Source organism: Stenotrophomonas maltophilia group sp. Smal17 (assembly GCF_030237045.1).
Lineage (GTDB): Bacteria > Pseudomonadota > Gammaproteobacteria > Xanthomonadales > Xanthomonadaceae > Stenotrophomonas > Stenotrophomonas forensis.
In genome coordinates this window covers 1088-50537 of sequence record NZ_JASJSU010000013.1, presented here as the reverse complement: position 1 = coordinate 50537, position 49450 = coordinate 1088, and the positions used below count along the sequence as shown (strand labels likewise).

Annotated in this window: 49 protein-coding genes; 22 read left to right on the top strand and 27 right to left on the bottom strand. The window is 66.6% G+C overall.

Annotation, left to right across the window (positions count from 1 at the left end; genetic code table 11):
* Nucleotides 1-97: 97 nt before the first annotated feature.
* The gene (locus tag QRO93_RS05995) at nucleotides 98-1285 is read left to right on the top strand and encodes a pyridoxal phosphate-dependent aminotransferase (protein WP_180879370.1); all 1188 of its coding nucleotides are present in this window, start codon (nucleotides 98-100) and stop codon (nucleotides 1283-1285) included.
* A gap of 87 nt (nucleotides 1286-1372) precedes the next feature.
* On the opposite strand, the gene QRO93_RS05990 is transcribed toward QRO93_RS05995, so the two are convergent.
* On the bottom strand, nucleotides 1373-3469 hold the full coding sequence (locus QRO93_RS05990) for a prolyl oligopeptidase family protein (protein WP_006471109.1): 2097 nt from the start codon (nucleotides 3467-3469) through the stop codon (nucleotides 1373-1375).
* Between the two features lie 69 nt (nucleotides 3470-3538).
* On the bottom strand, nucleotides 3539-3865 hold the full coding sequence (locus QRO93_RS05985) for a hypothetical protein (RefSeq protein WP_053450844.1): 327 nt from the start codon (nucleotides 3863-3865) through the stop codon (nucleotides 3539-3541).
* Nucleotides 3866-3992: 127 nt separating this feature from the next.
* Between QRO93_RS05985 and QRO93_RS05980 the strand changes: the two genes are divergently transcribed.
* A complete protein-coding gene (locus QRO93_RS05980; RefSeq protein ID WP_180879368.1) occupies nucleotides 3993-4589 on the top strand; it encodes a lipocalin family protein in 597 nt (198 codons plus the stop codon).
* Between the two features lie 39 nt (nucleotides 4590-4628).
* On the opposite strand, the gene QRO93_RS05975 is transcribed toward QRO93_RS05980, so the two are convergent.
* The 5 genes from QRO93_RS05975 to QRO93_RS05955 form a co-directional block, all read right to left on the bottom strand.
* Nucleotides 4629-4928, bottom strand: coding sequence for a HigA family addiction module antitoxin (locus tag QRO93_RS05975; RefSeq protein ID WP_006471116.1), 300 nt, complete (start codon nucleotides 4926-4928; stop codon nucleotides 4629-4631).
* 10 nt (nucleotides 4929-4938) lie between these two features.
* On the bottom strand, nucleotides 4939-5217 hold the full coding sequence (locus tag QRO93_RS05970) for a type II toxin-antitoxin system RelE/ParE family toxin (protein WP_180879366.1): 279 nt from the start codon (nucleotides 5215-5217) through the stop codon (nucleotides 4939-4941).
* 199 nt (nucleotides 5218-5416) lie between these two features.
* Complete coding sequence (locus QRO93_RS05965; RefSeq protein WP_008264736.1) at nucleotides 5417-6106, bottom strand: methionine ABC transporter permease; 690 nt, start codon at nucleotides 6104-6106, stop codon at nucleotides 5417-5419.
* Nucleotides 6103-7110, bottom strand: a complete 1008-nt coding sequence (locus QRO93_RS05960) for a methionine ABC transporter ATP-binding protein (RefSeq protein WP_006471119.1) — start codon at nucleotides 7108-7110, stop codon at nucleotides 6103-6105. The genes QRO93_RS05965 and QRO93_RS05960 overlap by 4 nt, the downstream gene beginning before the upstream one ends.
* 147 nt (nucleotides 7111-7257) lie before the next feature.
* Entirely contained in the window at nucleotides 7258-8154 is an 897-nt protein-coding gene (locus QRO93_RS05955) for a DMT family transporter (RefSeq protein ID WP_133935611.1), read from the bottom strand.
* A 180-nt stretch (nucleotides 8155-8334) separates the two neighbouring features.
* On the opposite strand from QRO93_RS05955, the gene QRO93_RS05950 reads away from it, so the two are divergent.
* The 3 genes from QRO93_RS05950 to QRO93_RS05940 all read left to right on the top strand — a co-directional run bounded on the left by QRO93_RS05950 (nucleotide 8335) and on the right by QRO93_RS05940 (nucleotide 10285).
* Nucleotides 8335-8817, top strand: coding sequence for a YajQ family cyclic di-GMP-binding protein (locus QRO93_RS05950; RefSeq protein WP_164241413.1), 483 nt, complete (start codon nucleotides 8335-8337; stop codon nucleotides 8815-8817).
* 101 nt (nucleotides 8818-8918) lie between these two features.
* A complete protein-coding gene (locus tag QRO93_RS05945; RefSeq protein WP_164086601.1) occupies nucleotides 8919-9485 on the top strand; it encodes a DUF1415 domain-containing protein in 567 nt (188 codons plus the stop codon).
* The gene (locus QRO93_RS05940; protein ID WP_180879364.1) at nucleotides 9482-10285 is read left to right on the top strand and encodes an SDR family oxidoreductase; all 804 of its coding nucleotides are present in this window, start codon (nucleotides 9482-9484) and stop codon (nucleotides 10283-10285) included. The genes QRO93_RS05945 and QRO93_RS05940 overlap by 4 nt, the downstream gene beginning before the upstream one ends.
* Nucleotides 10286-10368: 83 nt before the next feature.
* Here the strand turns inward: QRO93_RS05940 and QRO93_RS05935 are convergent, their stop codons facing one another.
* A complete protein-coding gene (locus tag QRO93_RS05935; RefSeq protein WP_180879362.1) occupies nucleotides 10369-12399 on the bottom strand; it encodes a M3 family metallopeptidase in 2031 nt (676 codons plus the stop codon).
* 170 nt (nucleotides 12400-12569) lie between these two features.
* Between QRO93_RS05935 and QRO93_RS05930 the strand changes: the two genes are divergently transcribed.
* On the top strand, nucleotides 12570-12974 hold the full coding sequence (locus tag QRO93_RS05930; RefSeq protein ID WP_006471153.1) for a hypothetical protein: 405 nt from the start codon (nucleotides 12570-12572) through the stop codon (nucleotides 12972-12974).
* Nucleotides 12975-13043: 69 nt separating this feature from the next.
* Here the strand turns inward: QRO93_RS05930 and QRO93_RS05925 are convergent, their stop codons facing one another.
* Nucleotides 13044-14156 (bottom strand): PLP-dependent cysteine synthase family protein, encoded by a 1113-nt coding sequence (locus QRO93_RS05925; protein ID WP_285304000.1) that lies wholly within the window; start codon nucleotides 14154-14156, stop codon nucleotides 13044-13046.
* Nucleotides 14157-14282: 126 nt separating this feature from the next.
* On the opposite strand from QRO93_RS05925, the gene gloA reads away from it, so the two are divergent.
* On the top strand, nucleotides 14283-14798 hold the full coding sequence (gloA, locus tag QRO93_RS05920; protein WP_164086598.1) for a lactoylglutathione lyase: 516 nt from the start codon (nucleotides 14283-14285) through the stop codon (nucleotides 14796-14798).
* A 91-nt stretch (nucleotides 14799-14889) separates the two neighbouring features.
* Nucleotides 14890-15318 (top strand): VOC family protein, encoded by a 429-nt coding sequence (locus QRO93_RS05915; RefSeq protein ID WP_180879360.1) that lies wholly within the window; start codon nucleotides 14890-14892, stop codon nucleotides 15316-15318.
* Between the two features lie 67 nt (nucleotides 15319-15385).
* Here QRO93_RS05915 and QRO93_RS05910 read toward each other — a convergent pair whose 3' ends face one another.
* Complete coding sequence (locus QRO93_RS05910; protein WP_053450852.1) at nucleotides 15386-15817, bottom strand: CBS domain-containing protein; 432 nt, start codon at nucleotides 15815-15817, stop codon at nucleotides 15386-15388.
* A gap of 447 nt (nucleotides 15818-16264) precedes the next feature.
* The gene (gene glmS, locus QRO93_RS05905) at nucleotides 16265-18103 is read right to left on the bottom strand and encodes a glutamine--fructose-6-phosphate transaminase (isomerizing) (protein ID WP_053450853.1); all 1839 of its coding nucleotides are present in this window, start codon (nucleotides 18101-18103) and stop codon (nucleotides 16265-16267) included.
* Between the two features lie 203 nt (nucleotides 18104-18306).
* Here glmS and QRO93_RS05900 point away from each other — a divergent pair, with 203 nt between their 5' ends.
* From QRO93_RS05900 to QRO93_RS05870, 7 genes are all read left to right on the top strand, one after another.
* Nucleotides 18307-19584, top strand: a complete 1278-nt coding sequence (locus tag QRO93_RS05900) for an efflux RND transporter periplasmic adaptor subunit (RefSeq protein ID WP_180879358.1) — start codon at nucleotides 18307-18309, stop codon at nucleotides 19582-19584.
* A gap of 35 nt (nucleotides 19585-19619) precedes the next feature.
* On the top strand, nucleotides 19620-20345 hold the full coding sequence (locus QRO93_RS05895; protein WP_049429240.1) for an ABC transporter ATP-binding protein: 726 nt from the start codon (nucleotides 19620-19622) through the stop codon (nucleotides 20343-20345).
* A 10-nt stretch (nucleotides 20346-20355) separates the two neighbouring features.
* Nucleotides 20356-21654: an ABC transporter permease gene (locus QRO93_RS05890; RefSeq protein ID WP_180879356.1), complete on the top strand. Its 1299-nt coding sequence runs from the start codon at nucleotides 20356-20358 to the stop codon at nucleotides 21652-21654.
* Nucleotides 21655-21674: 20 nt separating this feature from the next.
* The gene (locus QRO93_RS05885) at nucleotides 21675-22892 is read left to right on the top strand and encodes an ABC transporter permease (protein WP_053450856.1); all 1218 of its coding nucleotides are present in this window, start codon (nucleotides 21675-21677) and stop codon (nucleotides 22890-22892) included.
* Nucleotide 22893: 1 nt separating this feature from the next.
* Complete coding sequence (locus QRO93_RS05880) at nucleotides 22894-23274, top strand: PDZ domain-containing protein (RefSeq protein ID WP_053509689.1); 381 nt, start codon at nucleotides 22894-22896, stop codon at nucleotides 23272-23274.
* A gap of 121 nt (nucleotides 23275-23395) precedes the next feature.
* Nucleotides 23396-24742, top strand: coding sequence for a sigma-54 dependent transcriptional regulator (locus QRO93_RS05875; RefSeq protein WP_180879354.1), 1347 nt, complete (start codon nucleotides 23396-23398; stop codon nucleotides 24740-24742).
* Nucleotides 24739-26091, top strand: a complete 1353-nt coding sequence (locus QRO93_RS05870; RefSeq protein ID WP_053450858.1) for a PAS domain-containing sensor histidine kinase — start codon at nucleotides 24739-24741, stop codon at nucleotides 26089-26091. Before QRO93_RS05875 ends, QRO93_RS05870 begins: the two co-directional genes overlap by 4 nt.
* Nucleotides 26092-26147: 56 nt before the next feature.
* Here QRO93_RS05870 and QRO93_RS05865 read toward each other — a convergent pair whose 3' ends face one another.
* Nucleotides 26148-26681 carry a GNAT family N-acetyltransferase gene (locus tag QRO93_RS05865; protein ID WP_180879352.1) on the bottom strand — a complete coding sequence of 178 codons (534 nt, stop codon included), beginning with the start codon at nucleotides 26679-26681 and terminating at the stop codon, nucleotides 26148-26150.
* The gene (gene glmU / locus QRO93_RS05860; protein WP_180879350.1) at nucleotides 26650-28017 is read right to left on the bottom strand and encodes a bifunctional UDP-N-acetylglucosamine diphosphorylase/glucosamine-1-phosphate N-acetyltransferase GlmU; all 1368 of its coding nucleotides are present in this window, start codon (nucleotides 28015-28017) and stop codon (nucleotides 26650-26652) included. The genes QRO93_RS05865 and glmU overlap by 32 nt, the downstream gene beginning before the upstream one ends.
* 83 nt (nucleotides 28018-28100) lie before the next feature.
* Here glmU and QRO93_RS05855 point away from each other — a divergent pair, with 83 nt between their 5' ends.
* Nucleotides 28101-28487 carry a GtrA family protein gene (locus tag QRO93_RS05855; protein WP_053450861.1) on the top strand — a complete coding sequence of 129 codons (387 nt, stop codon included), beginning with the start codon at nucleotides 28101-28103 and terminating at the stop codon, nucleotides 28485-28487.
* Nucleotides 28488-28663: 176 nt separating this feature from the next.
* Here QRO93_RS05855 and QRO93_RS05850 read toward each other — a convergent pair whose 3' ends face one another.
* From QRO93_RS05850 to QRO93_RS05810, 9 genes are all read right to left on the bottom strand, one after another.
* The gene (locus tag QRO93_RS05850; protein WP_006471332.1) at nucleotides 28664-29086 is read right to left on the bottom strand and encodes a F0F1 ATP synthase subunit epsilon; all 423 of its coding nucleotides are present in this window, start codon (nucleotides 29084-29086) and stop codon (nucleotides 28664-28666) included.
* Between the two features lie 113 nt (nucleotides 29087-29199).
* A complete protein-coding gene (atpD, locus tag QRO93_RS05845; protein ID WP_006471333.1) occupies nucleotides 29200-30606 on the bottom strand; it encodes a F0F1 ATP synthase subunit beta in 1407 nt (468 codons plus the stop codon).
* A 37-nt stretch (nucleotides 30607-30643) separates the two neighbouring features.
* On the bottom strand, nucleotides 30644-31507 hold the full coding sequence (gene atpG / locus QRO93_RS05840) for a F0F1 ATP synthase subunit gamma (protein ID WP_006471334.1): 864 nt from the start codon (nucleotides 31505-31507) through the stop codon (nucleotides 30644-30646).
* A 97-nt stretch (nucleotides 31508-31604) separates the two neighbouring features.
* Complete coding sequence (gene atpA, locus QRO93_RS05835; RefSeq protein WP_008266965.1) at nucleotides 31605-33152, bottom strand: F0F1 ATP synthase subunit alpha; 1548 nt, start codon at nucleotides 33150-33152, stop codon at nucleotides 31605-31607.
* A 44-nt stretch (nucleotides 33153-33196) separates the two neighbouring features.
* Nucleotides 33197-33724 (bottom strand): F0F1 ATP synthase subunit delta, encoded by a 528-nt coding sequence (locus QRO93_RS05830; protein WP_006471336.1) that lies wholly within the window; start codon nucleotides 33722-33724, stop codon nucleotides 33197-33199.
* Between the two features lie 2 nt (nucleotides 33725-33726).
* Nucleotides 33727-34197, bottom strand: a complete 471-nt coding sequence (locus tag QRO93_RS05825; RefSeq protein ID WP_005419512.1) for a F0F1 ATP synthase subunit B — start codon at nucleotides 34195-34197, stop codon at nucleotides 33727-33729.
* A 106-nt stretch (nucleotides 34198-34303) separates the two neighbouring features.
* Nucleotides 34304-34609, bottom strand: coding sequence for a F0F1 ATP synthase subunit C (gene atpE, locus QRO93_RS05820; RefSeq protein ID WP_005411133.1), 306 nt, complete (start codon nucleotides 34607-34609; stop codon nucleotides 34304-34306).
* Between the two features lie 73 nt (nucleotides 34610-34682).
* On the bottom strand, nucleotides 34683-35483 hold the full coding sequence (gene atpB, locus QRO93_RS05815; RefSeq protein ID WP_049466592.1) for a F0F1 ATP synthase subunit A: 801 nt from the start codon (nucleotides 35481-35483) through the stop codon (nucleotides 34683-34685).
* Nucleotides 35484-35514: 31 nt separating this feature from the next.
* A complete protein-coding gene (locus tag QRO93_RS05810) occupies nucleotides 35515-35880 on the bottom strand; it encodes a hypothetical protein (RefSeq protein WP_006471338.1) in 366 nt (121 codons plus the stop codon).
* 460 nt (nucleotides 35881-36340) lie between these two features.
* On the opposite strand from QRO93_RS05810, the gene QRO93_RS05805 reads away from it, so the two are divergent.
* The gene (locus QRO93_RS05805) at nucleotides 36341-37159 is read left to right on the top strand and encodes a hypothetical protein (protein WP_053450863.1); all 819 of its coding nucleotides are present in this window, start codon (nucleotides 36341-36343) and stop codon (nucleotides 37157-37159) included.
* A gap of 465 nt (nucleotides 37160-37624) precedes the next feature.
* Here the strand turns inward: QRO93_RS05805 and lpdA are convergent, their stop codons facing one another.
* The 3 genes from lpdA to QRO93_RS05790 form a co-directional block, all read right to left on the bottom strand.
* Nucleotides 37625-39433: a dihydrolipoyl dehydrogenase gene (gene lpdA, locus QRO93_RS05800; RefSeq protein ID WP_164086584.1), complete on the bottom strand. Its 1809-nt coding sequence runs from the start codon at nucleotides 39431-39433 to the stop codon at nucleotides 37625-37627.
* Nucleotides 39434-39540: 107 nt separating this feature from the next.
* A complete protein-coding gene (gene aceF, locus QRO93_RS05795) occupies nucleotides 39541-41253 on the bottom strand; it encodes a dihydrolipoyllysine-residue acetyltransferase (protein ID WP_180879348.1) in 1713 nt (570 codons plus the stop codon).
* A 113-nt stretch (nucleotides 41254-41366) separates the two neighbouring features.
* Nucleotides 41367-41936, bottom strand: a complete 570-nt coding sequence (locus QRO93_RS05790; RefSeq protein ID WP_164086582.1) for a DNA-deoxyinosine glycosylase — start codon at nucleotides 41934-41936, stop codon at nucleotides 41367-41369.
* Between the two features lie 186 nt (nucleotides 41937-42122).
* On the opposite strand from QRO93_RS05790, the gene QRO93_RS05785 reads away from it, so the two are divergent.
* The 3 genes from QRO93_RS05785 (at nucleotide 42123) to glpK (ending at nucleotide 45969) form a co-directional block, all read left to right on the top strand.
* On the top strand, nucleotides 42123-42755 hold the full coding sequence (locus tag QRO93_RS05785; protein WP_053450867.1) for an OmpW family protein: 633 nt from the start codon (nucleotides 42123-42125) through the stop codon (nucleotides 42753-42755).
* Between the two features lie 153 nt (nucleotides 42756-42908).
* Nucleotides 42909-44390, top strand: coding sequence for a glycerol-3-phosphate dehydrogenase (glpD, locus tag QRO93_RS05780; protein WP_180879346.1), 1482 nt, complete (start codon nucleotides 42909-42911; stop codon nucleotides 44388-44390).
* A 79-nt stretch (nucleotides 44391-44469) separates the two neighbouring features.
* The gene (gene glpK, locus QRO93_RS05775) at nucleotides 44470-45969 is read left to right on the top strand and encodes a glycerol kinase GlpK (RefSeq protein WP_008268321.1); all 1500 of its coding nucleotides are present in this window, start codon (nucleotides 44470-44472) and stop codon (nucleotides 45967-45969) included.
* Nucleotides 45970-46026: 57 nt separating this feature from the next.
* Here the strand turns inward: glpK and QRO93_RS05770 are convergent, their stop codons facing one another.
* Nucleotides 46027-46821 carry a MetQ/NlpA family ABC transporter substrate-binding protein gene (locus QRO93_RS05770; RefSeq protein ID WP_053450869.1) on the bottom strand — a complete coding sequence of 265 codons (795 nt, stop codon included), beginning with the start codon at nucleotides 46819-46821 and terminating at the stop codon, nucleotides 46027-46029.
* Between the two features lie 26 nt (nucleotides 46822-46847).
* The gene (locus QRO93_RS05765; protein ID WP_008267051.1) at nucleotides 46848-47819 is read right to left on the bottom strand and encodes a YafY family protein; all 972 of its coding nucleotides are present in this window, start codon (nucleotides 47817-47819) and stop codon (nucleotides 46848-46850) included.
* Nucleotides 47820-47900: 81 nt separating this feature from the next.
* Between QRO93_RS05765 and QRO93_RS05760 the strand changes: the two genes are divergently transcribed.
* The gene (locus QRO93_RS05760; protein ID WP_180879344.1) at nucleotides 47901-48503 is read left to right on the top strand and encodes a hypothetical protein; all 603 of its coding nucleotides are present in this window, start codon (nucleotides 47901-47903) and stop codon (nucleotides 48501-48503) included.
* A 106-nt stretch (nucleotides 48504-48609) separates the two neighbouring features.
* The gene (locus QRO93_RS05755) at nucleotides 48610-49386 is read left to right on the top strand and encodes a YdiY family protein (protein WP_006471539.1); all 777 of its coding nucleotides are present in this window, start codon (nucleotides 48610-48612) and stop codon (nucleotides 49384-49386) included.
* The last annotated feature ends 64 nt before the right edge of the window (nucleotides 49387-49450 follow it).

Here is a 49450-nt window from a genome sequence, read left to right as displayed (position 1 = left end):
CGAGCAAGCTCGACTCTACCACTGCAGCGGACAGTTCATCCCGACGTTGCCGGCCAGCGGCCGGCATTACCCCCGGCGCGCGGCGTACCATGGGCGCATGAGTACCCTGCCCCACACGCCGGGCTACAGCCGGCGCAGCCATGAAATCGCCCCGTTCCACGTGATGTCCCTGCTGGCCCGCGCACAGGCGCTGGAGCAGGCCGGCCACGATGTGATCCATCTGGAGATCGGCGAACCGGACTTCACCACCGCCGAACCCGTGGTGCGCGCCGGCCAGGCCGCGCTGGCGGCCGGCCATACCCGCTACACCGCCGCACGCGGCCTGCCGGCCCTGCGCCAGGCCATCAGCGGCTTCTATCGCAGCCACTACGCGCTGGATATCGATCCCGAACGCATCCTGGTCACCCCGGGTGGTTCCGGTGCGCTGCTGCTGGCCAGCAGCCTGCTGGTCGATCCCGGCCGCCACTGGCTGCTGGCCGACCCGGGCTATCCCTGCAACCGCCACTTCCTGCGCCTGGTCGAAGGCGGCGCGCAGCTGGTGCCGGTCGGCCCGGATACCGCCTATCAGCTGACCCCTTCGCTGGTGGAACAGCACTGGAATGCCGACAGTGTCGGCGCGCTGGTTGCCTCACCGGCCAATCCGACCGGCACCGTGCTGTCCGCTGATGAACTGGCGGCACTGTCGCAGAGCCTGCACGCGCGCGGTGGTCACCTGGTGGTGGACGAGATCTACCACGGCCTGACCTACGGCCTGGACGCGCCCAGCGTGCTGCAGGTGGACGACAGCGCGTTCGTGCTGAACAGCTTCTCCAAGTACTTCGGCATGACCGGTTGGCGGCTGGGCTGGCTGGTGGCGCCGCCGGCAGCGGTTCCCGATCTGGAGAAGCTCGCCCAGAACCTGTACATCAGCGCATCGAGCATTGCCCAGCATGCAGCGCTGGCCTGTTTCAGCGAAGCATCGATGGCGATCTTCGAGCAGCGCCGCGAAGCGTTCCGCCAGCGCCGTGACTTCCTGCTGCCCGCGTTGCGCGAACTGGGCTTCCGCATCGAAGTCGAGCCGCAGGGCGCGTTCTACCTGTATGCCGATGTCAGCGCGTTCACCGACGACGCGCAGGCGTTCTGTGCCCACTTCCTGGAAACCGAGCACGTGGCGTTCACCCCGGGCCTGGATTTCGGCTTCCATCGCGCCAACCAGCACGTGCGCCTGGCGTACACGCAGGAAGTGCCGCGATTGCAGGAAGCGGTGGCACGGATTGCGCGTGGGTTGAAAAGCTGGGGCGCCTGATCGCCCCGCGCAAACGGCATCCACGCATGGCGTGGATGCATGGAACCCAAGGAAAAACGCCGCCCAGGGGCGGCGTTTTTCATTTCATCACTTGCCGCCCAACCGCTCCCACAGGAAGCTGTAGGCCAGCGCCGACATATGCGCGGCCTGCGCGTTGTTGGCTGCGCCGCCGTGACCGCCTTCGATGTTCTCGTAGTAGGTCACGTCCTTGCCGGCGTCGATCATCTTCGCCGCCATCTTGCGGGCATGGCCCGGGTGCACGCGGTCATCGCGGGTGGAGGTGGTGAACAGCACCGGCGGGTAGTTCTTCTTCGCGTCGAACAGGTGGTACGGCGAGAAGGTCTTGATGAACTCCCAGTCGCTGGTGTCCGGGTTGCCGTACTCGGCCATCCACGAAGCACCGGCCAGCAGGTGGCTGTAGCGCTTCATGTCCAGCAGCGGCACCTGCACCACCACCGCACCGAACAGTTCCGGGTACTGGGTCAGCATGTTGCCGGTCAGCAGGCCGCCGTTGCTGCCACCCTGCACGCCCAGGTGCCTGGCGGTGGTGATCTTGCGCTTGACCAGGTCACGCGCCACCGCGGCCATGTCTTCATAGGCCTTGTGGCGGTTCTGCTTCAGCGCCGCCTGGTGCCAGCGCGGGCCGTACTCGCCACCGCCGCGGATGTTGGCGACCACGTACACGCCGCCCTTCTCCAGCCAGGCGCGCCCCATGCCACCGGAATAGCTCGGGGTCAGCGAGATCTCGAAGCCACCGTAGCCGTACAGCAGGGTCGGATTGGAGCCGTCAAGCTTCATCGCCTTGTCGTGCACCACGAAGTACGGCACGCGGGTGCCGTCCTTGCTGGTGGCGAAGTGCTGCTCGATCACCTTGCCCTTGGCATCGAAGAAGGCCGGCATGGTCTTCAGCGTTTCCGGCGGCTGGCCGATCTCGGCCAGGGCCAGCGTGGTCGGGGTCAGGTAGTCGGTGGCGGTCAGCCACACCGCGTCACTGTCGTTGCTGTCCACGGCGGACACACCCAGCGTGCCGAAGGCCGGCGCACCGACGAAGCGGCTGGTCTGCCAGCCATCGGCGCCCGGAGTCAGCACCGACAGGCGGTTCTTGACGTCGTCCAGCACGTTCAGCACCAGGTGGCTCTTGGTCCAGGTGGCACTGGCCAGCGAGGTGGTCGCGGTCGGGGTGAACAGCACCTCGAAGTCACGCTTTCCGGCCAGGAAGTCGTCCAGCCGGGTCGCCAGCAGCGAACCGGACGCATAGGTCTTGCCACCCACGGTCCACGGATCGCGCAGCTCCAGGGTCAGCCACTGCTTGTGCAGGCCCTTCTCGGCCGAGTTCGGCGCGTCGATCTTGGTCAGCGTGCCGTCGTCGCCACGCAGGTAGATCTCGTTGTTGTAGAACGCCAGCGTGCGGCTGACCAGGTTGCGCTCGAAACCGGGGGTGTCATCGTGCATCGCCGCGATGTACATGTCTTCCGGCTTGCCTTCGTACACCACGCTGGCCGAGGCCATCGGCGTGCCGCGCTTCCACAGCTTGGCCACGCGCGGATAGCCGGACGTGGTCATGGTGCCGGCACCGAAGTCGGTGTAGACGAACACGGTGTCGCGGTCGATCCAGTTCAGGCCACCCTTCGACTCCGGACGGAAGAAGCCGTCCTTGATCCAGGCCTTGTTGGCCAGGTCGAACTCGCGGGTGACGTCGGCATCGGCGCCGCCGCGCGACAGCGCGATCAGGCAGCGGCTGTAGTCCGGGCGCAGGCAGTCGGCGCCGTGCCAGACCCAGTTCTCGCCCTCGGCCTTGTTCAGCGCGTCCAGGTCGAGCACGGTCTCCCACTGCGGCGAGGCCTTGCGGTACTCGGCCAGCGTGGTGCGCCGCCACAGGCCGCGCTCGTGCTGCTGGTCCTTCCAGAAGTTGTAGTAGTAGTCGCCGATCTTCTGCACGCCGGGGATCTTGGCATCGGAGTCGAGCACCTCGCGGATGCTGGTCTCCATCTGCTTGAAGGCCGGGGTCTGCGCCAGGCGCGCCTCGGACTTGGCGTTCTGTTCCTTGACCCAGGACAGCGGCTTGTCGCCGGTGACGTCCTCCAGCCAGGCGTAGCGATCGGTGTCTTCAGCGGCCACGGCGGTCCCCACCGAGGCAGCGGTCATCATGCCGGCCAGCAGGCAGGCGGAAGCGAGTCGTGACATTGCAGCTCCAGGCAGTCATAAGCCGTGGAACGCTAGCATGGATTGTCGCGGTCGCCCCCGTGTCGAAGGTCAGGCCGTGGCCGCCGGGCGGCGTCGACCGCGCGCAGCCGAAGCCGGACGGCGCCGCGCCTGTCCACCGGTACGACGTGCCAGCCGCAGCCATGACAGGCGCGGCAGCGGGAAACGCAGCAGTGCCCACCACGCCACCAGCGGCATGCCGACCAGCCACATCGGCAGCCAGCCCAGCCATGCGCTGCTGCCGCGCGCGGCCGGCCAGACCAGCACCAGCGCCACGCCGGCCAGCGCCACCTGCTGCACGCCGCGCAGCAAGCGTGGATCGGCGCGCTCGAAGATGACGCGTTCAGTTGCAGGGCGACGGACGGTACGTACGTTCATGGGGCTTCTCCGGTGGACAATGCAACACAGCGTGGGCAAGGGCCTTCTCACGGACTGCGACACCATTGACGGATCGCGTGCACACAGTCGACCATGCGCGTGCAAGCCCACTGGAGCCCGCTCCCGCATGACTTCGATCCGCCCGTTCTGCGCCGTGCTGCTGGCCCTGTCGCTGGCGGGCCCCGCCGTGGCCGCCAGTGAGCCGCCATCGTCCCGCGCCACCGACGCGGCCGCTCTGGACGCACCGATCGACCTGAAGCGCTTCATGGGGACCTGGTACGTGATCGGCCGCGTGCCGAACTTCATCGAACGCGGGCATGTCGCCAGCGTCAACGAATACGAGCTTCGCGACACGCACAAGGTCGGCATCACCTACCGCTACCGCGACGGCTTCGGTGAACCGGTGCAGGAGGTACGCGCACGCGCCAGTGTCGATCCGGACAGCGGCAACCACGGCTGGCGTACCTGGTTCTACCGTGTCGTGCCGACCCATTCGCGCGTGCTGGAAGTGGCCCCGGACTATTCCTGGGCGCTGATCGGTTACCCGGGCCGCGAGATGGCCTGGATCTTCGCGCGCAAGCCGGACATGGACAAGGCCCTGTACAAGGAGCTGGCCGAGCGCCTGCGCGACGAGTACGGCGTGAATACCGACAAGCTCAAGCGCGTGCCGCAGCATCCCGACCAGGTCGGCAAGCTGGGCTACGAAGTACCGAACGCGCGCTGATCGGATCGTGGCTGCGGAGCCGGGTCCGTGCGACCGGCTTCACGCCGCGCGTGGCTGCACCCGGCGTTCGATTTCGCTGCGTGTTGGCAAGGTCTTCAGATCGTAGGCCGCCTGCATCGCGAGCCAGGACGCGGCATCCCCACCGAAATGCCGCGCCAGCCGCGCCGCTGTATCCGCCGAAATGCTGCGTTGGCCGTGCACGATGGCGTGCAGTCGCGTTGCGGGCACATCCAAGGCCTTCGCCAGCGCATTCACGCTCAGCGCCAGGGGCAGCAGGAACTCTTCGCGCAGGATCTCGCCAGGATGGATGGCGCGCATGCCGTTGTGGGGACGCTTCATGGCGGGCACCTCAGTGATAGTCAACAATTTCCACGGCGTCGGCGCCGCTGTCGGTCCAGGTAAAGCAGAGCCGCCACTGATCGTTGATACGAAGGCTGTATTGCCCTCTCCGATCGCCTGACAGCGCCTCCAGGCGGTTCCCGGGCGGGCTGCGAAGGAAGGCCAACGTCTGTGCCGAATCGAGCAGTTGCAATTTGCGTTCTGCCACGCGCCGGATTGGACGCCAGGCACGGGGGCAGGTTCCTTCAAACAGGGCGCGGGTCTGCTTGCAGTGGAATGAACGGATCATTCCGTTCAACGTATTACGTTGAACGGAACATACCAAGGAAGGCGCTGTGCTGCCAGTCCCAGTCTGGCGATATCGATTCCTGATGGGCGTGGCGGCTTCCAGAGTCCCGCGCTATGACAAGCCCAATATCGACGTTCTGCAGGTTGCCGGCCAGCGGCCGGCACTACCCGGACGATGCCGGGCGTCGCCCGGCACCCCGTTACTTGCGGCTGTAATGCGCGACCAGGCGGTCGCCGAGCATCTGCAGCAGCTGCACCAGCACCAGCAGCAGGACCACGGTGACCAGGGCCACGTCGGTGTGCGACCGCTGGTAGCCGTCGCGGAAGGCCAGGTCGCCCAGGCCACCGGAACCGATCGCACCGCCCATGGCGGTGAAGCCGATCAGGGCCACTGTGGTGACCGTGGCACCGGCGATCAGGCCGGGACGCGCTTCCGGCAGCAGCACGCGGGTGACCAGCTGCCAGGTGGTGGCGCCCATCGCCTGGGTCGCTTCGATCACACCGCGGTCAACCTCGCGCAGCGCGGTCTCGACCAGGCGCGCATAGAACGGCGCAGCACCAATGACCAGCGGCACGATCGCGCCGCGCACGCCCAGCGAGGTGCCCATCAGGAACAGGGTGACCGGGATCAGCACGATCATCAGGATGATGAAAGGCACCGAGCGCAGCAGGTTCACCACCAGCGCCAGCACGCCATAGGCCAGCGGCCGGCGCTTCATCTGCGGGGCGCCGAACAGGTACAGCAGCACGCCCAGCGGCAGGCCGATGGCCAGGGTCAGCGGCAGCGAACCGAGCAACATCAGCAGGGTGTCGACGGTGGCCTGGCCGATATCGGCCCACTTGCCCGCATCCAGGTGGCGGAAGAAGCCGCCGGCAGTGGCGATGATCATCGACGCAGTTCCTCAACGTGCACGCCGGCAGCCACGAACGCGGCCTGCGCGGCGGACTGGTCACCGCCCACCAGGGCGACCACCAGCTGGCCATACGGGGTGTCCTTGATCCGGTCGATGCGGCCGGACAGGATGTTGTAATCGACGCCGGTCTCGCGCGCGACGCTGCCCAGCAAGGGCTCGTAGGTGTCGCCGCCGAGGAAGGTCAAGCGCACGATGCGGCCACCGACGGCGTCGAAATCACGGTGCAACGCGCCTTCGTCGACATGCTCCGATTCACTGACGAATCGGCGCGTGGTCGGGTGCTGCGGGTGCAGGAACACCCGGGTGACCGGTCCGGTCTCGACCATCTGCCCGGCATCGAGCACGGCAACGCGATCGCAGACGCGACGGATCACGTCCATCTCGTGGGTGATCAGCACGATGGTCAGGCCCAGCTCGCGGTTGATCTTCGACAGCAGCGACAGCACCGAGGCGGTGGTCTGCGGATCGAGCGCGCTGGTGGCTTCGTCGCACAGCAGGATCTGCGGGCGCGTGGCCAGCGCGCGGGCAATGCCGACGCGCTGCTTCTGGCCACCGGACAGCTGCGCCGGGTACTTCTGCGCATGTGCCTCCAGGCCCACGGTCTGCAACAGCTCGGCCACGCGCGCGTCGATCTCGGCCTTCGGCGTGCCGGCCAGTTCCAGCGGGAAGGCGACATTGCCGGCCACCGTGCGCGACGACAGCAGGTTGAAGTGCTGGAAGATCATGCCGATGCGCCGGCGCAGCGCGCGCAGGCCATCGGCGTCCAGTGCGGTGACATCCTCGCCACCGATCAGCAAACGGCCGCCACTGGGTTCTTCCAGGCGGTTGATCATGCGGATCAGGGTCGACTTGCCCGCGCCGGAATGGCCGATGATGCCGAAGACCTCACCGGCCTCGATGGTCAGGTCCAGCGGTTGCAGCGCGCTGACTTCGCGGCCGGCAACGGCATAGGATTTGTGCAGGCGCTGGAACTCGATCACGGGCGTGGCTCACCGGCTGGGTGACGGAAGGGGGCGTGCAGCCTACCAGCGCCGGCGCTCACGCGCCCGCGCCATAAGCCGGAATGTTATTCCTTTTGGTTCTAAGCCGCCCAGCCCGGTCGTGCCGCCCGCTGGCCGGCAACCGCCTTACGGGTGGTCCAGCGGCTTTGGCGGCTCCTGCCGGTTCACCCGCTCACGGTGCAGCAGGTACAGGCCGGAAGCGACAATAATCGCCGCGCCCACCCAGGTGTAGCCGTCCGGCAGCTGGCCCCAGAAGGCCAGATCCCAGCCGATCACCCAGACCAGGCCGCTGTACTCCAGCGGCGCGATCATCGAGGCTTCGCCCAGCTGGAAGGCCTTGGTCAGGGCGATCTGGCCCAACGCCCCGGCCAGGCCCATGCCGGCGATCAGCGGCGCGTGCGCCACCTGCAGCGGCACCCAGCCGGGAAGGGCCAGCAAGCCGGCGCCGACGGCCATGATCACCAGGAACCAGACCACCATCGACTGCGAGGTGTCGGTGCGGGTCAGCAGGCTGACCGTGATCGCGGCCACGGCGTAGGCGGTGGCCGCGGCCAGTACCATCAGCCCCGGCACCGAGATGAAGCCGTCCACGCCCGGCCGCAGCACCACCAGCACACCGACCAGGCCGATGCCGATGGCCACCCAGCGTCGCGGCCCGACCCGCTCACCGAGCAGCGGCACCGACAGTGCCGCGATCAACAGCGGGGCGACAAAATAGATGGTGTAGGCGGTGGACAGTGGCAGGTCGCGCAGGGCGAACACGAAGCAGCCGATCATCGCCATGCCCAGTGCGCCACGCAGCAGGTGCAGGCCCCAGCGTCGCGGTACCAGCGATCGCGGGCCGGCGCTGACCAGGACCCAGACCAGCACGAATGGCAATGAGGCCGCGCCGCGCAGGAAGGTCACTTCCAGGGTCGGATAGCTGGCCGACAGCTGCTTCATGCCAGCGTCCATCAGCGAGAAACAGGCGACTGCCGCGACCATCCAGGCCACCGCGCGCGAGGGGGAGCGTTGCACGTTCATGGCCCATTATCGCCGACCGCGCCGGATTGTAGAGTCGAGCTTGCTCGACTGGCGCCGTTCTGTAGAGTCGAGCCATGCTCGACTGATCTTCACAAAACAGTCGAGCAAGCTCGACTCTACAAAAAGCTGGCAGGTCGGCACGATAGAATGGCCCTCACTGAATCCTGCGGAGCCGCGCCCATGCCTTCCTTCGACGTCGTGTCCGAAGTCGACACCCACGAACTGACCAACGCCATCGACCAGGCCAACCGTGAGCTGGCCACCCGCTTCGACTTCAAGGGCGTGGAGGCGAAATTCGAACGCGATGGCGATGTCATCAACCAGACCGCGCCGACCGAGTTCCAGCTCAAGCAGATGAACGACATCCTGCGCGCCCGCCTGGCCGCGCGCGGCATCGACGTACTCAGCCTGGAGTTCGGCGACATCGAGACCAACCTGGCCCAGGCCCGACAGAAGATCACCGTCAAGCAGGGCATCGAGCAGAAGATCGCCAAGAAGATCGCCGCTGCACTGAAGGACGCCAAGCTGAAGGTGGAAAGCCAGATCAACGGCGACAAGCTGCGCGTGCAGGGCAAGAAGCGCGACGACCTGCAGGACGCCATTGCCGTGCTCAAGGCCGGCAAGTTCGAGCTGCCGCTGCAGTTCAACAACTTCCGCGACTGAGGCCTGCGCCGGGCGTGACCCGGCGCTGCCACCGGCAGGTACGACGGCGCGTTGCCGGCGACGCGCCTACAATGGCCGCCCCGCCAGCCGACGTGCCCGCCATGACCGATTCCCACCTGCCCACCGATGATCCGATCGCCGCCACCCGCCTGTGGCTGGAGCGCATCGTGATCGGCCTGAACCTGTGTCCGTTCGCCAAGGCGGTGTACGTGAAGGACCAGGTCCGCATCGTGCTGAGCGATGCGACCACGCCCGAGGCGCTGGTCGAACAACTGGCCGAAGAGCTGGTGCTGCTGCGCGATACCCCGGCCGAGCAGATCGACACCACGCTGATCGTGCATCCCCAGGTGCTGACCGATTTCCTCGACTACAACGACTTCCTCGACAACGCCGACGCCGCGATCGAGGCGCTGGACCTGCAGGGCATCCTGCAGGTGGCCAGCTTCCACCCGGACTATCAGTTCGACGGCGTGGCCGCGGACGACGCCAGCAACTACACCAACCGGGCGCCCTTCCCCACCCTGCACCTGCTGCGCGAAGACAGCGTGGCGCGCGCGGTGGATGTCTATCCGGACCCCGACGTGATCGTCGAGCGCAACATCCAGACCCTGGACCGCATCGGCGTGGACGGCTGGCATCGCCGCCTGCGCGGCGAAGACCTGTCATGAGCACGGTGCCACCGATCGCGGCGTGGCCGGTGGCGCCGCTGCAGGGCAAGGTGGTGCTGGTCACCGGCGGCGCAAACGGCATCGGCCGTGGCATCGCCCAGGCCGTGCTCGGCGCCGGCGGACGCGTGCTGATCGGCGATCTGGACGTGGAAGCGGGCCAAGCCTGCCTGGACGAATGGCAGCGGGGTGACGATGCCGCGTTCCAGCGCCTGGACATCGCCGACGAAGCCAGCGTGCGCGACTTCGTCGCGGTGGCCCTGCAGCGGTTCGGCCGTATCGACGGACTGGTCAACAACGCCGGCATCGCCGGCCCGCATGGCACATTGCTGCAGGACATGGCGTGGGAGGAATGGCAGCGCCGCCTGTCGTCACTACACGGTGCCTTCCTGTGCAGCAAGCACGCGCTGCCGGCACTCTCGGCCCGCACTGAGGGCGCGATCATCAACATCGCCTCCACCCGCGCCTGGCAGTCCGAAGCGCACAGCGAGGCCTATGCGGCGGCCAAGGGCGGGCTGGTCGCCTTCACCCACGCGTTGGCGATCAGCAGCGGCCCGGCGGTGCGGGTCAACAGCATCAGCCCCGGCTGGATCGGCACCACGGCCTGGCAGGCGCCCTCGCGGCGCCACCAGCCCGACTACTCGGCCACCGATCACGCCCAGCACCCGGTCGGCCGTGTTGGCCGCCCCGAGGACATCGGCGCGCTGGCGGTGTACCTGCTGTCGTCGCTGTCCGGCTTCACCACCGGCCAGGACTTCATCGTCGACGGCGGCATGAGCCGGAAGATGATCTACGCCGAATAGAGCACCGCTCTTCGGTGGGTGCGGACCTTGGTCCGCACTATTGCCAGAAGGTGCCAACCAAGGTTGGCACCCACCACAACGGTTTACGCCATGCCCGAATGGCGCAGCAGCGCGTCGATCTGCGGCGCGCGGCCACGGAAGGCCTTGAAGTTCTCCGCAGCCGGACGGCTGCCGCCGCGCGACAGGATTTCATCGCGGAAGCGCGCACCGGTTTCAGCCAGTGCCTGCGGTGCTTCCTCGAACGCGGCATAGGCATCGGCGCTGAGCACCTCGGCCCACTTGTAGCTGTAGTAGCCCGCCGCGTAGCCACCGGCGAAAATGTGGCTGAACTGGTGCGGGAAGCGGTTCCAGACCGGCGGATGGTTCACCGCCACGTCCGCGCGTACGCGGTCCAGCAGTGCCAGCACGCTGTCCTGCGCCGGTTCGAACTGGCTGTGCAGCAGCATGTCGAACAGGCCGAATTCCAGCTGGCGCACGGTGGCCATGCCGCTGTGGAAATTGCGCGCAGCCAGCATGCGCTCGTACAGCGCGCGCGGCAGCGGTTCGCCGCTATCGACGTGCGCGGTCATGCCCTGCAGGTGGTCCCATTCCCAGCAGAAGTTCTCCATGAACTGGCTCGGCAGTTCCACCGCATCCCACTCCACGCCATTGATGCCGGCCACGCCCAGTTCACCGATGCGGGTCAACAGCTGGTGCAGGCCATGACCCATTTCATGGAACAGCGTGGTCACTTCGTTGTGGCTGAAGGTGGCCGGCTTGCCATTGGCACCGCGACCAAAGTTGCACACCAGATGGACCAGCGGCGTCTGCACGCTGCCGTCGGCAAGCACGCGACGGTTGCGGCAATCATCCATCCACGCGCCACCGCGCTTGCCTTCGCGCGCATACAGGTCCAGGTAGAACTGGCCGACCAGCGCGCCCTGCGCATCGACCAGACGGAAGAAGCGCACATCCTCATGCCACACCGGCGCGCTGTCTTCCTGCACGCGCAGGCCGTACAGCTGCTCGATCACCGAGAACAGGCCGCCCAGTACCTTCGGTTCGGTGAAGTACTGCTTCACGTCCTGCTCGGAATAGCTGTAGCGCGCCTGCTTCAGGCGATCGGCAGCGAACGCCAGGTCCCAGGCCTGCAGGCTGTCGATGCCCAGCTGTTCACGCGCGAACTGCTCCAGCTCGGCGCGATCCTTGGCCGCGAACGGCTTGGCACGCGTGGCCAGGTCACGCAGGAAACCCAGCACCTCGGCCGGGTCCTGCGCCATCTTGGTCGCTACCGAATAATCGCCGTAGGAAGCGAAGCCGAGCAGCGCGGCCAGCTGCGCACGCAGGGCCAGGATGCGGTCAATGTTGCCGCTGTTGTCCAGCGCGTCGTCGCCGAATTCGGACGCACGCTGCGCACTGGCACGGTACAGGATCTCGCGCAGGTCACGGTCTTCGGCCCAGGTCTGCACCGGCAGGTAGCACGGCATCTGCAGGGTCAGCTTCCAGCCCTGCTTTCCGTCCTTTTCCGCCGCAGCGTGCGCGGCGGCCTTCACGTCCTCCGGCAGGCCGGCCAGGCGCGCTTCATCCTCGATGATCAGCGACCACGCATCGGTGGCGTCCAGCACGTTCTGCGAGAACTTCGCCGACAGTGCCGACAGTTCCTCCTTGATCTCTGCGAAGCGCTGCTGCGCCTCGGGCGCCAGCTCGGCACCACCCAGGCGGAAATCACGCAGCGTGTTGCCCAGCACCTTGCGCTGGGCCTCGTCGAAACCTGCGGCCTCCGGGCTGGCGGCCAGCGCCTGGTACTGGCGGTACAGCGCCAGGTTCTGGCCCAGCGCGCTGGCGAAGCGGGTCACCCGCGGCAGGTTGCTGTTATACGCCTCACGCAGTTCCGGGGTGTTGACCACGCCCTGCAGGTGGCCGACCAGGCCCCAGGCGCGCCACAGGCGCTCGGTGGCATCGTCCAGCGGGGCGACGAAGCTCTCCCAGCGCACCGGCTGCACCTGCTCGGCGGCGCTGACGGCCGCTTCGGCCTCGGCCAGCAGCACATCCAGCGCCGGCGCCACGTGCTCGGGGCGGATCGCCTCGAAGCGCGGCAGGCCGGAGAAATCGAGCAGGGGGTTGGCAGCAGTCACGGCAGATCTCCAGGGTACGGGCCCGGCAGGCGGGCAGCCTGGTACATATGGCGCTGGCGGGCGTGGCTGACAAGGGGGTGACGCCTGGCATTCACGTCGGCCTTACGGTCGCGGTTCGAAGCTTTGGCTGCGGGGGAGTCCGCAGCGGTACGTACCGAACGAGGCCCTACATGGAAGGTCTGGCTGCAGTTGCATCCGCCCCAGCGGCGCGGTCACTGGCGTTGTCTGCCAGCCCGGCCGAACTGACCTGGATCGCCGCGCTGTGCGATGCCGGCGACGACGCCCCGCGCCACCTGCAGCAGCTGCAGGCGGTGCTGCAGCAGGGCGGCACGTTCAATGACGCCCAGGAGTGGTACCCGTTCGAGGTGATCGAGCGCGGCGCCAGCCAGCTGCAGCTGGGCCATGAACGCGAGTTCGTGATCTGCGTGCTGCTGTGGCTGCAGGCCCTGGCCCAGGGCCGCGCCAGCACGCTGGACCCCAGCCTGCACCTGGATGATCGCGCGATGGACATCGAGGCGCTGCCCGATGCCTTGCGTGATGCGGTGCTGGATGCGTTCACCGCGGCGGGGTACTGAGTATGTAGCGTCGAGCCATGCTCGACGGCTCTTTACCGGAGTCGAGCATGGCTCGACTCTACAAGAGCGCTACAGCGCTTCCAGGCTGCTCCACGGCAGTTCAGGCAAGCCCTGCCCGGCCACCGCTGCCGCCAGCTGCGCATCGGCGCGCTCGACATCAATGCCCTGCCGCACGTACCACGCCGGGTCGTAATAGCTTTGCGCGTAACGCTCGCCGCTGTCGCACAGGATGCTGACGATGCTGCCGTGGTGACCGGCCTCGCGCATCCACTGCGCGGCCTGCAGTACGCCGATGAAGTTGGTGCCGGTGGAACCACCGACGCGGCGGCCGAGCTGGCGGCTGACATGGCGCATCGCGGCCAGGCTCAGCGCGTCGGGCACCTTCACCATCGCATCGACACTGGTCGGGATGAAGCTCGGCTCCACCCGCGGCCGGCCAATGCCTTCCACGCGCGAACCACCGCTGCAGGTCAGGCCTCGCCAGTCCGGCTCACCGGCCACGGCAGCCTTGTAGCCATCGAAGAACACCGAGACTTCCGGGTCCGCGCACAGGATGCGGGTGTCGTGCCGGCGATAGCTGACATAGCGGCCCAGCGTCGCGGCGGTACCACCGGTACCGGGGCTGCACACGATCCATTCCGGGATCGGGCTGGGTTCCTCGGCCATCTGCTTGAAGATGGATTCGGCGATGTTGTTGTTGGCACGCCAGTCGGTGGCGCGCTCGGCGTAGGTGAACTGATCCATGAAGTGGCCGCCGGTTTCGCGGGCCAGTTTTTCCGAATCGCAGTTGAGGTCGCAGGCGCGCTCGACCAGGTGGCAGCGGCCACCATGGAATTCGATCGCCGCAATCTTCTCCGGCGAGGTGGTGGCCGGGATCACCGCGATGAACGGCAGCCCGAGCAGGCGCGCGAAATAGGCTTCGGACACCGCGGTCGAGCCGCTGGAGGCCTCGATCACCGGCCGGCCCTCGCGCAGCCAGCCATTGGCCAGCGCATACAGGAACAGCGAGCGCGCCAACCGGTGCTTCAGGCTTCCGGTGGGATGGCTCGATTCATCCTTCTGGTACAGCTCGATGCCCTCGAACCCAGGCAGCGCCAGAGGAATCAGGTGGGTATCGGCGGAACGGTTGAAATCAGCTTCGATCTTGCGGATGGCAGCAGCCACCCATTCACGCTGCGACATGGCGGGCCATCGGTATCGGGACGGAACGGTGCGATCCGACCATTGTACGTCGCGGTGCGGTCAGGTGCTGCTCGCTAGAATGGGGACATCCGGCCGGCAACGGCCCTGTCTGAAGGATCTCCCCCCATGACCATTCCCGCCCTGCGCGATGTCCCCGGCGTCGCCGCCCAGGCCCCGGCCGAGACCCGCGGCTTCGTGTTCAACCACACCATGCTGCGAGTGAAGGACATCACCGCCTCGCTGGACTTCTACACCCGCGTGCTCGGTTACCAGCTGATCGACAAGCGCGACTTCCCGGAGGCCCAGTTCAGCCTGTACTTCCTGGCCTACGTGCCGGCTGGCGCCGTGGTACCGGAAGACGACGCCCAGCGCCGCCTGTGGATGGCCGGCCTGCCGGGCGTGCTGGAACTGACCCACAACCATGGCACCGAGGCCCAGGACGGCGCGGTCTACCACGATGGCAACAGCGACCCGCGCGGCTTCGGCCACATCTGCGTATCGGTGCCGGACATCGAAGCCGCCTGCCAGCGCTTCGAGGACCTCGGCGTGACCTTCCAGAAGCGCCTGACCGACGGCCGCATGAAGAACCTGGCCTTCATCAAGGACCCGGATGGCTACTGGGTCGAGATCATCGCCAACTGACCAGAAAGGGGACGGAGGGGATTAAGCCGTTTCTGGCACTATTGGCCGGAAGCGACTTAATCCCCTCCGTCCCCTTTTTTGCGAGGTTGGTATGGAAACGATGGAACTGCACCGCGGGCGACTGATCGACCATCTGCAGCTGGTGGTGCGTGACCTGGCCGCCAGCCGCCGCTTCTACCAGGCGGTGTTCGATACGATCGGCGTGCCGATCGCCGGCGAAGGCGAAGATTACTTCTGGGCCGATGAGCTGTTCATATCCAGCGCCAGCAGCAAGGCCGCCGCTGGCCAGCTGACCGGACGCCACCACCTGGCCTTCCAGGCCCGCGACAACGCCACCGTCGATGCCTTCCACAGCGCCGCGATCGCCGCTGGCGGTACCGACAATGGCGCGCCGGGCGAACGCCCCTACCATCCGGGCTACTACGGCGCCTTCGTACTCGACCCGGACGGCAACAACATCGAAGTGGTCTATCACGGTCCGGCCCGCTACAGCGCCGATTCGGTGAAGGTCACTTTCTGATTTCACCGATGCCGTGAACGAAGAAGCCGGGCAATGCCCGGCTTCCCTGCTTCCAGCGCTGCAGCCCTCAGTGGGCGGCCATGTAGATGTCCTGAAGCACGGCCTTTTCCAGCTCCAGCTCGCCCAGCAGGTTCTTCACGATGTCGCCCAGGCTGAGGATGCCGACCAGGCGGGTGCCTTCGGTGACCATCAGATGACGGCGCCGCGAGTACGTCATCAACGACATGGCCTGCTTCAGGGTCGCTTCCGGCGCAATGCCTTCCAGGCCGGTGGTCGGCACGCTGGAAATCACCCGGCGACCGGCCTGCGGGCCGTCGTCGGCCAGGGTACGCACGATGTCCTTTTCGGAAATGATGCCGACCGGGGCATCGTCCTTCATCACCACCAGCGCAGCGATCCTGTTCGCGCTCATCTTGTGGGCAGCGGCACCGATGGTGTCTTCGGCGTCAATGGTGATGACAGCTTCTTTCTTGGATTGCAGGAGTTCGCGGACGTTCATTCTTGTTTCCTGGTGCAGGTCACTGAAGTCAAAAAAGTGTGCTCTTCCGATACGCCCCCTCCCCGGGAACAGACCTTTCAGCGCACGTCTGGCGCACGTGCCTGCCCTGGGAGATGCATCGGCAGGCGACGTACTGCAACGCGAACGAGGTGGGTTCAACCGCGCAACCCATGCCTCGGTCAGATCGATTCTACGACTGCGACCATCGGTCACTACCGGCATCGATAGGACAGTTCGTCGTGGGAACCAAGCGACGATCCAGAGAATGGCACCGCGGCTGAAACCGCCGCTGAATACAGGCGGCATTGCGCACTAAAGATTGATTGCGGCCTGCCGGCGGCGGACAGAACGACCGGCGACTGTCCCACTTGATGCGGTTACCGGCGCAAACGAAAGGGGGCCACATGGGCCCCCTTCGTGTACCGCATCCAGGCCGAGCAGCCGGCGTTACTCCACCGTCACGCTCTTGGCCAGGTTGCGCGGCTTGTCCACGTCGGTGCCACGCGCCAGTGCGGTGTGGTAGGCCAGCAGCTGCACCGGAATGGTGTGCACGATCGGGCTGAGCACGCCGGCATGGCGCGGCGTGCGGATCACGTGCACGCCTTCGGACTCGTTGAAGTTGCTGTCCTGGTCGGCGAACACGAACAGTTCGCCACCACGGGCGCGCACTTCCTGCATGTTCGACTTCACCTTCTCCAGCAGGCTGTCGTTGGGGGCGATCACCACCACCGGCATGTCCTCGTCCACCAGCGCCAGCGGGCCGTGCTTCAGCTCGCCCGCCGGATAGGCTTCGGCGTGGATGTAGGAGATTTCCTTGAGCTTGAGCGAGCCTTCCAGCGCGATCGGGTAGTGCAGGCCGCGGCCCAGGAACAGCGCGCTGCTCTTGCGCGCGAAACGCTCGGCCCATGCCGCGATCTGCGGCTCCATGTTCAGTGCGTGCTGCACGCTGCCCGGCAGGAAGCGCAGCTGCTCCAGGTAGTCCGCTTCCTGCGCCGCGTCGATGCGGCCACGCAGCTTGCCCAGCACCACGGTCAGCTGGAACAGCGCGGCCAGCTGGGTGGTGAAGGCCTTGGTCGAGGCCACGCCGATCTCGGCACCGGCGCGGGTGTAGCAGACCAGCTCGCTGGCGCGCGGGATCGCACTTTCCGGCACGTTGCAGATCGACAGCGTGTGCTTGTGGCCCAGCGACTTGGCGTACTTCAGCGCTTCCATCGTATCCAGCGTTTCGCCGGACTGGGAGATGGTGACGATCAGGTGCTTCGGATTCGCATAGGCGGCGCGGTAACGGTACTCGCTGGCAATCTCCACGCTGCACGGCAGGCCGGCGATGGCTTCGATCCAGTAGCGCGCGGTCAGGCCGGCGTAATAGCTGGTACCGCAGGCGATGATCTGCACGCCTTCGATGCCCGACAGCACCGCTTCGGCGTTCTTGCCGAACAGTTCGGCCGGGAAACCACCGGCGTCGATTGCCGCCTCGATGGTGTCGCCCAGCGCACGCGGCTGCTCGTGGATTTCCTTCTGCATGAAGTGGCGGTACGGGCCCAGTTCCAGCGAGGCCAGCGACACATCGGACAGATGCACGTCGCGCTCGACCGGCTGGTCATGCTCGTCGAAGACGCGCACACCGTCGCGGCGGATCTCGGCCGTGTCGCCTTCTTCAAGGAAAATCACCTTGCGGGTGGCCGAGATCACCGCCGAGACATCGGAGGCGACGAAGTTCTCGCCCTCGCCCAGGCCGACCAGCAGCGGGCAGCCCATGCGCGCGCAGACGAAGCGCTCCGGCTCGGCACGGCTGACCACGGCCAGTGCGTAGGCACCGGTCAGCTCCTTCACCGTGTGCTGCAGCGCCAGCAGCAGGTCGTCGCCATCCTTGAGATGATGATGGATCAGGTGCGCGATGACTTCGGTGTCGGTCTGGGATTCGAAGGTGTAGCCCAGCGCGCGCAGCCTTTCGCGCTGCTCTTCGTGGTTCTCGATGATGCCGTTGTGCACCAGCGCCACGCCCTGGCTGATATGCGGGTGCGCGTTGGCTTCGGTGACACCGCCATGGGTGGCCCAACGGGTGTGGCCGATGCCCAGCACCGCATTGAAGCCTTCAGCCTCGGCCGCCGTAGCCATTTCCGACACACGACCGGTACGGCGCACGCGGCGGACCTCCGGCCGGGCGCCCTGGTCGATCACGGCGATGCCCGAGGAATCGTAGCCGCGGTATTCAAGTCGCTTCAGGCCCTCGATCAGCACCGGCACTACGTCGCGATCGGCGATCGCACCCACGATTCCACACATGTCACGCAATTCCTTGAAGACGATCGGCGCATTCTAGCCTGCGTGCCCGGGTTCCCCCTCCTGTCCGCTTAATGAAAGTGTCCGGAAAGGTGTCCGCGGACACCCGGACACCGCGACGAGTCCGCCAAACCGTTGATCTGAAACAGAATAAAGTTGGCACGCTACGTGCTTGGTATTGGCTACCACCGCAAGGCACGCATCCGATGATCCGCGACACTTCCGCCCAGGACCAGATCGTTTCCTCCGCACCGGCCAGCGCCACCCGCGCCAACTGGCACCGCTACCGTTGGCCGGCGGCGGGCGCCCTCGTGCTGCTGGCCGGCATCGGCTGGGCCGTGCACGCCTGGTCCAATGCCAGCCGTTCCTTCGACAGCAGCCGAGTGCGCATCGCCGAAGTGAAGCGGGGTGACCTGGTCCGCGACATCGCCGCCGACGGCCGGGTGATCGCCGCCAACAGCCCGATCCTGTACGCCATCTCGGCCGGTACCGTGGACCTGAAGGTGGTCGCCGGCGACGTGGTCAAGAAGGGCCAGGAACTGGCGATCATCGACAGCCCGGAACTGCGCAGCAAGCTGGCCCAGGAACAGGCCACCCTGGCCGGCCTGGAGGCCGAGGCCAGCCGCGCCGCGCTGGACGCGACCCTGGCCCGCGCCAAGTCGCGCAAGGAAACCGACCAGGCCACCATCGAACGGCAGGCCGCCGACCGCGACCTGCAGCGCTACCAGCGTGGCTACGACGGCGGCGCGGTGCCGCAGATCGACCTGGCCAAGGCCAAGGACTCGCTGAAGAAGGCCGACATCACTCTGGCCAACGCCACCACTGATGCACGCCTGCAGAGCCAGGGCGCCGACCTGGACGCACGCAACAAGCGGCTGCTGGCCGATCGCCAGAAGGCCGTGGTGGCCGAAGTCCAGCGCCAGGTCGATGCACTGACCCTGCGCGCGCCGTTCGATGGCCAGGTCGGCCAGGTGCAGGCGATCCAGTCCACCAACCTCGCCGCCAACGCGCCGGTGCTGGGCGTGGTCGACCTGTCCAAGTTCGAAGTCGAGATCAAGGTTCCGGAGAGCTTCGCCCGTGACCTGGCGATCGGCATGCCCGCACAGCTGACCGGCGGCAACGGCCAGCCGTTCCCGGGCGAGATCAGCGCGGTGTCGCCGGAGGTGGTCAACGGCGAGGTCAACGCCCGCGTGCGCTTTGCCAGCGCGCAGCCCGAGGGCCTGCGCCAGAGCCAGCGGATGTCGGTGCGCGTGCTGCTCGATACCCGCAAAAACGTGCTGAAGGTCGAGCGTGGCCCGTTCGTCGAACAGGGCAACGGCATCGCTTACGTGATGGATGGCCGCACCGCCGTGCGCCGTCCGGTGGAACTGGGCGTCAGCAGCCTGGGCGAAGTGGAAATCAAGTCGGGTGTGCAACCGGGTGACCGCATCGTGGTCTCCGGCAGCGACCTGTTCAAGGACGCCGAACGCGTCTCCGTCAACTGATATCAGAACCCTGAATCCTGGAGAGAGGACACCCCATGTACATGCTCGAAATGCGTTCGGTCGCCAAGGTCTTCCGCACCGAACAGGTGGAAACCCACGCACTGCGCTCGCTGGAACTGCAGGTCAAGGAAGGCGAGTTCGTCGCCGTCACCGGCCCGTCCGGCTCCGGCAAGACCACCTTCCTCAACATCGCCGGTCTGCTGGAAACCTTCACCAGCGGCACCTACATGCTGGACGGGCAGGACGTGAGCACTCTGGGCGACGATGCCCGCAGCCGCCTGCGCAACCAGAAGATCGGCTTCATCTTCCAGGGCTTCAACCTGATCCCCGACCTGAACCTGTTCGACAACGTTGACGTGCCGCTGCGTTACCGAAAGATGAGCGCCAACGAGCGCCGCGAACGCATCGAGAAGGCACTGACCCAGGTCGGCCTGGGCTCACGCATGAAGCACTACCCGAATGAACTGTCCGGCGGCCAGCAGCAGCGTGCGGCGATCGCACGCGCCCTGGCCGGCAGCCCGCGCCTGCTGCTGGCCGACGAACCGACCGGCAACCTGGATACGCAGATGGCACGCGGCGTGATGGAGCTGCTGGAGGAAATCAATGCCGCCGGCACCACCATCGTGATGGTCACCCACGACCCGGAACTGGCCGCGCGCGCGCAGCGCAACGTGCACATCGTCGATGGCCAGGTGACCGACCTGGTGCGTGAGCCGGTGCTGGCCACGCCCGTGCGCCACATCGTCGCCGTCAACGAGTGAGGGCCCGACCATGTTCGCCTACTACGCCCGACTGGCGGCGCGCAGCTTCCGCCGCAACAAGGTCCTGACCGCGCTGATGGTGGTTGCCATCGCACTCGGCATCGGCGCCTCGATGACCACGCTGACCGTCTTCCACGTACTGTCCGGCGACCCGATTCCCGGCAAGAGCGACCGGCTGTTCTACGTGCAGCTCGACGCCGCGACCGGCGCCTATGTCGCCGGCGAAGAGCCGGAAACCCAGTTGACCCGCTTCGACGGTGAAGCGCTGCTGCGCGAAGCCAAGGGTGAGCGGCAGGCGCTGATGAGCGGCGGCGGTGGCACCATCGAGCCGGACAACAGCACGCTCAAGCCCTTCAGCATCGACACCCGCTGGACGTCGGCCGACTTCTTCCCGATGTTCGAGGTACCCATGCAGTACGGCCGCCCCTGGACGCGCGAGGATGACAACGCCCGCGCCCGCGTGGTGGTCATCTCCAAGGCACTCAACGACAAGCTGTTCCAGGGTGCCAACAGCGTGGGACGTGACCTGCGCATGGAAGGCCAGAGCTATCGCGTGGTCGGCGTGATGAAGGATTGGAGCCCGGAGCCGCACTTCTACGATCTGACCACGGGCAGCTACGGCAAGGACGAAGATCTGCTGCTGCCGATCTCCACTTCGTTCGACCTCAAGCTCGGCAACAACGGCAACATGAACTGCTTCGGCGAGAACCCCGACGGCAACAGCTACTCGCTCAATGCACCTTGCGCCTGGCTGCAGTACTGGGTGGAGCTGGACCCGTCCAAGGCCGCCGACTACCGCCGCTACCTGGAAAACTACTCGACCCAGCAGCGCGAGGCCGGCCGCTTCAAGCACCCGCCGAACGTGCGCCTGCGCACCGTGATGGAATGGCTGGACTTCAACGGCGCGGTGCCCAGCGACGTGCGCCTGCAGCTGTGGCTGGCACTGGGCTTCCTCGGCGTCTGCCTGGTCAACACGGTGGGCCTGCTGCTGGCCAAGTTCCTGCGCCGCAGCGGTGAGATCGGCGTGCGCCGCGCCCTGGGCGCCAGCCGTGGGCAGATCTTCCTGCAGTGCCTGGTCGAAGCCGGTGCGGTCGGCGTGGTAGGCGGCGTGCTCGGCATCGGGCTCGCCCTGCTCGGCCTGTACGCGGTGCGCCAGCAACCGGTGGACTACGCGCAGCTCGCTCATCTGGACGGCAGCATGCTGCTGCTCGCACTGGGCCTGACCCTGTTCGCCAGCCTTGCCGCCGGCTTCCTGCCGGCCTGGCGCGCGATGCAGGTCACCCCGGCCATCCAGCTCAAGTCGCAGTAAGCACGAAAACGAGGACTCCCATGGACATCCGCCCCATCCTCAGCACCCTGCGCCGGCACAAGACCGCTGCCGCCCTGATCGTGCTGGAAGTCGCACTGACCTGCGCCATCGTCTGCAACGCACTGTTCCTGGTCAGCCAGCGCGTCGACAAGATCAGCATGCCCAGCGGCATCGCCGAGAACGAACTGGTGATGCTGCGTGTCAGTGGCATCGGCGAGCAGACCAATGCCATGGCGCGCACCCGCGAAGACCTGGCGGCACTGCGCGCGATTCCCGGCGTCACCAGTGCCACCATCATCAACCAGGTGCCGTTCCGCAACGGCTCGTCCAGCAGCAGCATCTCCCGCGAGGTCGACCAGGAGCGCCCGACCACGAATGCGTCGATGTACACCCTGTCCGAAGGCGGGCTGGGCACGATGGGGATCAACCTCATCGCGGGCCGCGATTTCCTTCCCGGCGAGTACATCGAGTTCAAGGAAGCCTCCAAGGGCGGTGCCAAGCAGAAGGCCGTCCCGGTGATCCTCACCCAGAGCACCGCCGCGAAGATGGAGCCCAACGGCAGCGCGCTGGGCAAGACCTACTACATGGGCAAGCAACCCTTGAACGTGGTCGGTATCGTCGACACGCTCAGCACGCCCAATGGCTGGAACGACAACTGGACCAATTCGATGCTGCTGCCGCTGCAGCGGTCCTTCGATGAAGGCGGCACGTACGTGCTGCGGACCGATCCGGCACGGCGCCAGGAAGTACTCGATGCTGCGGCCGCGGCGCTGGAACGCATCGACCCCAACCGGCTGATGCGCGACAAGCTGACCTATGAGGACCAGCGCAAGGACTTCTTCAAGAACGACCGGGCAATGGTCGGCCTGCTGATCACCGTCAGCATCTCGCTGCTGGTGGTCACCGCGCTGGGCATCATCGGCCTGGCCAGCTTCTGGGTGCAGCAGCGCAGCAAGCAGATCGGCATCCGCCGCGCGCTCGGCGCTACCCGCGGGCAGATCCTGCGCTACTTCCAGACCGAGAACTTCCTGCTGGCCACACTGGGCATCGTGCTGGGCATGCTGGCGGCCTACGCCATCAACCTCGCCCTGATGAACATGTACGAGCTGCCGCGCATGCCGCTGTATTACCTGCCACTGGGTGCGCTGCTGCTGTGGGCACTGGGCCAGATCGCGGTGTTCGGGCCGGCCCGGCGTGCCGCAGCGGTACCGCCGGCGGTTGCCACCCGGGGCGCCTGAGATGCGCGCCTGCTGGCTGCTGCTGATGCTGCTTCCATCCCTGCCGGCCCTGGCCGGCAGCAGCAGCGCGCAGACGCTGGAGTGGCGCCAGCAGGATGCACGGCTGGCGCTGCGCTCGACCGAAGGCCAGGTGCGGGTCGAAGCCGCTGCCCCCGAAGCCCGCTTCGGCGTGCGCAGCGGTGACCGCATCCTGCGCGTGGATGACACCGCCGTGCGCAGGATCGAGCATCTGACCGAAGCCCTGCGCCACTCCACCGCCCCCACCGCCTACCTGTTGCTGCGCCGCGACAGGCGCGAACTGACCGTGCCGGTGAATGCGGCTGCCTGGCGCCTGGCACTGGTTGCTCCGGTGCCGCCGCCACCGCCTCCTCCGCCGCGGTAAGCCCGGACCGCGCCTGCGGCCACGGGTTTGGCTATGCTTGATGGGTGGCGCCGGGCTCTCCCGGCGTGTGGACACGAACGGCTCCAACGGCGCCGCCCATCCCTTTCTGCAGAACCGCTTGATGCCTTCGATCCTGATCATCGACGACAACGCCAGCGTGGGTACCGCGCTGGACGTGCTGTTCTCCCTGCACGACATCGACACCCTGCAGGCACAGAGCCCGACCGAGGGCCTGGCACTGCTCGAGTCGCAGCCGGTCGACCTGGTGATCCAGGACATGAACTTCAGCGAGGACACCACGTCCGGGGAAGAAGGCGAGGCCCTGTTCGCGCAGATCCGCGAACGCCACCCTGACCTGCCGGTGATCCTGCTCACGGCCTGGACCCATCTGAGCAGCGCGGTGGACCTGGTCAAGGCCGGTGCCGCCGACTACCTGGCCAAGCCGTGGGACGACCGCAAGCTGCTGACCACGGTCAACAACCTGCTGGAGTTGTCCGAGGCGCGTCGCGAACTGGACCGGCGTCGCAGCCGTGAACTGCGCCAGCGCAACGCACTGGAAGAGAAGTACGACCTGTGCGGCGCCGTGTTCGCCGACCCGGCCAGCGAGCGTGTCATCGCCCTGGCCTGCCAGGTCGCGCGCTCGGAGCTACCGGTGCTGATCACCGGCCCCAACGGCGCAGGCAAGGAGAAGATCGCGCAGATCATCCAGGCCAATTCGCTGGTGGCCAAGGGGCCGTTCATCACGGTCAACTGCGGCGCGCTGCCGTCGGAACTGATCGAAGCGGAACTGTTCGGCGCCGAGGCCGGTGCCTACACCGGCGCCAACAAGGCACGCGAAGGAAAATTCGAAGCAGCCGACGGTGGCACCCTGTTCCTTGACGAGATCGGCAACCTGTCGCTGGGCGGGCAGATGAAGCTGCTGCGCGTGCTGGAAACCGGCCGCTTCGAGCGCCTGGGCTCCAACCGCGAGCGCCAGGTCAAGGTGCGCGTGGTCAGTGCGACCAATGCCGACCTTCCGGCCATGATCCGCGACGGCACCTTCCGCGAAGATCTCTATTACCGCCTCAACACGGTGGAACTGGTGCTGCCGCCACTGGCCGAACGCCCGGGCGACATCGTGCCCCTGGCCGAGCGCTTCCTGGCCTCCGACAAGCCACTGTCCAGTGCCGCGGCCACGGCGCTGCAGCGGCATCCGTGGCCCGGCAATGTGCGTGAACTGCGCAATGTGATCCAGCGCGCCCAGCTGCTGGCCACCGGCAGCCGCATCGAAGTGGCTGACCTCAACCTGCCGCGCACTGCGGCGGCACCGCGCCCGGCACCGGGTGCCGGCAATGATCCTGATCGCGCGCGCATCGAGGATGTGCTGGCACGCAACCATGGCGTGATCGCGCAGGCCGCGGCCGAGCTCGGGCTCAGCCGCCAGGCGCTGTACCGGCGCATGGACCGCCACGGCATTCCGCGCGAATGAAGCGGCGCTCGTTCACCTTCCGCCTGTTCCTGCGCCTGCTGCCGGTGCTGGCGCTGGCTGCCGCGTTGCCGTGGCTGCTGGCGTACTGGATGGATCACGGCTGGGTGATCACCACGGTATCGACGCTGGTCCTGCTGTCGCTGATGTGGTGGACCCTGCGCCGCGCGACCGCACCGGTGCGCTCGCTGATGCGCGCGCTCTCCGGCACCACCAGCAGCTACCGCGATGGTGAGTACAACTTCGGCGTGCACTGGCCGGGCAATGATGAGCTGGGCGACCTGGTGCAGGCGCACCGCGAGCTGGGCGATGTGCTGCGTGCGCAGCGGCAAGGGCTGGTGCAGCGCGAACTGCTGCTCGACACCATGGTGCAGAACACGCCGGTGGCAATGCTGCTGATCGCGTCCGGCGGCGATGGCATCGCCCGCGTGGTGTTCTCCAACCTGGCCGCGCGCAAGCTGCTGCACGGCGGCTGGAAGCTGGAAGGCCAGCGCCTGGAGGATGTGCTGGAGCAGGTGCCGGTGGAGCTGCGCGACGCGATCGCCCGCGGCGGCGACAGCCTGTTCGCGGTGCATGCCGAAGGCGAGGACGGCGACGAGGAAGACGAGCAGGTCTACCACCTCTCACGCCGCGCGTTCCAGCTCAACGGCCGCCCGCACGACCTGCTGCTGGTACGCCTGCTGACCGCCGAACTGCGCCGCCAGGAGGTGCAGACCTGGAAGAAGGTGATCCGGGTGATCAGCCACGAGCTCAACAATTCGCTGGCGCCGATCGCTTCGCTGGCACATTCCGGCGGCGTGCTGGTGCAGCGCGAACGCTTCGACCGGCTGCCGGAAATCTTCACCACCATCGAAGACCGTGCGCGCCACCTGGAGGGCTTCATCCGTGGCTATGCGCGCTTTGCCAAGCTGCCCCAGCCACAGCTGCAGACCGTGCACTGGGCGCCGTTCCTGTCCAGCCTGCGCCAGCAGATTCCGTTCACCATGGAGCGCGAGCCGGACGAGGCGCTGAGCAGCCGCATCGACATCGCGCAGTTCGGGCAGGCACTGTTGAACCTGCTGAAGAACGCGCACGAAGCCTGCGCGGAAGCCGATCCGCCCAACGATGACGTGCAGGTGCAGCTGACACGGCTGCCGCAATGGCTGCGCCTGGACGTGCTGGACCGCGGCAAGGGCATGAACGAGCAGGTACTGCAGAACGCGCTGATGCCGTTCTATTCGACCAAGCGCAATGGCACCGGATTGGGGCTGGCGCTGACCCGCGAGATCGTGGAGGCGCATGGCGGGCGGGTGTCGCTGCAGAATCGCGGCGATGGCGGGTTGTGCGTGTCGATCCTGCTGCCGGCGGGTTGAGTGGATCGATGGGGTGGATCCACGCCATGCGTGGATGTGCCGACCGAGGTCGGCCCCTACCAGACCCGTCGCATCGCCACCCGCAGGTGCATCGGAAACCCGAGCGCAGCCTCTTCGGCCATGACGGTGCGCAGGCCGTAGTTCCACTGCGCCTCAGGCACTACGTCGAACCCTTCGCTGGCATAGAAAGCTGCATTCCACGGCACGTCGCTCAAGGTGGTCAGCACCGCTGCAGCAAAGCCGGAGGCCCTGGCCTGCGCCAATGCATGCCGCAGCAACGCACGGCCATGGCCGCGACGCGCATGCACCGGGTCGACGTCCATCTGCAGCACATGGAATTCACCGCACAGCTCGCCCGCCAGCAGGTAACCGGCAATGCCGCCCCCGGCGGCATCCACGACCCATAGCTGACCACGCTGACGGCCATCGCGCAGTGTCGGCAGATCCAGCCCATGACCCGCGAACACGGGATAGGCCTCGTGGCCCTTCAACACCTCGCCGGCGCGCTGCTCGATGCCCGGCAGCACACCGAGTTCACCGGCGTGCGGAACGCGGGGCTCAGGACTTCTTGAGCGGGCGCTTCCAGCCATCGATGGTTTCCTGCCGTGCGCGTGCCAGGGTCAGCTTGCCATCCGGCGCGTTGCGGGTGATGACCGAACCGGCGGCGATGGTTGCGCTTTCGCCGATGGTCACCGGTGCCACCAGCGAGCTGTTGGAACCGATGAACGCGTTGTCGCCGATGGTGGTGGTCGACTTGTTCACGCCGTCGTAGTTGCAGGTGATGGTGCCGGCACCGATGTTCACCTTGCTGCCGATGACCGCGTCGCCCAGATAGGTCAAATGGTTGGCCTTGCTGCCGACGCCGAGGGTGACCTTCTTGGTTTCGACGAAGTTGCCGACGTGCACGCCATCGGCCAGCACGGTACCTGGGCGCAGGCGCGCGAACGGGCCGACCAGCGCAGCGCCCTCGGTGACCACGCCTTCCAGATCGCAGTGTGCGCGCACTTCCGTGCCCGGCCCGAGATTGACGTCCTTCAGACGGTTGAACGGGCCAACGGTGACGCCATCGCCGAGCACGATGTTGCCTTCCAGCACGACGTCGACGTCGATCAGCACATCGCTGCCGACGGTAACGGTACCGCGGATATCCAGCCGCGCCGGATCTCGCACGCGCGCCCCCTGCGCGCACAGCGCACGCACCGCGCGCCGCTGCCAGGCCCGCTCCAGCTGCGACAGCTGCCAGGGATCGTTCGCGCCTTCGGCCTCCTGCGCGTCGGCGACCAGCGCCATCTCGGCCGGCGTGTACTCGTGGGCAGCAAAGGCGAAGACATCCGTCAGGTAGTACTCACCCTGTGCATTGCTGTTGGAAAGCTGCGACAGCCAGCGGCGCAGTGCGGTCGACTCGGCCGCGATGATGCCGGTATTGATCGTGCGTACGCGCAGTTGATCGTCAGTGGCATCCTTCTGCTCGACGATCGAGCCCACCTTGCCCTCGGCATCGCGCAGCACGCGGCCGTAGCCGGTGGGGTCGTCGACCTCGGCGACCAGCACCGCCAGGCGGCCCGGCTGCGCCAGCAGGTCACGCAGGGTCTGCGCGCGGATCAGCGGCACGTCGCCGTACAGCACCAGCACCTGTGCAGCATCGGGCACCTGCGGCATTGCCTGCGCCACCGCATGGCCCGTGCCGAGCTGCTGGGCCTGCTCGGCCCACTGCAGGTCAGGCTGGCCCGCAAAGTGCTGCCGCACCGCTTCACCACCATGACCGTAGACCACGTGGATGGCGGCAGGCTGCAGCTCGCGTGCCGCGGCAATCACATGTGCCAGCATCGGCTCGCCGGCGATAGGCTGCAGCACTTTCGGCAGCACCGATTTCATGCGCTTGCCCGCGCCGGCGGCGAGGATGATGACGTGCAGGGGTTGGGTCATGGCAACGGCAATCTGTGGTTCGTTGCCGATGATTCTAGTGCGTGGGCCGCTAACATGGGGGCCTGCCCGTCCTCACGCCAACCATGAGCCTGCTCCGCCAGGGAAGCGCCTACCTCGTCATCGGCGCACTGCAGCTGCTGCTCGACTGGGCGGTGTTCGTGCTGGCCACGGCGGCGGGCGTGCCCGTGGTACCGGGCAACCTGGCCGGGCGACTGGCCGGCATGCTGCTGGGTTTCTGGTTGAACGGGCGGATCACCTTCGCCACGGCCGATGGCCAGCAACGGCTGGGCTGGCGCCGCTTCGCGCGCTTCCTGCCACTGTGGCTGCTGCTCACCACGGCCAGCACGCTGCTGGTATCTGCCGCGGATCATGCGCTGGGCCTGCAGTACGCCTGGCTGGCCAAGCCGCTGGTGGAAGGCGGGCTGGCCGCTGTCTCGTTCCTGCTGATGCGCTACGTGGTGTATCGCTGATACGAGGTGGGGATCCGGATCGGTAGAGTCGACTGTCAGTCGACTGCCTTTCGATCAGGCCGCGAAAAACCCGCGCTGCGCGCGATAGTCGAGCAACGGTCGACTCTACCCAGTGCGGTCGGCACCAACAAAAACGCCGGCACAAGGCCGGCGTTCTCGTGGGTGCAGCGTGAACCTCAGTGCTTGAGGGTCTTGCGCAGGCGCTCCAGCGCCTGCAGCTGCACCACGGCCTCGGCCAGCTTCTGCTGGGCTTCGGCAATTTCCATGGCTTCACCACGGTTGGCCAGGATGCGCTCGGCTTCTTCCTTGGCCTTGCGGACCGAGGCTTCGTCGATGTCCTGTGCGCGGATCGCGGTGTCGGCCAGCACGGTCACCACCTGCGGCTGCACTTCCAGGATGCCGCCGGAAATGGCGAAATCCAGCTGCTCGCCGTTCGGCGTGGTCACCACCACCTTGCCTGGCTTCAGGCGGGTGATCAGCGGCGCGTGCTTGGGCGCGATGCCCAGTTCGCCCAGCTCACCGGTGGCCACGACCAGGGTCGCTTCGCCACGGAAGATTTCCTGCTCGGCGCTGACGATGTCGCAACGGATCGTGCTCATGCAAATCTCTTCGCTGTTCGCGGCGGCGCAATGCCACCGTGGGAGTCCACCGGTGCGGGCGATTGCCCGGCACCGGCGTCAGGTCGGGCAGGATCGCTCCCGCCCGTCCCGGATCAGGCCTTCTCGGCCATCTTCTTGGCCTTCTCGACCGCTTCTTCGATGCCGCCGACCATGTAGAACGCCTGCTCCGGCAGGTGGTCGTACTCGCCATCGACGATGGCCTTGAAGCCACGGATGGTGTCCTTCAACGGCACGTACTTGCCCGGCGAACCGGTGAACACTTCGGCCACGTGGAACGGCTGGCTGAAGAAGCGCTCGATCTTGCGGGCGCGCGACACGGCCTGCTTGTCTTCTTCGGACAGTTCGTCCATGCCCAGGATGGCGATGATGTCCTTCAGTTCCTTGTACTTCTGCAGGGTCTGCTGGACGCGCTGGGCGGTGTCGTAGTGCTCGTGGCCGATGACCAGCGGGTCCATCTGGCGGCTGGTGGAGTCCAGCGGATCGACGGCCGGGTAGATACCCAGCGAGGCGATCGAACGCGACAGGGTGACGGTCGAGTCCAGGTGGGCGAAGGTGGTCGCCGGCGACGGGTCGGTCAGGTCGTCCGCGGGAACGTAGACGGCCTGGATCGAGGTGATCGAACCGTTCTTGGTCGAGGTGATGCGTTCCTGCAGGACGCCCATTTCCTCGGCCAGGGTCGGCTGGTAACCCACGGCCGACGGCATACGGCCCAGCAGTGCCGACACTTCGGTACCGGCCAGGGTGTAGCGGTAGATGTTGTCGACGAACAGCAGGACGTCCTTGCCCTTGCCGTTTTCGTCCTTCTCGTCGCGGAAGTACTCGGCCATGGTCAGGCCGGTCAGGGCGACGCGCAGACGGTTGCCCGGCGGCTCGTTCATCTGGCCGTACACCATCGCCACCTTGTCGAGGACGTTGGAGTCCTTCATTTCGTGGTAGAAGTCGTTGCCCTCACGGGTACGCTCACCCACGCCGGCGAACACGGACAGACCGCTGTGCGCCTTGGCGATGTTGTTGATCAGCTCCATCATGTTGACGGTCTTGCCGACGCCGGCGCCGCCGAACAGGCCGACCTTGCCGCCCTTGGCGAACGGGCACATCAGGTCGATGACCTTGATGCCGGTTTCCAGCAGTTCGGTGGCCGGGGACTGGTCTTCGTACGACGGGGCCGCACGGTGGATTTCCCAGCTGTCGCTGGCGGCCACCGGGCCGGCTTCGTCGATCGGACGGCCGAGCACGTCCATGATGCGGCCCAGGGTGCCAGCACCGACCGGCACGGAGATGCCGCGGTTGGTGTTGGTGGCGATCAGGTTGCGCTTCAGGCCATCGGTGGAACCGAGGGCGATGGTGCGCACCACGCCGTCGCCCAGCTGCTGCTGGACTTCAAGGGTGATTTCGGTGTTGTCGACCTTCAGTGCGTCGTACACCTTCGGCACCGACTCACGCGGGAATTCGACGTCGACGACCGCGCCGATGATCTGAACGATCTTGCCCTGACTCATTGCTGCATCCTCTAATGTGTGCTTTGAACGAACGCGGTCAGACTGCTGCCGCGCCGCCGACGATTTCGGAGATTTCCTGGGTGATCGCTGCCTGGCGCGCCTTGTTGTAGACGAGCTGCAGGGTGCCGATCAGCTTGTTGGCGTTGTCGCTCGCCGCCTTCATCGCAACCATGCGTGCGGCATGCTCGGAGGCGACGTTTTCCAGCAGTGCCTGGTACACCAGCGACTCGATGTAGCGCGTCATCACGTGCTCCAGCACGGTCGCGGCATCGGGTTCGTACAGGTAATCCCAGTCGTGGTGAGCGACCTGCTTCTCAGCCGGCGGCAGCGGCAGCAGCTGATCGAAGCTGGCCTTCTGCGTCATGGTGTTCACGAAGCGGTTGTAGACCAGGTACACGCGGTCGACCTTGCCTTCGGTGAAGGCGTCGAGCATGACCTTGATCACACCGATCAGCGATTCCAGCTTCGGCACGTCGCCGATGTGGGTCACGCTGCCGACCATGTTGACCTTCACGCGGCGGAAGAAGGTCGATGCCTTCTGGCCGATGGTCACCAGGTCCACTTCGGCACCCTTGTCCTGCCATGCCTTGGCTTCGCCGAGCATCTTGCGGAACAGGTTGTTGTTCAGGCCGCCGGCCAGGCCGCGATCGGAGGAGATCACGATGAACCCGACCCGCTTGACCTGCTCGCGCTCGACCAGGAAAGGATGCTGGTAGTCGGTGCTGGCCTGGGCCAGGTGGCCGATCACCTGCTTCATCGCCTGCGCGTACGGACGCGAGGTCTTCATCCGATCCTGCGCCTTGCGGATCTTGGAGGCCGAGACCATTTCCAGGGCGCGCGTCACCTTGCGGGTGTTCTGCACGCTCTTGATCTTGGTTTTGATTTCGCGTCCGCTTGCCATCTCTTGTTTCCCGTGGCGCGGGGCTGATGCCCCGCGTTGTTCAACCGTTTGTCATCTGGTCCAGCGGAGCCGGTGGCTCCGCTCTACAGGACCGCGATTACCAGCTGCCGGTGGTCTTGAACTCGGCGATGCCCTTCTTGAAGGCACCTTCGATGTCGTTGTCCCAACCGCCGGTGGCGTTGACCTTGCTGACCAGCTCGCCCTGGGTGTTGGCGAAGTGGGCGTGCAGGCCTTCTTCGAACGCCAGCAGCTTGTTGACCGGCACGTCGTCGAGGTAACCCTCGTTGACGGCGTAGATCGACAGCGCCTGGTTGGCGATCGACATCGGCGCGTACTGCTTCTGCTTCATCAGCTCGGTGACGCGCTGGCCACGCTCCAGCTGCTTGCGGGTTGCTTCGTCCAGGTCCGAGGCGAACTGCGCGAACGCAGCCAGCTCACGGTACTGGGCCAGCGAGATACGGATGCCGCCCGACAGCTTCTTGATGATCTTGGTCTGGGCCGAGCCACCGACGCGCGACACCGAGATACCGGCGTTCACGGCCGGGCGGATGCCGGCGTTGAACAGGTCGGTTTCCAGGAAGATCTGGCCGTCGGTGATCGAGATCACGTTGGTCGGAACGAAGGCGGACACGTCGCCGGCCTGGGTTTCGATGATCGGCAGCGCGGTCAGCGAACCGGTCTTGCCGGTGACCTTGCCTTCGGTGAACTTCTCGACGTATTCCTCGGACACGCGGGCAGCGCGCTCGAGCAAACGGGAGTGCAGGTAGAACACGTCACCCGGGTAGGCTTCACGGCCCGGCGGGCGCTTCAGCAGCAGCGAGATCTGGCGGTAGGCCACGGCCTGCTTGGACAGATCGTCGTACACGATCAGCGCGTCTTCGCCGCGGTCCATGAAGTACTCACCCATGGTGCAGCCCGAGTAGGCGCTGATGTACTGCATGGCAGCCGATTCGGAAGCGGTCGCGGCCACCACGATGGTGTGGGCCAGCGCGCCGTTCTCTTCCAGCTTGCGCACGATGTTGGCGATGGTCGAAGCCTTCTGGCCGATCGCAACGTACACGCACTTGATGCCGGTGCCCTTCTGGTTGATCACCGCGTCGATCGCCATGGCGGTCTTGCCGGTCTGGCGGTCACCGATGATCAGCTCGCGCTGGCCACGGCCGATCGGGATCATGGCGTCGACCGACTTGTAACCGGTCTGCACCGGCTGGTCGACCGACTTGCGCCAGATCACGCCCGGAGCAACGCGCTCCACCGGAGCGGTCAGGTCGGTGCCCAGCGGGCCCTTGCCGTCGATCGGCTCGCCCAGCGCGTTCACGACGCGGCCCAGCAGTTCCGGACCGACCGGCACTTCCAGGATGCGGCCGGTGGTCTTGGCGACGTCGCCTTCGCGCAGGTGCTCGTAGTCACCCAGGACCACGGCGCCGACCGAGTCGCGCTCCAGGTTCAGGGCCAGGGCGAAGGTGTTGTTCGGCAGTTCGATCATTTCGCCCTGCATCACGTCGGCCAGACCGAAGATGCGCACGATGCCGTCGGACACGCTGGTCACGGTGCCTTCGTTGCGCGATTCCGCGGCCAGCTTGACCTTCTCGATGCGGTTCTTGATCAGTTCGCTGATTTCGGAGGGGTTGAGCGTGGTTGCCATCGTCAAGTCCTAGTGCCGGCAGCGGGGCCGGACGTTAAATGAATTCAGTTAGCGAGCGCGGTCTGCAGACGGGCCAGCTTGCCCTTCAGCGAACCATCGATGACCACGTCGCCGGCGTCGATCACGGCGCCGCCGATCAGCGAGGCATCGACCGCGGTGGTCACGTCGACCTCGCGGTTGAAGCGCTTGCGCAGCGCGACCTTGATCGCATCCAGCTCACCGGCCGACAGCTCGGCCGCCGAGGTCACGGTGGCCTTGACCACGTGCTCGGCTTCGGCGCGCAGGGCATCGAACATGCCGGAGATTTCCGGCAGCAGCGGCAGACGATGCGAGTCGGCCAGGATGGCCAGGAAGCGCGAGTAGGTCTCGCCGTGGGTCACCGGCGCCAGCAGGGCGACGGCGTCGTCACGGCCCAGCTCCGGGTTGGCGAGCAGGGCCGCCACGCGCGGGTCGGCGGCGACGTGGGCGGAGAACGCCAGGGCGTCCGACCACGGCGCGAACGCGCCTTCGTCGCGCGCGGTCGCGAACGCGGCGCGGGCGTACGGGCGGGCAAGCGTGAGGGCCTGGCTCATCCTTAGATCTCCGAGGCCAGCTCGTCGAGCAGCGCCTTGTGGGCGTTGGCGTCGATTTCGCGCTTGAGCAGCTTTTCGGCACCGGTCACGGCCAGCGCGGACACCTGCTTGCGCAGATCTTCACGGGCACGGTTGGCGGCGGCGTCGATTTCAGCCTGGGCCAGTTCCTTCTGACGGGTGGCTTCGGTGATCGCTTCGTTACGGGCAGCATCAACGATCTGGTTGGCGCGCGCGTGGGCCTGGTCGATGATCTCGTTGGCCTTGGTGCGTGCTTCTTTCAGCGCTTCGTTGACCTTCTCCTGCGCCTGGGCCAGATCTTTCTGGCTGCGGTCGGCAGCAGCGAGGCCTTCAGCAATCTTCTGCTGGCGCTCTTCGATCGCGTTCATCAGCGGCGGCCAGATCTTGGTCGCGATGATCCAGATCAGACCAGCGAAGGCGAGCGCCTGCGCAAGAAGGGTGAAATTGATATTCATGGTTAGCTCGATCGCTGGTTTCGGGGTGGACGCGCCGCCGTAGCGGCGCATCCGGCCTTCATCCGAAACCGGGTGCATCAGCACCCGGTCGTCTCAAACCGCTGTATCAGCCGGCCAGAGCCTTGGTGACGGCGCCAGCGAAGGCAGCCGACAGCGGGTTGGCGAAGGCCAGCAGCAGGCCGACGGCGACCGAGATGATGAACGCGGCGTCGATCAGGCCGGCGGTGATGAACATGCGGACCTGCAGGACCGGGATCAGTTCCGGCTGGCGGGCGGCCGACTCCAGGAACTTACCAGCCATGATGGCCAGACCCAGACCGGCGCCCAGCGCGGCCAGGCCGATCATGATGCCGACGGCAAGGGCGGTGGAGCTCTGAATCTGCGCGAAGTTGGTCAGGACGGCGAAGTACATGGTTATCTCCAGGAACTTAAGTTGCTAAGGGTGATGAAACGGATGAAGGTTGAAACGCGTTGAAGCTTGAAACTCAGTGAGCGTCTTCCGACAGGCTCAGGTACACGATCGACAGCATCATGAAGATGAAGGCCTGCAGCGGGATCACCAGCAGGTGGAACAGCATCCAGCCGAGGCCGAACGCACCACCGGCAATGGCACCGAAGAAACCGGCACCACCCAGCACCCAGATCAGCAGGAACACGATTTCGCCGCCGAACATGTTGCCGAACAGTCGCATCGCCAGCGAGATCGGCTTGCTCAGCCACTCGACGATGTTGAGGATCAGGTTGAACGGCATCATCCACTTGCCGAACGGCGCCGTCAGGAATTCCTTGATGAAGCCCAGCAGGCCCTTCGACTTCAGTGCGAAGAACAGCATCAGGAAGAACACGCTGATGGCCATGCCCAGGGTGGCATTGACGTCGGCGGTCGGCACCGGCTTCCAGTAGTGGATGCCCGCCCATTCCAGCGGCTTGGCGATGAAGTCGGCCGGGATCATCTTGATCAGGTTCATCATCAGGATCCAGAAGAAGATCGTGATGGCGATCGGCGTGACCAGCTTGCTCTTGCCGTGGTAGGTGTCCTTGGCCTGGCGGTCGACGAACTCCAGGCAGATCTCGACGAAGGCCTGCCACTTGCCCGGCACGCCGGCGGTGGCCTTGCGGGTGCCCAGCCAGAACGCGACGACGATCACCAGGCCCATCAGGACCGCGGTGAGGAAGGTATCGACGTGGATATGCCAGAACATACCCTCACCCTTGCCGACCGGCGCGGTCAGGTTGTGCAGGTGATGCTGGATGTAGCTGGTAGGGGTTAGAGCCTCGCCCGCCATGTGTCCGGAACCTTCAGTTAATTGAATTCTGTCAACGCCTGGCCATGGCCAGGACCTGGAACATCAAGCCGACGGCGATACCGGCCAACAGCGCCAATGCAGGCAGCTTGAAGACCAGGAACCCCACCAGCAGGACGCCGAAAACCACCACCCACTTGGCCACGATCGCAATGATCAGGCGAGCCATCGCCGATCCTGCGGCCACGGCTCCCCCGCTCAGTGCCATCCGCGCTGCCACCCAGCCACCGGCCGAAATGGCCACACCGGACGCCAGCGCGCCGAGGGCATACTTCGGACCCACCAGCAGGAAGGCCAGGGCCAGGACAGCGACCGCGGCCAGCGGGTAGACCGCGGCGCGCAGCATCAGTCGCCGACCCGCATCAACGGAGTTCAGCACAGGACGTCCCGCGTGGTTGCAAGTGGAGGGCTGAGGCGGCTACAGCAGAGGGGGCCTCATCGAGCCGCCAAATTATAGCAATGGGACAATTTGCGAGACAACCGCTCCCTGTTCATCCCAGGAGGCCGCAAGTTGCGGTAACGGTTACATTTTTGCGTGCCACCCAGGGGACAATGACGTCCGCATGATGCTGCAGCGCAGTATTGAACTTTGGTCGCAGGCTGCGGAACTTTCGCCGAATGCGCCGGTCCGATCTTTCGACCTGCCTGCAGCAACCTCGTCGACGCTTCGCCCCGCAGGTCCCACGATGGCCCCGAAGCCCGGCTCCGGGGCCATCTTTTTGCATCGTCGCGACAGCGCTGAACCTTGCACATCCCGTGGACCATACGTTCACGGATGGTGGACGCCGCCGTCCGGCACAGTGGCCTTCATTCTGATGAACCACTGCAAGGACTCTTCGATGCGCTCCGTTCCCACCCTGCTCGCCCTCTCCCTGCTCGCCGCAGGCGCTTCGTTCGCCAATGCCGCCCACGCCGCGGAAGGCGACGACCGTTTCGCCATCCGCCTGGGTGCGATGAACATCGATTCGGACAACACGCTCCGCGGCAGGACCAACGTGGCTGGCCAGGACATCGCCCTGAACCAGGACTTCAAGCTGGGTGGCAAGGAATGGGAGCCGCGCATCGACGGCATGTTCCGCATCAGCAACCGCCAGCGCCTGTTGTTCAACTACTTCAAGTACGACAAGGATCGCCGCGAGACACTGGACCAGGGCATTTCCTTCGGCGGCGAGAACGTGCCGGCCGGCAGCTTCGTGAAGGGTGAACTGAAGTACCAGGTGGCCAGCCTGGTCTATGACTACTCGGTCGTCGATACCGACACCTTCGACCTCGGCCTGCAGATCGGTGGCGAGTACGCCAAGGTCAGCACCAAGGGCTATGCCGACCTGGGCACCGTGTACGAAGGCCAGTTCCTCGACGAGAAGGCCGATGGCATCGCGCCGGTGGTGGGTGCGCGCATGACCTTCACCCCGTCCGAGCGCTGGATGATCACGCTGCAGGGCCAGTACCTGAACACGCGTTGGGGCAGCTTCGATGACTACAAGGGCGACCTGAGCCGCGCCAATGCCATCGTCGATTACCGCTTCACCAAGAACTTCGGCGTGTTCGCCGGCTACGACTGGTTCAAGCTGGACGTGGACAAGAAGGGCAGCGACGGCACCGTCGGCCTGAAGCAGGAATTCAAGGGCCCGGTGGCAGGCGTCAGCTTCGTGTTCTGATCCCCCGCCCCTTCCACGGCACTCTCTCTCCTGGCGCGGCCTCCGGACTATCGGGGCCGCGCTTTTTTGTGCTGTTTTCCCCTGTGTGCAGGAGCAAGAGCGGCTGGGTCGAGCGCTGGAGGGAGCGGGGGCTGCGTGCGAATGTCCCCCGGCGCCGGCCTGCGGCCGGCACCTCCTCCTTTACTTCGCACACAGCCCCCGCTCCCTGCGCGTGTCAGGCATCCAGGCGGCTTTGGCAGCAGCTCTCGACTGTCCGCAAGCCGAGCCGCTGCGCGGGTGGTAGGCGTTTCGACAAAGTAAAGGAGGAGGCGACCGCCGCAGGCGGACGACGGGGGACATTTGTCGAAATGCCTGCCACCCGCGCAGCGGCCCAGACCCTCGCGATGTGCAGCCGAAGACGCCCCGCAGCCAACGAAAAAGCCCCGGCAGAAGCCAGGGCTTTTCGTTCGCAACGGCGCGGGCGCCTTACTTCTTCTTCGGCATGTACAGATCGGTGATCGTGCCGTCGTAGATTTCCGAGGCCATCGCCACCGACTCGCTCAGCGTCGGGTGCGCGTGGATGGTGTGGCCGATGTCTTCGGCTTCGGCACCCATCTCGATGGCCAGGCCGATCTCGGCCAGCAGGTCACCGGCATGCACGCCGACGATGGCACCACCGATGATGCGGTGGGTCTCTTCGTCGAAGATCAGCTTGGTGAAGCCCTCGGTGCGGCCGATGCCGATCGCGCGGCCGCTGGCCGCCCACGGGAACTTGGCCACGCCGACCTTCAGGCCCTTGGCCTTGGCCTCGGTCTCGGTGACGCCAACCCAGGCGATTTCCGGGTTGGTGTAGGCCACCGACGGAATCACGCGTGCCACCCACTCCTTCTTGTGGCCAGCGGCCACTTCGGCGGCCAGCTTGCCCTCGTGCGTGGCCTTGTGGGCCAGCATCGGGTTGCCGACGATGTCGCCGATGGCAAAGATGTGCGGCACGTTGGTGCGCATCTGGCGATCGACCGGAATGAAGCCACGCTCGGTGACCTGCACGCCGGCCTTCTCGGCATCGATCTTCCTGCCGTTCGGCGAGCGGCCCACGGCCACCAGCACGCGGTCGAAGGTGCCCTGCGCCAGCGCGGGCGACTGGCCTTCCTCGGCAGCTTCGAAGGTGACGGTGATGCCCTTGGCATCGGCGGTGACGCCGGAGGCCTTGGTCTTCAGGTGCACTTCGATGCCCTGCTTCTTCAGGCGGTCGGCCAGCGGCTTGACCAGGTCCTTGTCGGCACCCGGCATCAGCTGGTCCATGAACTCGACCACGGTGACCTTGCTGCCCAGCGCGCCATACACGGTGGCCATTTCCAGGCCGATGATGCCGCCGCCGACGACCAGCAGCGAGCCCGGCACTTCGGCCAGCTCCAGCGCATCGGTGGAGTCCATCACGCGCGTGTCGTCCCAGGGGAAGTTGGGCAGCTTCACCGCCTGCGAACCGGCGGCGATGATGCACTTCTGGAAGCGCAGCAGCTGGGTGCTGCCGTCAGCGGCGGTGATCTCCAGCTCGTTGGCCGAGACGAACCTGCCGACGCCCTGCACGCTGCGGACCTTGCGCTGCTTGGCCATGCCGGCCAGGCCCTTGGTCAGCTGGTTGACGACCTTTTCCTTGTACTGGCGCAGCTTGTCCAGGGTGATGGTCGGCTTGCCGAACTCGACGCCGAAATCACCGGCGTGGGCCACTTCGTCGATCACCGCTGCGGCATGCAGCAGCGCCTTGGACGGAATGCAGCCAACGTTGAGGCAGACGCCACCGAGGCTGGCGTAGCGCTCGACCAGCACGGTATCCAGGCCAACGTCGGCGGCGCGGAAGGCGGCGGTGTAGCCGCCCGGGCCCGAGCCCAGCACGACCATTTCGCATTCGATATCGGCCGGCTTGCCGCTGGACAGCGCCGGCTTCGGTGCGGCCGGTTCAGCCGGGGCGCGGTGCGACGGGGTCACCGGCGGCTTGCTGGCCGGCGCAGCTGCGGCCGGAGCCGGTGCCGCGGCCTTGGCCGGGGCTTCTGTGGCGCCTTCGGTTTCCAGCACCACGACCACGGCGCCTTCGGACAGGCTGTCGCCCAGCTTGACCTTCAGTTCCTTGACCACACCGGCGGCCGAAGACGGCACTTCCAGGGTGGCCTTGTCCGATTCCAGGGTCACCAGACCCTGATCCTTCTTCACCGTGTCGCCGACGGCGACCAACACTTCGATCACCGGCACATCGCTGTAATCGCCGATGTCGGGAACCTTGACTTCAATCGTGGCCATGGTGGTTTTCCTCGTGCCCGGCCGGCATGGCCGGCGGGCTGTCACTGCATCTGTTCACGCGGCCGCGCCAGGGGGAGGCAGCCGCACGGTGGGGGCGAAGCGGTGCCTTACAGCAGCACGCGGCGCATGTCGGCCAGTACCTGCGACAGGTAGGTGGTGAAGCGTGCGGCCAGGGCGCCATCGATGACGCGGTGGTCGTAGCTCAGCGACAGCGGCAGCATCAGCTTCGGCGCGAATTCCTTGCCATTCCAGACCGGCTGGATGGAGGACTTGGAGACGCCGAGGATGGCCACTTCCGGTGCATTGACGATCGGGGTGAACGCGGTGCCGCCGATGCCGCCCAGCGAGCTGATCGAGAAGCAGCCGCCGCTCATGTCGGCCGGGCCCAGCTTGCCGTCGCGCGCCTTCTTGGCCAGTTCGCCGGTTTCCTGCGCGATCTGCACCACGCCCTTCTTGTCCACGTCGCGGATGACCGGCACGACCAGGCCGTTCGGCGTGTCGGCGGCGAAACCGATGTGGAAGTACTTCTTCAGGGTCAGGTTTTCACCGCTGGCATCGAGCGAAGCGTTGAATTCCGGGAACTTCTTCAGCGCCGCGGCACTGGCCTTGATCAGGAAGGCGAGCATGGTCAGCTTGATGCCGGCCTTCTCGTTCTCCTTGTTCAGCGCCACGCGCAGCCCTTCCAGGTCGGTGATGTCGGCCTGCTCGAACTGGGTGACATGCGGGATCATCGCCCAGTTGCGGGCCAGGTTCGCGCCGGAGATCTTCTTGATGCGCGACAGCGGCTGCACTTCGGTCTCGCCGAACTTGCTGAAGTCGACCTTCGGCCACGGCAGCAGGTTCAGGCCACCACCGGCGGCAACGGCACCACCGGCAGCGGCCGGCACGCCGCCGCTGAGCGCGGCCTTGACGAACTTCTGCACGTCACCCTTGGTGATGCGGCCGCCCTTTTCGGTGCCGTTGATCTGCAGCAGGTCCACGCCCAGCTCGCGGGCGAACACGCGCACGGCCGGGGTGGCATACGGCACCTTGGCCGGCAGCACGCCATCGGCATTGAACTGCACCGGCGGGCTGGACGGGGTACCGGCCGAGGCGACCTCGCGGGCGGCCAGCTTGTCCGGCTGGGCCGGCACGGCGACCGGCTCGACCTTGGTGGCGGTTTCGGCGGCGGCCGGGGCAGCGGCAGCGGCGGCCTTGCTCGGGGCCGGCGCGGCAGCGCCCTCGGCCTCGATGATGGCGACCACGGCACCCTGCGACAGATTGTCGCCGACCTTGACCTTCAGCTCCTTGACCACGCCAGCAACCGACGACGGCACTTCCATGGTGGCCTTGTCGCTTTCCAGCGTGACCAGGCCCTGGTCCTTCTTGACCGTATCGCCGACGGCGACCAGCACTTCGATGACCGGGATGTCGGTGTAATCGCCGATGTCCGGCACCAGCGCTTCAACGGCACCGCCGCTGGCGGCCGGGGCGGCCGGCGCAGCAGCGGCCGGGGCCGGCGCGCTCTGGGTGGCGGCTGCCGGGGCAGCAGCCTTGGCCGGTGCCGGTGCGGCGGCGGCCGGCTTGGCAGCTTCGCCTTCGGCCACTTCGATCAGCGCCACGACCTTGCCTTCGGAGAGGTTGTCGCCGACCTTGACCTTCAGTTCCTTGACCACGCCCGCCACCGAGGACGGCACTTCCATGGTCGCCTTGTCGCTTTCCAGCGTCACCAGGCCCTGGTCCTTCTTGACCGTGTCGCCGACGGCGACAAGCACCTCGATTACCGGGATATCGCTGTAGTCACCGATATCGGGGACAAGTGCTTCCTTGATTTCGGCCATGGGGATAACTCCGGCAATCTGGTGTAGGGAAACGTCTATTGTGCGGCCAGCGGGGTCCAGCGCCAACCGTTACAGCTGTTTTCAGTACGCACGCAGCCGGGACACGCTGTTGCTCATGGGTTGCGGCCTTGACCAGTCGGTAGCGTATTGTCCCGACGATGTCCGCTTGATGTCGCCAGTACGTCGGCCACCGGCTGCCAGGCCAGGCGCAGGCGCGGCAGCGACCACGCCGCGTTGGCCGGGCTGGTGGAGGGCAGCGCCAGCAGCCTCGGCGGCGCCTCCAGCCGGGGCAGCACCCAGCGCTGGAACGCCTGCATCGACGCCGCGCCATTGCAGGCGATCAGCTCCAGCTCAGGAAGCGAGGCGATCAGTGACGGCAGCGCATTGGGCACTTCCGTGCCGCGCACGATGTCCGCGTCCAGGCTGCCGCGCCGCTCGCACTGGCCGATCACATCCCACAGGCCGATGCCTGCGGCGTTCAATGCCTGCAATCGCTGTGCATACGGCAGGCCCGCATCAAACCCGCAGATTTCCGCCAAAAGCGGCCAGAAGCGATTGCGCGGGTGCGCGTAGTAGCGCTGCTCCTGCAGCGACGCCACACCCGGCATCGAACCGAGCAGCAGCACTCTGCAATCCACGTTCACCTGCGCTTGCAGGCCGATGCACATCGTCGCAGCGCTCACATCTTCTCCAACTGAATGAATGTCACGGATGGCCAAAAACCCCATGAATACAGGCTTTTCGCGCTGCTCGCTGAACAAGCCAAACCAATTTTTAACGCGCGTCGGATTCGATTCATGTTGGGGCGACTACGGTGTGCTCGCCCCGCAACCGGGGGCCCAAAACAAGAAACATTAGGAGATACCCCCATGCGCTCCATCCGTATCCTGAGTCTCGCCCTGCTGACCTCCGCCGCGTTCGCGCCGGCCGCTTTCGCCCAGGACAGCAGCACCGATACCGCTTCGGGCAAGCATTTTGCCGTTGTTGGCGGCATCTCGCTGCTGCAGCCGAAGAATGATCCGATCGACGGCATCAAGAAGACCGATGGCGGCCCGGCGCCGACCGTCAGCTTCAGCTACTACGTCAACGACAACTGGGCCGTTGAACTGTGGGGCGCCGCCGACAAGTTCGACAACAAGTTCAAGGGCCCGAACAACGTTCGCGTGGGTTCGGTCGAGCAGCAGCCGGTCGCGCTGAGCGGCCAGTACCACTTCGGCCAGGCCGACAACGTGTTCCGTCCGTTCGTGGGCGTGGGCTACTACCAGTCGAGCTTCAGCAGCGAAAAGCTGGCCGACGGCAGCAGCTCCGACATCCGCCTGAAGGACGCCAAGGGCGTGATCGGCACCGTCGGCGTGGACATGAACATCAATTCCACCTGGTTCGCCCGTGCTGACGCCCGCTACATGCGCGCCCGCCCGGACGTGAAGGTTGGCGGCGAGAAGATCGGCGAAGCCAAGATGGATCCGTGGACCGTCGGCTTCGGCATCGGCGCCCGCTTCTGATCCAGGCAGCACCGCTCCATTGATGCAACGCGACGGGCCCTTCGGGGCCCGTCGTCGTTTCCGTCACCTGCGGTCTGTAGAGTCGAGCTTGCTCGACTGCCTTTCGTAGAGTCGAGCTTGCTCGACTCTACAGACACAGGACACGGAGGCGCGATGGAGGAGGTTGACCTGCTGGTGATCGGTGGCGGCATCAACGGTGCAGGCATCGCCCGTGACGCGGCCGGTCGCGGCCTGCGGGTGCTGCTGTGTGAACAGCATGACCTGGCCGCGCACACCTCCAGTGCCAGCAGCAAACTGATCCACGGCGGCCTGCGTTACCTGGAACAGGGCGAACTGGGCCTGGTGCGCAAGGCGCTGGGCGAGCGCGAGGTGGTGCGCCGGCAGGCACCGCACCTGGTCCATCCGTTGCGCTTCGTGCTGCCCTGGGAACCGCACCTGCGCCCGCGCTGGATGCTGCGCGTGGGGCTGTGGCTGTACGACCACCTGGGCCGGCGCAGCCCTGCCTTCCCCGCCTCGCAGGCGCTGGACCTGCAGCAGGATTCGCTCGGCGCCTGGCTCTCCCCGGTGCTGCGGCGGGCCTTCAGCTATGCCGATGCACAGGTCGATGATGCGCGGCTGGTACTGCTGAACGCACTGGATGCCGCGCAGCGGGGCGCGCAGGTGCAGGTGCGCAGCCGCTGTATCGAGCTGCGTGCGCTGCAGGGCCGTTGGCAGGCCGTGCTGGAAACCCACGATGGTCAGCAACGGCACGTGATCGCACGCGCGGTGGCCAATGCCGCGGGCCCGTGGGCGGGCGGCCTGCTGGAACGGATGCAGGCGCGCAGCGGCGGCCCCGCCCTGCGCCTGGTGCAGGGCAGCCACATCGTGCTGCGCCGCCCCTGGCCCGATGACAGCGCCTGCCTGCTGCAGCAACCCGATGGCCGGGTGGTGTTCCTGCTGCCCTTCGCCCACGACCACCTGCTGGTCGGCACCACCGACACCGATTACCGTGGCGATCCGGCGCGCTGCAGCGTGCTGCCGTCCGAGCTGGCCTACCTGTGCGATGCCGCCAACCGCTACCTGCGTGAACCGATCACCGCCGCGGACGTGGCCTGGCAGTTCGCCGGTGTGCGCCCGCTGCTGGCCGACCCGGACCCGCGTGCGGCGAAGCTTAGCCGCGACTACCGCCTGCAGGTACAGTCCGATCCGGCGCCGGCACTGCATGTGCTCGGCGGCAAACTGACCACCTACCGGGTACTGGCCGAAGAGGCACTGGACCTGCTGCGCCCTGCCCTGCCGCAGATGGGGCCCGCCTGGACCGCAACCGGAGCCGCACTGCCGGGCAGCGACTGGGGGGACGCCGCACAGGCCCGCTCGCAGCTGAGCACGCTGGCTCCCTGGTTGCCCGCGGACATCGCCCAGCGCTGGGCCGGGGCCTACGGCAGCCGCAGCGCGTCGTTGCTGGGCGCGGCGCAATCCATGGACGATCTTGGCGAGCACTTCGGTGCGGGCCTGCATGCGCGCGAAGTGGATTTCCTGCGGGAGCATGAGTGGGCGCACGACGCCGATGATGTGCTGTGGCGACGGAGCAAGCTGGGGTTGCGGCTGGATGCCGCGCAGATGGCACGGCTGCAGGCCTGGATGGATAGACGGTAGAGTCGAGCTTGCTCGACTGGCATGAAGAGCAGTCGAGCAAGCTCGGCTCTACCCATACCATCGCTACCGGAGACGCTGCATGACGCCCCGCTACGTGCTGGCCATCGACCAGGGCACCACCAGTTCGCGCGCGATCCTGTTCGACCGTGCCGGCAACATCGTCGGCAGCGCGCAGCGCGAGTTCGCGCAGATCTTCCCGCACCCCGGCTGGGTCGAGCATGACCCGCGCGAGATCCTTACCAGCGTCTATGCCACGCTGACCGAGCTGCTCAGCCGCGGGCAGATCGACCCGCGCCATATCGCCGCGCTGGGCATCACCAACCAGCGCGAGACCACCGTGGTCTGGGATCGCGCAACCGGCCAGCCGATCCACAACGCCATCGTCTGGCAGTCGCGGCAGAGCCACGCCCTCTGCGAGCGGCTGAAGTCCGATGGCCACGAGGCGCTGGTGCGCGAGCGCACCGGCCTGCTGATCGATGCGTATTTTTCCGCAACAAAGGTGCGCTGGATCCTCGACCACGTGGAGGGCGCGCAACAGCGGGCCGAGCGCGGCGAACTGCTGTTCGGCACCATCGACAGCTGGCTGGTGTGGAACCTCAGCGGTGGCCAGGCGCACGTGACCGATTACAGCAACGCCGCGCGAACGCTGCTGTTCAACATCCACACGCTGGACTGGGATGACGACCTGCTGGCGCTGCTGGACATCCCGCGCGCGATGCTGCCGCAGGTGCGTGACTCCAGTTCGGTATACGCGCACACCCGGCCGCAGTTCTTCTTTGACCATCCGATCCCGATCGCCGGCATCGCCGGTGACCAGCAGGCGGCGCTGTTCGGCCAGGCCTGCTTCCAGCCGGGCATGGTCAAGAACACCTATGGCACCGGCTGCTTCATGCTGATGCATACCGGCACCCAGGCGGTGCGTTCGCGCAACGGACTGCTGACTACCATCGCCTGGGGCCTGGACGGGCGCGTGGAGTACGCGCTGGAGGGCTCGATCTTCGTGGCCGGCTCGGTGGTGCAGTGGCTGCGCGACGGCCTGCGCATGATCGAGCGCGCCGGCGACAGCCAGGCGTTGGCCGCACAGGTGCCCGACAGTGGAGGTGCCTACCTGGTGCCTGCGTTCGTCGGCCTGGGCGCGCCCTATTGGCGCAGTGACGTGCGCGGCGCGATGTTCGGGTTGACCCGGGGCACGCGCAAGGCGCACTTCGTGCGCGCCGCACTGGAAGCGATGGCCTACCAGACCCGCGATGTGCTGGATGCGATGCAGTCCGATGCAGGCATCGCGCTGACCGAGCTGCGCGCTGATGGCGGTGCGATCGGCAACGACTTCCTGGCCGGCTTCCAGGCCGACATCCTCGGCGTGCCGCTGCTGCGGCCGCGGCTGACCGAGACCACCGCGCTGGGTGCGGCCTACCTGGCCGGGCTGGCGGTGGGGTTCTGGACCAGCCGCGAGCAGATCACCGCGCAATGGGGCCTGGACCGGCGCTTCGAGCCACAGATGGAGGTGGCGCGGCGCGAGAAGCTGTACGCCGGGTGGCAGCAGGCGGTGGCCGCCACGCTCGCCTTCCACGTCGACTGAGGGTAGTGCCGGCCGCTGGCCGGCACTACCGCATGGCCAGAGCGTCCGTAGCGCCGGTCAGAACGCCGGCAGCACCGCGCCCTTGTACTTGGTTTCGATGAAGGCCTTCACCTGCGGGCTGGTCAGCGCCTTGGCCAGCTTCTGAACGCGGGCATCGTCCTTGTTGTCCGGGCGCGCGACCAGGAAGTTCACGTACGGCGAATCCTTGCTTTCGATCGCCAGCGCGTCCTGGGTCGGGTTGAGGCCGGCATCCAGCGCATAGTTGGTGTTGATCAGGGCCAGATCGACCTGGTCCAGCACGCGCGGCAGCATCGCCGAGTCCAGCTCGCGGAACTTCAGGTTCTTCGGGTTGGCGATGATGTCGCGCTGGGTCGACAACGCGTTGGTCGGGTCCTTCAGTTCGATCACGCCGGCCTTGTGCAGCAGGATCAGCGCACGGCTGTTGTTGCTCGGGTCGTTCGGGATCACCACGTCGGCGCCCTCACGCAGCTCGGCCAGCGACTTGATCTTGCGCGAGTACGCACCGAACGGCTCGATGTGCACGCCGATCACCTTCACCAGGTCGGTCTTGCGGTCGCGGTTGTAGGCATCCAGGTAGGGCTCGGTCTGGAAGTAGTTGGCGTCCACCTGCTTCTGCACCAGCTGGTCGTTGGGCTGCACGTAGTCGTTGAACACGCGCACGTCCAGGTCCACGCCTTCCTGCTTGAGGATCGGCTTGACCACCTCGAGGATCTCGGCGTGCGGCACGGCCGTGGCGGCCACCACCAGCTTCTGCGAGGGTTCGCCGGATTTGCCGCAGGCGGTCAGGGCCAGCGCAGCGGCAAGCAGGGGCAGCAACAGGGTCTTCTTCATGGGCGGTGGGGTTCTCGTGGGGAGGGTCAGGCGTTGTCGTAGTTGCTCAGGGCCAGCTCGAGCAGGGCCTTGGCCTGCTCGCGCAGCATCACCGGCTCCACGATCTCGGCATCCGAGCCATAGTGCAGCACGTCCATCAACAGCTCGCGCGAGACGCTGTACGGCACCTTCAGTTCATAGCGGCCATCGGCCAGGAAGCGGCCCTGCTGCTTGGAGTGCCAGTGCTCGTCGGCCACCCAGCGCGCGGCCTTGGCGCTGAACAGGATGGTCGCCCAGCCCTTCGGCGCGCCGGAGAAGATCCCGTAGCTGGCGCCCAGCTGCTCGTCCAGTTCGCTGTCGGCAACATCGCGCGCAGTGCTGTCGACCACCCGCGCCTTGTGGATGCGGTCGACGGCGAAGCTGCGCAGGGCGTCGCGGTCGTGGTCCCAGGCATCCAGGTACCAGTTGTCGCGGTAGTGGGTCAGGCGCTGCGGCGAGACCGTGCGCTTGGTCGGCTCGTCGGTGGAGCGGGCGCGGTACTCGAACGCCAGCTGACGGCGCTCCAGCACCGCCGAAGCCACGCTGCGGAAGCTGCCTTCATCGAACTTGCGGCCACGGTGCGGGATCACCCGCACGCGGTCCACCGGCCAGCTGGAGACACCTGCCTGGGCCGCCAGCAGGCTTTCGATGCGCTGCTGCAGCGGTGCCAGCACCGAGGACAGCACGCCGCCGCCGGTGCGCGCCAGCAGGTGCTGCGAGGCCAGCAGGGCGTGCAGTTCCTCCGAGCTCAGCCACAGGCCGGGCAGCTCGAAGCGGTCGCTCTCGTCGGCGTGGTAGCGGAAGCCGGCCTCACCGTCGCCCTCGATCGGCGCCATCAGCGCGTCGCGCAGGAAGGCCAGGTCGCGGTAGACGGTGGCACGGGAACAACCGAGCTTGTCCTGCAGGGTCGCCACCGTCACCGGATAGCGCGCGGACTTGAGCAGACGATGCAGGGCGGTGATGCGTTCGTATCGGTCCATACCCCCGATTATGTCCGACTCGCGGGTCTTGTGTGGGACGTTTGGGCTATCGTGGTCGCCCCCACCCCCATGGAACGCCCGATGCGCCGGTTGCCCGCCCTGTCCCTGCTGGCCTGCCTGCTGCTGGCCGCCTGCGATCGCGCACCGGCGCCGGCCAGCACCGAAGCCCCGGTACCGGCCGCCGATCCGGCGCAGGCCGTACTGGGCGCCAGCCAGCGCTTCGCCGCGCTGCACAGCTTCCACGCCGAGCTGGAGGTGCTGGGCGCCCCCCAGCCGGTGCGCAGCGCCATGGACTTCGTCGCCCCCGACCGTTTCCGCGTGCAGACCGCGGCCGGACCGCAGACGATCATCGGTGACACGCTATTCCTGCAGGCCGAGGGCGCGATCCGCCAGGTGCCGGCCCCGCCGGGCCTGCTCGAACAATGGCGCAACCCGTTGCCGGCCGATGCGCTGCCCGCCGACCTGCAGGCCGAGGACCTGGGCAGCCAGACCCTGGACGGGGTCGAGACCCGCCACTACCGGCTGCGTGGCGGCCAGCCCGGTGAGCGCCTGGAGTACTGGGTCGATGCCCAGGGCCTGCCGCGGCAGCTGGTGCGCAGCGGCAGCAGCAATGGCCGCAGCTTCCAGCTGCGCCTGCGCTACTCGCGCTTCAACGATCCGGCATTGCGCGTCGATCTGCCCTGAATAGGCGATCGCGGCAACGTTCGCTGAAGCGCGCATTGGATCGATTCGGACCGCCATCACGCTTCCAGTATCATCACCGGCTGTCAATCGCTTCGGAGAAGCCTCGATGTCCCTGCGCGTGTCCCTGCTGATTCCCCTGCTGCTGTGCGCGCCGCTCGCGTATGCACAGGATGCCTCCGAACTGGCGGCGATGTCCTCGCCGTGGAGCGGCAGCGGCGGCGAGCTCGGCTTCGCATCGGCACGCGGCAACAGCAGCACCGAAAGCTTCAATGGCCGCCTGCGCCTGCGCTACACCGATGGCGACTGGGTGCACAGCATGGACCTGTTCGGCCTGCGCTCGAGCTCGAAGGTGACCGAGACCGCCGACGACGGCACCACCACCCGTCGCAACAACACCACCGCCAACCGCTACACCGGCAGCGCCGGCAGCGCGCTGCAGCTGGGCGAGCACCGCCAGCTGACCGCGACGGTGCGTACCGAACGCGACGACTTCGCCACCTACGACCGCCAGAGTTCGTTCGGCCTGGGCTACGGCACCCGCCTGTGGAACACCGAGCGCTTCTCCTTCGACGCACAGATCGGCCCCGGTGTGCGCCGCACCCACAGCACCGAGGACGACCGCACCCGTACCGGCATGATCGGCCGCGGCCTGTTCGACCTGAAGTACTCGCTGACCGACAACACCGACCTGGTCAACACCCTGCTGGTCGAATCCGGTTCGTACAACACCTTCGGCCAGAACGACTTCGGCGTTTCGGTGAGCATGAACGAGCACCTGGCGCTGAAAGCCGGCTGGCAGGCGCGTTACAACAGTGACGTGGCCGAGGACAAGCGCAAGACCGATACGCTGACCACGATGAACGTGGTCTACAAGTTCAAATAAGCAACGGGCGCCAAAGGCGCCCGTTCTTATCTGTAGAGTCGAGCCATGCTCGACTGCTCTTATC

Bases quoted from the DNA above. Each gene is read 5' to 3' on its own strand.
- QRO93_RS05870 (WP_053450858.1), top strand. From the start codon at position 24,739: ATGAAGCGGCGCTCGTTCACCTTCCGCCTGTTCCTGCGCCTGCTGCCG.
- QRO93_RS05880 (WP_053509689.1), top strand. From the start codon at position 22,894: ATGCGCGCCTGCTGGCTGCTGCTGATGCTGCTTCCATCCCTGCCGGCC.
- QRO93_RS05940 (WP_180879364.1), top strand. From the start codon at position 9,482: ATGAGCACGGTGCCACCGATCGCGGCGTGGCCGGTGGCGCCGCTGCAG.
- QRO93_RS05770 (WP_053450869.1), bottom strand. From the start codon at position 46,821: ATGAAGAAGACCCTGTTGCTGCCCCTGCTTGCCGCTGCGCTGGCCCTG.
- QRO93_RS05915 (WP_180879360.1), top strand. From the start codon at position 14,890: ATGGAAACGATGGAACTGCACCGCGGGCGACTGATCGACCATCTGCAG.
- glmS (WP_053450853.1), bottom strand. From the start codon at position 18,103: ATGTGTGGAATCGTGGGTGCGATCGCCGATCGCGACGTAGTGCCGGTG.
- QRO93_RS05900 (WP_180879358.1), top strand. From the start codon at position 18,307: ATGATCCGCGACACTTCCGCCCAGGACCAGATCGTTTCCTCCGCACCG.
- QRO93_RS05785 (WP_053450867.1), top strand. From the start codon at position 42,123: ATGCGCTCCATCCGTATCCTGAGTCTCGCCCTGCTGACCTCCGCCGCG.
- QRO93_RS05955 (WP_133935611.1), bottom strand. From the start codon at position 8,154: ATGAACGTGCAACGCTCCCCCTCGCGCGCGGTGGCCTGGATGGTCGCG.
- QRO93_RS05930 (WP_006471153.1), top strand. From the start codon at position 12,570: ATGGAAGGTCTGGCTGCAGTTGCATCCGCCCCAGCGGCGCGGTCACTG.
- aceF (WP_180879348.1), bottom strand. From the start codon at position 41,253: ATGGCCGAAATCAAGGAAGCACTTGTCCCCGATATCGGTGACTACAGC.
- QRO93_RS05980 (WP_180879368.1), top strand. From the start codon at position 3,993: ATGACTTCGATCCGCCCGTTCTGCGCCGTGCTGCTGGCCCTGTCGCTG.
- QRO93_RS05985 (WP_053450844.1), bottom strand. From the start codon at position 3,865: ATGAACGTACGTACCGTCCGTCGCCCTGCAACTGAACGCGTCATCTTC.
- QRO93_RS05965 (WP_008264736.1), bottom strand. From the start codon at position 6,106: ATGATCATCGCCACTGCCGGCGGCTTCTTCCGCCACCTGGATGCGGGC.
- QRO93_RS05945 (WP_164086601.1), top strand. From the start codon at position 8,919: ATGACCGATTCCCACCTGCCCACCGATGATCCGATCGCCGCCACCCGC.
- QRO93_RS05990 (WP_006471109.1), bottom strand. From the start codon at position 3,469: ATGTCACGACTCGCTTCCGCCTGCCTGCTGGCCGGCATGATGACCGCT.
- QRO93_RS05950 (WP_164241413.1), top strand. From the start codon at position 8,335: ATGCCTTCCTTCGACGTCGTGTCCGAAGTCGACACCCACGAACTGACC.
- QRO93_RS05755 (WP_006471539.1), top strand. From the start codon at position 48,610: ATGTCCCTGCGCGTGTCCCTGCTGATTCCCCTGCTGCTGTGCGCGCCG.
- QRO93_RS05875 (WP_180879354.1), top strand. From the start codon at position 23,396: ATGCCTTCGATCCTGATCATCGACGACAACGCCAGCGTGGGTACCGCG.
- QRO93_RS05895 (WP_049429240.1), top strand. From the start codon at position 19,620: ATGTACATGCTCGAAATGCGTTCGGTCGCCAAGGTCTTCCGCACCGAA.
- atpG (WP_006471334.1), bottom strand. From the start codon at position 31,507: ATGGCAAGCGGACGCGAAATCAAAACCAAGATCAAGAGCGTGCAGAAC.
- QRO93_RS05760 (WP_180879344.1), top strand. From the start codon at position 47,901: ATGCGCCGGTTGCCCGCCCTGTCCCTGCTGGCCTGCCTGCTGCTGGCC.
- QRO93_RS05970 (WP_180879366.1), bottom strand. From the start codon at position 5,217: ATGATCCGTTCATTCCACTGCAAGCAGACCCGCGCCCTGTTTGAAGGA.
- QRO93_RS05855 (WP_053450861.1), top strand. From the start codon at position 28,101: ATGAGCCTGCTCCGCCAGGGAAGCGCCTACCTCGTCATCGGCGCACTG.
- atpB (WP_049466592.1), bottom strand. From the start codon at position 35,483: ATGGCGGGCGAGGCTCTAACCCCTACCAGCTACATCCAGCATCACCTG.
- glmU (WP_180879350.1), bottom strand. From the start codon at position 28,017: ATGACCCAACCCCTGCACGTCATCATCCTCGCCGCCGGCGCGGGCAAG.
- glpD (WP_180879346.1), top strand. From the start codon at position 42,909: ATGGAGGAGGTTGACCTGCTGGTGATCGGTGGCGGCATCAACGGTGCA.
- QRO93_RS05805 (WP_053450863.1), top strand. From the start codon at position 36,341: ATGCGCTCCGTTCCCACCCTGCTCGCCCTCTCCCTGCTCGCCGCAGGC.
- atpA (WP_008266965.1), bottom strand. From the start codon at position 33,152: ATGGCAACCACGCTCAACCCCTCCGAAATCAGCGAACTGATCAAGAAC.
- lpdA (WP_164086584.1), bottom strand. From the start codon at position 39,433: ATGGCCACGATTGAAGTCAAGGTTCCCGACATCGGCGATTACAGCGAT.
- QRO93_RS05975 (WP_006471116.1), bottom strand. From the start codon at position 4,928: ATGAAGCGTCCCCACAACGGCATGCGCGCCATCCATCCTGGCGAGATC.
- QRO93_RS05765 (WP_008267051.1), bottom strand. From the start codon at position 47,819: ATGGACCGATACGAACGCATCACCGCCCTGCATCGTCTGCTCAAGTCC.
- QRO93_RS05995 (WP_180879370.1), top strand. From the start codon at position 98: ATGAGTACCCTGCCCCACACGCCGGGCTACAGCCGGCGCAGCCATGAA.
- QRO93_RS05910 (WP_053450852.1), bottom strand. From the start codon at position 15,817: ATGAACGTCCGCGAACTCCTGCAATCCAAGAAAGAAGCTGTCATCACC.
- QRO93_RS05850 (WP_006471332.1), bottom strand. From the start codon at position 29,086: ATGAGCACGATCCGTTGCGACATCGTCAGCGCCGAGCAGGAAATCTTC.
- QRO93_RS05925 (WP_285304000.1), bottom strand. From the start codon at position 14,156: ATGTCGCAGCGTGAATGGGTGGCTGCTGCCATCCGCAAGATCGAAGCT.
- atpE (WP_005411133.1), bottom strand. From the start codon at position 34,609: ATGTACTTCGCCGTCCTGACCAACTTCGCGCAGATTCAGAGCTCCACC.
- atpD (WP_006471333.1), bottom strand. From the start codon at position 30,606: ATGAGTCAGGGCAAGATCGTTCAGATCATCGGCGCGGTCGTCGACGTC.
- QRO93_RS05825 (WP_005419512.1), bottom strand. From the start codon at position 34,197: ATGAATATCAATTTCACCCTTCTTGCGCAGGCGCTCGCCTTCGCTGGT.
- glpK (WP_008268321.1), top strand. From the start codon at position 44,470: ATGACGCCCCGCTACGTGCTGGCCATCGACCAGGGCACCACCAGTTCG.
- gloA (WP_164086598.1), top strand. From the start codon at position 14,283: ATGACCATTCCCGCCCTGCGCGATGTCCCCGGCGTCGCCGCCCAGGCC.
- QRO93_RS05830 (WP_006471336.1), bottom strand. From the start codon at position 33,724: ATGAGCCAGGCCCTCACGCTTGCCCGCCCGTACGCCCGCGCCGCGTTC.
- QRO93_RS05865 (WP_180879352.1), bottom strand. From the start codon at position 26,681: ATGGCTGGAAGCGCCCGCTCAAGAAGTCCTGAGCCCCGCGTTCCGCAC.
- QRO93_RS05890 (WP_180879356.1), top strand. From the start codon at position 20,356: ATGTTCGCCTACTACGCCCGACTGGCGGCGCGCAGCTTCCGCCGCAAC.
- QRO93_RS05885 (WP_053450856.1), top strand. From the start codon at position 21,675: ATGGACATCCGCCCCATCCTCAGCACCCTGCGCCGGCACAAGACCGCT.